Origin of the sequence: Lactobacillus gigeriorum DSM 23908 = CRBIP 24.85 (assembly GCF_000296855.1) — a bacterium.
In the GTDB taxonomy this organism is placed as follows: domain Bacteria; phylum Bacillota; class Bacilli; order Lactobacillales; family Lactobacillaceae; genus Lactobacillus; species Lactobacillus gigeriorum.
In genome coordinates this window covers 1-42,153 of sequence record NZ_CAKC01000044.1, presented here as the reverse complement: position 1 = coordinate 42,153, position 42,153 = coordinate 1, and the positions used below count along the sequence as shown (strand labels likewise).

At 34.8% G+C, this 42,153-nt stretch carries 59 protein-coding genes; 51 read left to right on the top strand and 8 right to left on the bottom strand.

Going from position 1 to position 42,153, the window contains the following annotated elements; all coding sequences use genetic code 11:
• Window positions 1–119: 119 nt before the first annotated feature.
• Window positions 120–881, top strand: coding sequence for a phage repressor protein/antirepressor Ant (locus BN52_RS04585; RefSeq protein WP_008473108.1), 762 nt, complete (start codon window positions 120–122; stop codon window positions 879–881).
• Window positions 882–891: 10 nt separating this feature from the next.
• Window positions 892–1,062, top strand: a complete 171-nt coding sequence (locus BN52_RS10110; protein ID WP_008473107.1) for a hypothetical protein — start codon at window positions 892–894, stop codon at window positions 1,060–1,062.
• Between the two features lie 24 nt (window positions 1,063–1,086).
• On the opposite strand, the gene BN52_RS04580 is transcribed toward BN52_RS10110, so the two are convergent.
• Window positions 1,087–1,404 carry a hypothetical protein gene (locus BN52_RS04580; protein ID WP_008473106.1) on the bottom strand — a complete coding sequence of 106 codons (318 nt, stop codon included), beginning with the start codon at window positions 1,402–1,404 and terminating at the stop codon, window positions 1,087–1,089.
• A gap of 80 nt (window positions 1,405–1,484) precedes the next feature.
• On the opposite strand from BN52_RS04580, the gene BN52_RS04575 reads away from it, so the two are divergent.
• The 4 genes from BN52_RS04575 to BN52_RS10530 all read left to right on the top strand — a co-directional run bounded on the left by BN52_RS04575 (window position 1,485) and on the right by BN52_RS10530 (window position 2,343).
• Window positions 1,485–1,691, top strand: a complete 207-nt coding sequence (locus tag BN52_RS04575) for a helix-turn-helix domain-containing protein (protein WP_082621081.1) — start codon at window positions 1,485–1,487, stop codon at window positions 1,689–1,691.
• The gene (locus BN52_RS04570) at window positions 1,675–1,974 is read left to right on the top strand and encodes a hypothetical protein (RefSeq protein WP_008473105.1); all 300 of its coding nucleotides are present in this window, start codon (window positions 1,675–1,677) and stop codon (window positions 1,972–1,974) included. The genes BN52_RS04575 and BN52_RS04570 overlap by 17 nt, the downstream gene beginning before the upstream one ends.
• Before the next feature lie 85 nt (window positions 1,975–2,059).
• Window positions 2,060–2,221 (top strand): hypothetical protein, encoded by a 162-nt coding sequence (locus BN52_RS10285; protein WP_157685042.1) that lies wholly within the window; start codon window positions 2,060–2,062, stop codon window positions 2,219–2,221.
• Window positions 2,221–2,343 (top strand): hypothetical protein, encoded by a 123-nt coding sequence (locus BN52_RS10530; RefSeq protein WP_008473104.1) that lies wholly within the window; start codon window positions 2,221–2,223, stop codon window positions 2,341–2,343. Before BN52_RS10285 ends, BN52_RS10530 begins: the two co-directional genes overlap by 1 nt.
• Before the next feature lie 16 nt (window positions 2,344–2,359).
• On the opposite strand, the gene BN52_RS04565 is transcribed toward BN52_RS10530, so the two are convergent.
• Entirely contained in the window at window positions 2,360–2,869 is a 510-nt protein-coding gene (locus BN52_RS04565; RefSeq protein WP_008473103.1) for a hypothetical protein, read from the bottom strand.
• Between the two features lie 182 nt (window positions 2,870–3,051).
• Between BN52_RS04565 and BN52_RS04560 the strand changes: the two genes are divergently transcribed.
• The 38 genes from BN52_RS04560 to BN52_RS04380 all read left to right on the top strand — a co-directional run bounded on the left by BN52_RS04560 (window position 3,052) and on the right by BN52_RS04380 (window position 34,732).
• The gene (locus tag BN52_RS04560; protein ID WP_008473102.1) at window positions 3,052–3,276 is read left to right on the top strand and encodes a hypothetical protein; all 225 of its coding nucleotides are present in this window, start codon (window positions 3,052–3,054) and stop codon (window positions 3,274–3,276) included.
• Complete coding sequence (locus tag BN52_RS04555; RefSeq protein WP_008473101.1) at window positions 3,269–4,171, top strand: conserved phage C-terminal domain-containing protein; 903 nt, start codon at window positions 3,269–3,271, stop codon at window positions 4,169–4,171. The genes BN52_RS04560 and BN52_RS04555 overlap by 8 nt, the downstream gene beginning before the upstream one ends.
• A 16-nt stretch (window positions 4,172–4,187) precedes the next feature.
• A complete protein-coding gene (locus tag BN52_RS04550; RefSeq protein ID WP_156640944.1) occupies window positions 4,188–4,445 on the top strand; it encodes a hypothetical protein in 258 nt (85 codons plus the stop codon).
• Window positions 4,438–4,830 (top strand): hypothetical protein, encoded by a 393-nt coding sequence (locus BN52_RS04545; RefSeq protein ID WP_156640946.1) that lies wholly within the window; start codon window positions 4,438–4,440, stop codon window positions 4,828–4,830. Before BN52_RS04550 ends, BN52_RS04545 begins: the two co-directional genes overlap by 8 nt.
• A gap of 21 nt (window positions 4,831–4,851) precedes the next feature.
• Window positions 4,852–5,319, top strand: a complete 468-nt coding sequence (locus BN52_RS04540; protein ID WP_008473098.1) for an ArpU family phage packaging/lysis transcriptional regulator — start codon at window positions 4,852–4,854, stop codon at window positions 5,317–5,319.
• A gap of 1 nt (window position 5,320) precedes the next feature.
• Window positions 5,321–5,758 carry a RusA family crossover junction endodeoxyribonuclease gene (locus BN52_RS04535; protein ID WP_008473097.1) on the top strand — a complete coding sequence of 146 codons (438 nt, stop codon included), beginning with the start codon at window positions 5,321–5,323 and terminating at the stop codon, window positions 5,756–5,758.
• Window positions 5,759–5,784: 26 nt separating this feature from the next.
• On the top strand, window positions 5,785–6,012 hold the full coding sequence (locus BN52_RS04530) for a hypothetical protein (RefSeq protein WP_008473095.1): 228 nt from the start codon (window positions 5,785–5,787) through the stop codon (window positions 6,010–6,012).
• Window positions 6,013–6,788: 776 nt separating this feature from the next.
• Window positions 6,789–7,067, top strand: a complete 279-nt coding sequence (locus BN52_RS04525; protein ID WP_008473092.1) for an AbrB/MazE/SpoVT family DNA-binding domain-containing protein — start codon at window positions 6,789–6,791, stop codon at window positions 7,065–7,067.
• A gap of 33 nt (window positions 7,068–7,100) precedes the next feature.
• Window positions 7,101–7,424: a type II toxin-antitoxin system PemK/MazF family toxin gene (locus BN52_RS04520; protein WP_008473091.1), complete on the top strand. Its 324-nt coding sequence runs from the start codon at window positions 7,101–7,103 to the stop codon at window positions 7,422–7,424.
• A gap of 210 nt (window positions 7,425–7,634) precedes the next feature.
• Window positions 7,635–7,832: a hypothetical protein gene (locus tag BN52_RS04515; RefSeq protein ID WP_008473090.1), complete on the top strand. Its 198-nt coding sequence runs from the start codon at window positions 7,635–7,637 to the stop codon at window positions 7,830–7,832.
• Entirely contained in the window at window positions 7,816–8,376 is a 561-nt protein-coding gene (locus BN52_RS04510; protein WP_008473089.1) for a DUF2335 domain-containing protein, read from the top strand. Before BN52_RS04515 ends, BN52_RS04510 begins: the two co-directional genes overlap by 17 nt.
• Window positions 8,377–8,410: 34 nt before the next feature.
• On the top strand, window positions 8,411–8,581 hold the full coding sequence (locus tag BN52_RS10100; protein ID WP_008473088.1) for a hypothetical protein: 171 nt from the start codon (window positions 8,411–8,413) through the stop codon (window positions 8,579–8,581).
• A gap of 72 nt (window positions 8,582–8,653) precedes the next feature.
• On the top strand, window positions 8,654–9,151 hold the full coding sequence (locus BN52_RS04505) for an HNH endonuclease (RefSeq protein ID WP_008473087.1): 498 nt from the start codon (window positions 8,654–8,656) through the stop codon (window positions 9,149–9,151).
• Window positions 9,152–9,309: 158 nt separating this feature from the next.
• Window positions 9,310–9,768, top strand: a complete 459-nt coding sequence (locus BN52_RS04500) for a phage terminase small subunit P27 family (protein WP_008473085.1) — start codon at window positions 9,310–9,312, stop codon at window positions 9,766–9,768.
• Entirely contained in the window at window positions 9,755–11,674 is a 1,920-nt protein-coding gene (locus BN52_RS04495) for a terminase TerL endonuclease subunit (RefSeq protein ID WP_008473084.1), read from the top strand. Before BN52_RS04500 ends, BN52_RS04495 begins: the two co-directional genes overlap by 14 nt.
• Window positions 11,667–11,852, top strand: coding sequence for a DUF1056 family protein (locus BN52_RS04490; RefSeq protein ID WP_008473083.1), 186 nt, complete (start codon window positions 11,667–11,669; stop codon window positions 11,850–11,852). Before BN52_RS04495 ends, BN52_RS04490 begins: the two co-directional genes overlap by 8 nt.
• A gap of 3 nt (window positions 11,853–11,855) precedes the next feature.
• Complete coding sequence (locus BN52_RS04485) at window positions 11,856–12,986, top strand: phage portal protein (RefSeq protein ID WP_008473082.1); 1,131 nt, start codon at window positions 11,856–11,858, stop codon at window positions 12,984–12,986.
• Complete coding sequence (locus tag BN52_RS04480; protein WP_008473081.1) at window positions 12,967–13,680, top strand: head maturation protease, ClpP-related; 714 nt, start codon at window positions 12,967–12,969, stop codon at window positions 13,678–13,680. Before BN52_RS04485 ends, BN52_RS04480 begins: the two co-directional genes overlap by 20 nt.
• A gap of 19 nt (window positions 13,681–13,699) precedes the next feature.
• On the top strand, window positions 13,700–14,890 hold the full coding sequence (locus tag BN52_RS04475; RefSeq protein ID WP_008473080.1) for a phage major capsid protein: 1,191 nt from the start codon (window positions 13,700–13,702) through the stop codon (window positions 14,888–14,890).
• Window positions 14,891–15,011: 121 nt separating this feature from the next.
• Window positions 15,012–15,368, top strand: a complete 357-nt coding sequence (locus tag BN52_RS04470; RefSeq protein WP_008473078.1) for a head-tail connector protein — start codon at window positions 15,012–15,014, stop codon at window positions 15,366–15,368.
• Window positions 15,325–15,663 (top strand): phage head closure protein, encoded by a 339-nt coding sequence (locus tag BN52_RS04465; RefSeq protein ID WP_008473077.1) that lies wholly within the window; start codon window positions 15,325–15,327, stop codon window positions 15,661–15,663. The genes BN52_RS04470 and BN52_RS04465 overlap by 44 nt, the downstream gene beginning before the upstream one ends.
• 1 nt (window position 15,664) lies before the next feature.
• Complete coding sequence (locus BN52_RS04460; protein WP_008473076.1) at window positions 15,665–16,069, top strand: HK97-gp10 family putative phage morphogenesis protein; 405 nt, start codon at window positions 15,665–15,667, stop codon at window positions 16,067–16,069.
• Entirely contained in the window at window positions 16,066–16,437 is a 372-nt protein-coding gene (locus BN52_RS04455; RefSeq protein ID WP_008473075.1) for a DUF806 family protein, read from the top strand. The genes BN52_RS04460 and BN52_RS04455 overlap by 4 nt, the downstream gene beginning before the upstream one ends.
• Window positions 16,438–17,118: a phage tail protein gene (locus BN52_RS04450; protein WP_008473074.1), complete on the top strand. Its 681-nt coding sequence runs from the start codon at window positions 16,438–16,440 to the stop codon at window positions 17,116–17,118.
• A 65-nt stretch (window positions 17,119–17,183) separates the two neighbouring features.
• Window positions 17,184–17,591: a phage tail tube assembly chaperone gene (locus BN52_RS04445; protein ID WP_008473073.1), complete on the top strand. Its 408-nt coding sequence runs from the start codon at window positions 17,184–17,186 to the stop codon at window positions 17,589–17,591.
• A gap of 35 nt (window positions 17,592–17,626) precedes the next feature.
• Complete coding sequence (locus BN52_RS10095) at window positions 17,627–17,797, top strand: hypothetical protein (protein ID WP_008473072.1); 171 nt, start codon at window positions 17,627–17,629, stop codon at window positions 17,795–17,797.
• 24 nt (window positions 17,798–17,821) lie between these two features.
• Entirely contained in the window at window positions 17,822–19,201 is a 1,380-nt protein-coding gene (locus BN52_RS10400) for a phage tail tape measure protein (protein ID WP_008473070.1), read from the top strand.
• Window positions 19,202–19,747: 546 nt separating this feature from the next.
• Entirely contained in the window at window positions 19,748–24,505 is a 4,758-nt protein-coding gene (locus BN52_RS09625) for an NlpC/P60 family protein (RefSeq protein ID WP_008473068.1), read from the top strand.
• Window positions 24,506–24,519: 14 nt separating this feature from the next.
• Complete coding sequence (locus BN52_RS04425) at window positions 24,520–25,323, top strand: hypothetical protein (protein ID WP_040473384.1); 804 nt, start codon at window positions 24,520–24,522, stop codon at window positions 25,321–25,323.
• Window positions 25,320–28,787, top strand: a complete 3,468-nt coding sequence (locus BN52_RS04420) for a phage tail spike protein (RefSeq protein ID WP_008473066.1) — start codon at window positions 25,320–25,322, stop codon at window positions 28,785–28,787. Before BN52_RS04425 ends, BN52_RS04420 begins: the two co-directional genes overlap by 4 nt.
• 13 nt (window positions 28,788–28,800) lie before the next feature.
• Window positions 28,801–29,004, top strand: coding sequence for a hypothetical protein (locus BN52_RS04415; protein ID WP_156640948.1), 204 nt, complete (start codon window positions 28,801–28,803; stop codon window positions 29,002–29,004).
• Complete coding sequence (locus BN52_RS04410; protein ID WP_040473382.1) at window positions 28,970–30,463, top strand: BppU family phage baseplate upper protein; 1,494 nt, start codon at window positions 28,970–28,972, stop codon at window positions 30,461–30,463. Before BN52_RS04415 ends, BN52_RS04410 begins: the two co-directional genes overlap by 35 nt.
• 31 nt (window positions 30,464–30,494) lie before the next feature.
• A complete protein-coding gene (locus BN52_RS04405; RefSeq protein ID WP_008473063.1) occupies window positions 30,495–30,998 on the top strand; it encodes a hypothetical protein in 504 nt (167 codons plus the stop codon).
• Window positions 30,999–31,014: 16 nt separating this feature from the next.
• Window positions 31,015–33,225, top strand: a complete 2,211-nt coding sequence (locus BN52_RS09620; protein ID WP_008473062.1) for a BppU family phage baseplate upper protein — start codon at window positions 31,015–31,017, stop codon at window positions 33,223–33,225.
• Window positions 33,226–33,239: 14 nt separating this feature from the next.
• Window positions 33,240–33,512 carry a hypothetical protein gene (locus BN52_RS04395; RefSeq protein ID WP_040473381.1) on the top strand — a complete coding sequence of 91 codons (273 nt, stop codon included), beginning with the start codon at window positions 33,240–33,242 and terminating at the stop codon, window positions 33,510–33,512.
• Between the two features lie 52 nt (window positions 33,513–33,564).
• Window positions 33,565–34,068 (top strand): hypothetical protein, encoded by a 504-nt coding sequence (locus BN52_RS04390; RefSeq protein WP_008473060.1) that lies wholly within the window; start codon window positions 33,565–33,567, stop codon window positions 34,066–34,068.
• The gene (locus BN52_RS04385) at window positions 34,059–34,388 is read left to right on the top strand and encodes a hypothetical protein (protein ID WP_008473058.1); all 330 of its coding nucleotides are present in this window, start codon (window positions 34,059–34,061) and stop codon (window positions 34,386–34,388) included. The genes BN52_RS04390 and BN52_RS04385 overlap by 10 nt, the downstream gene beginning before the upstream one ends.
• A gap of 5 nt (window positions 34,389–34,393) precedes the next feature.
• Entirely contained in the window at window positions 34,394–34,732 is a 339-nt protein-coding gene (locus BN52_RS04380) for a hypothetical protein (RefSeq protein WP_040473380.1), read from the top strand.
• Window positions 34,733–34,944: 212 nt separating this feature from the next.
• Here the strand turns inward: BN52_RS04380 and BN52_RS10085 are convergent, their stop codons facing one another.
• Window positions 34,945–35,049, bottom strand: a complete 105-nt coding sequence (locus BN52_RS10085) for a type I toxin-antitoxin system Fst family toxin (protein WP_008473056.1) — start codon at window positions 35,047–35,049, stop codon at window positions 34,945–34,947.
• 133 nt (window positions 35,050–35,182) lie between these two features.
• Between BN52_RS10085 and BN52_RS09615 the strand changes: the two genes are divergently transcribed.
• From BN52_RS09615 to BN52_RS04350, 7 genes are all read left to right on the top strand, one after another.
• Window positions 35,183–35,752, top strand: coding sequence for a hypothetical protein (locus BN52_RS09615; RefSeq protein ID WP_008473055.1), 570 nt, complete (start codon window positions 35,183–35,185; stop codon window positions 35,750–35,752).
• Window positions 35,752–35,913, top strand: a complete 162-nt coding sequence (locus BN52_RS09800) for an XkdX family protein (RefSeq protein ID WP_008473054.1) — start codon at window positions 35,752–35,754, stop codon at window positions 35,911–35,913. Before BN52_RS09615 ends, BN52_RS09800 begins: the two co-directional genes overlap by 1 nt.
• Complete coding sequence (locus BN52_RS04370; RefSeq protein WP_008473053.1) at window positions 35,903–36,280, top strand: hypothetical protein; 378 nt, start codon at window positions 35,903–35,905, stop codon at window positions 36,278–36,280. Before BN52_RS09800 ends, BN52_RS04370 begins: the two co-directional genes overlap by 11 nt.
• Window positions 36,281–36,292: 12 nt before the next feature.
• Window positions 36,293–36,484, top strand: coding sequence for a hypothetical protein (locus BN52_RS04365; protein ID WP_040473379.1), 192 nt, complete (start codon window positions 36,293–36,295; stop codon window positions 36,482–36,484).
• Window positions 36,474–36,908: a phage holin gene (locus BN52_RS04360; protein WP_008473050.1), complete on the top strand. Its 435-nt coding sequence runs from the start codon at window positions 36,474–36,476 to the stop codon at window positions 36,906–36,908. Before BN52_RS04365 ends, BN52_RS04360 begins: the two co-directional genes overlap by 11 nt.
• A complete protein-coding gene (locus tag BN52_RS04355; RefSeq protein ID WP_008473049.1) occupies window positions 36,901–37,773 on the top strand; it encodes a GH25 family lysozyme in 873 nt (290 codons plus the stop codon). The genes BN52_RS04360 and BN52_RS04355 overlap by 8 nt, the downstream gene beginning before the upstream one ends.
• A 232-nt stretch (window positions 37,774–38,005) precedes the next feature.
• Complete coding sequence (locus BN52_RS04350; RefSeq protein ID WP_008473048.1) at window positions 38,006–38,701, top strand: DUF3800 domain-containing protein; 696 nt, start codon at window positions 38,006–38,008, stop codon at window positions 38,699–38,701.
• A gap of 300 nt (window positions 38,702–39,001) precedes the next feature.
• Here the strand turns inward: BN52_RS04350 and BN52_RS10395 are convergent, their stop codons facing one another.
• From BN52_RS10395 to BN52_RS04330, 5 genes are all read right to left on the bottom strand, one after another.
• Window positions 39,002–39,472 (bottom strand): site-specific integrase, encoded by a 471-nt coding sequence (locus tag BN52_RS10395; protein WP_236698456.1) that lies wholly within the window; start codon window positions 39,470–39,472, stop codon window positions 39,002–39,004.
• Window positions 39,473–39,492: 20 nt separating this feature from the next.
• A complete protein-coding gene (locus BN52_RS10390) occupies window positions 39,493–40,140 on the bottom strand; it encodes a tyrosine-type recombinase/integrase (protein WP_008473046.1) in 648 nt (215 codons plus the stop codon).
• A gap of 367 nt (window positions 40,141–40,507) precedes the next feature.
• Window positions 40,508–40,828, bottom strand: a complete 321-nt coding sequence (locus BN52_RS04340; protein ID WP_008473044.1) for a hypothetical protein — start codon at window positions 40,826–40,828, stop codon at window positions 40,508–40,510.
• Window positions 40,829–41,039: 211 nt separating this feature from the next.
• On the bottom strand, window positions 41,040–41,477 hold the full coding sequence (locus BN52_RS04335; RefSeq protein WP_008473043.1) for an ImmA/IrrE family metallo-endopeptidase: 438 nt from the start codon (window positions 41,475–41,477) through the stop codon (window positions 41,040–41,042).
• A 2-nt stretch (window positions 41,478–41,479) separates the two neighbouring features.
• The gene (locus BN52_RS04330) at window positions 41,480–41,839 is read right to left on the bottom strand and encodes a helix-turn-helix domain-containing protein (RefSeq protein WP_008473042.1); all 360 of its coding nucleotides are present in this window, start codon (window positions 41,837–41,839) and stop codon (window positions 41,480–41,482) included.
• Window positions 41,840–42,153: the final 314 nt, after the last annotated feature.

Sequence of the window (42,153 nt, the reverse complement as noted above, 5' to 3'; positions counted from 1 at the left end):
CAGATCCTTCTGATATTACTCAAAAAATGCTTGATAAAATGGCGGAAGTATATAATATGCCAAAGAAATTCTTTTTTTTGAAATAATTATTCGGATTAAAATGAATAAAGAGGAGAATTATGAATACACAATTATTTGACTTTGAAAATCAACAAGTAAGAACAGTGATCATTGATAGCGAACCTTACTTCGTTGGAAAAGATGTAGCTACAATTCTTGGATATGCCAGAACTGCAGATGCCTTGAAATCTCATGTAGATGAAGAAGATAAGCTGACTCGGCAATTTACCGACTCAGGTCAAAGACGTGAAATGGTAATCATCAACGAATCAGGATTATACAGTTTGATCCTGAGTTCCAAGTTACCAACCGCAAAGAAATTCAAGCGTTGGGTAACAAGCGAGGTACTTCCAGCGATCCGCAAACACGGAGCATACATGACAGATGAAAAAGCTTTTGATGTTGTTAACAACAAAGAGGGTTTGGCTAGCCTTTTACAACAAGCCGCTGATCAATTACGTGAAAAAGACATTTTGATTGCAGAAATGAAACCAAAAGCATTGTTTGCTGATTCAGTTGCTACAAGCGAATCTACTATTTTAATCGGAGAATTAGCTAAGATTTTACGCGGAAACGGAGTAGAAATTGGTGCAACACGACTTTTTAGATGGTTAAGAGAACATGGCTACTTAATTAATCGAAAAGGTAGCGATTGGAACATGCCAACTCAAAAAGCAATGAATTTAGGCTTGTTTAAGATTAAAGAAACAACCATTAATCACTCAAACGGTACAACATCAATCAGCAAAACACCAAAAGTTACCGGTAAAGGACAACAATACTTTATCAATAAGTTTTTGAAAACTATTGAATTTGTATAGGAGAAAAAAGATGACTGATCAGAGGATGAAAGCGTTATTTAAAGTAGAAAAAAACAATTTGAACGATCTCCAAAATTTATTAGGTAGAGCTAGAAAACAAGCGAAAGCTTTGGAAAGTACTTTAGATGAAATAAATAACTTTCAAATAAGAAAGGAAAACAAAAAGTCAGAATTCAAATGAGAATCCTGACCATAAGAAGAGAAATTAAACATTTTCGAATAATTTTCTTTCAGCATAAGCCTTTACAGCTGCTTCTTTCAACTCGTCCCAAGAATTGAACTTTGTATGTTCCTTCACCGATTGTTCAATTACAGAAGAAGGAATTTTACTAAATGTAGCATCACTGCTTACATCATAATTAGGAAACAGCTCTTGAAGTGAAGAAACATTAGTGTTTTCTTGCATAAAAGATATTGGAAACAGTTCCTTAGCAGATAGAGTATGTTCGCCAGTCAATTTCTTGGCATTGTTTTCAAGAGTATTGAGCTTACGTTGAAGTTCATCGAAACTTGTTAACTCCATTTATTCACCACCTTTCTTATTAGGTATTTAACATTATACCACTAAATATAGTGGGTACAAATTATTGGAGGCACAAAATAATGTGGAGTAAAGTTGAAAAAATATTAAAAGAAAGAAACTTGACAATTTACAGATTATCGAAAATGACAGGTATCTCAGACAACACCCTTCGTAATTATCGCCTGAAGCATTCAGAACCAAGCTTTACCAACGCATGCAAGATTGCTGATGCGTTGGGTGTCAGTCTAGATGATTTAAGAGAGGATAAAAATGGAAATCGCAGTTGATGAAAAATCATTTGAAAAGATTGTTGATGGGATCATGGCCAAACGTGGCTATGTTCCTGAAGAACAAATTGTAGGGAAAACAATCAATGTTCAGGAATTTGCAAAAAAATATTGCAAGCCACATGGACAGGCTTGGGTTAAGCGAAACATCTTATATGTTTTCAAACCTGACTGGGTAAGCAATATCCATCCTGGCAGAGGTGGGAAGATGACTATTTTTGAATATCCTGCTGCCATTTGGATGAATGAGCATAGGAAGGAGATTGATTGGGATGCTAAGTAGAGATCAACAGTTGGGCTTAGTGATTGCCTTGGGTTTCATTCTGTTCTGGTTGGGATCATTTATCTTAATCTAGCGAGGTATGACTTTGATAGAAAAAATATTGATCTTGCTAATGATTATGGCAACAGGATTTGTAACATTCTTAACGATTAAAGTAATTAGTACGGGAGATAGCAATTACCTGTTGATTATGGTTCCAATCGTTATGTTGTTATTGATGTTAATTATTGTAGGAGGTAATGAATAATGCGAATACCAAAACGACAAAGCCAAAAAACAAAAGAAGGATTGATTGCTGCAAGCAATGCAATTTATGATCCTTTGAAAAAGAAAAAAGCCGGTCACAACAGTGATCGACTTGAATTCTAAAACTGATTAATACCATTTACAGCTGTGAAGCACGGTGTAAATATCTAAGTGCCCAATACATTTGATCGTTGCTAATAACTGGTGGATTAGTCAATTTAATAAGTCTCTTCTTTTCGTTAATTATGAAAGTGAACATAGTTTTATCAGCTGCAAACGTTTGGTGTTGGCCTAGATACTGGAAAGCCATAACAACGCTAATAGAAGACCTAGGAGCAACATTTATAGGTGTCGCATCTGAAACGATTGGATCACGTTCATCACCTTGCAAAATTACAGGATATGGACTTGCTGAGAAATCACAACCACTAATAGGATTTTTAAAGGAAATATTAGTAATAGTGGTAGGCCTTGAAGACATATTAGAGATTAGGAAATTAGCATTTATTTGATTTCCAATTGATGAAATCCATTGCAAGCGGATCTTAGTTTTTATGTGTTTTTCTCGATAAGTAGAGATTAGCGAGATAGTTGAAAAAATCAAAGAAATAACAGCAACGGTACAAGAAATAATTTCAGAAGGAGACATATAAACCTCATGACTTACTATGACGACGACTTTAATAACAACCATGATTGGTGGAAGATTGTTCTACCAATTCTGTCTATTATTTTAGCAATAATCGCAATTTTGTTTGCTATTTTGTAACAAAAAAAGCCGTTCACAACAGTGAGCGACTCAAATTCTAAAACCAAGGAGAATTATACCAAATGGAAGCAAGAAAAGAAATGGATTACTTAAAAAAAGCTAGATCAACGATGGTTAGCTATCATGGCATGGAGATACCATTGATTAATTTAGTAAGCGATGCATTGAAGTATGGTGAAAATAGCGATCCTGGTATTGAGCTAAAGAAAATAAGACAAGGGGATGCACTAATTGATTCTTTGACCAATAAGGTTATAGACATGCTAGGGGTAAAGAAAAATGGTTAGACTCATTAAGAAATACAACAATTACTACACAAATATATCTAACAACTTGGTTCAAGATAGCAGTCTTTCATGGAAGGCACGTGGAATATTTATCTATCTATGGAGCCAAGCAAACGAATGGCAGTTCTATGTTAGTGAAATAGCAAAGCATTCAACTGATGGCGAGCGAGCTTTAAGAAGCGGATTAAAGGAATTGGAAGAGAAAGGCTATTTAAAGCGCGTCCACAGACAAAGCAATGACGGATCTTTTGATGGAATGGACTGGATTTTAAGCGATGATCCAAATATCAACCATCATAGCCAAAACGCCATCGATGGCGAAAAAGCAGAGAATGAGCCGAAAATGCTACAAAATGCATCCGATGCAAAACGCATAGGATGCGAAACGCATTCGATGCAAAAGGGCGGACTAATAAATATCAATAACAATAATTATCAATATAAAAAAATATCAAAGATAATAAATGAAAAGAATTATGATAAGGAAAATATACCTTATGAAGAAATAGTTGATTATCTAAACCTTAAAACTGGTCGTTTCAATGATCCAATTCATAAATTTAGGAGTACAGCTAATCTAAGTAGAAAATTGATTAAGGATCTTTGGCAAAAAGGATCTAGATTAGACGATTTTAAAACAGTTATTGATATTAAGTGCTCTCATTGGCTAGGTACGGATAAGGAATATCTTTTAATACCAGCAACGCTATTCGATCCAACTAATTTCGAAAAATATTTACATCAAAAATTGTGGTATAGATCTGGTAGCATCCCTAAAAGGAATAAGAAAGAAACAGCTACAGACTGGAGCAAGAAGCAGCCAACATATGATCCAAATGTAGATTTGGAACAAATATTTGATGACCTTGATGATAGGGATGAAAAGAATGCATGAAAAGGAGAATGGAAGTATGGATTATAGAAAAGAATTAACAAAATGGGCAGTTCCATTGAAAGATCCAGATAAATTTGTAAGCCAGGAAAAAACTGTAGGCGTCATTAATAAATTGCAGGTAAAAGCAGAATCGCTAAAGGATGAAAATCAAATGCTTAGGGATGAAATACTAAGAACTAAGATAGAGAATAAAAAGCTAAAAGCAGAGCTTCATGAGATTCATATCAATGCATTAAAGATTATTTTTACAACAAGTGGTGTTAATGGTGACTGATAAGGAAAAAGAGAGATTCTATGATTTGATCCATAAGCTAGAAGAAAGATATGGCTCGATTACATCAGTACCGATAAGAAATCGAGATTTGAATACTTTGTGGGAATTAGTGGGGAATACCAAAGAAGAAATTATGAAGTATATACAAAGAAAAGAAGTTAATCTTGAAGCAACCAAAAAGAAAAAAGCCGTTAAAAGAAAAGCTAAAATAAGCCATCATTACAAACCTGGTGATTCGGTAACTGATGGCTGGAAAACTTATGCTTTCGATAAACAATTAAATTTACAGTTTATAAGCTATGGAAGTCATGCAACGTATAAGATAAGCAAAAAAGAACTTAAAGAGCTTAGAGGTATGATTTTGGGAAATGCGGAACTAATTTAGAACTGGAGTGAGTATAAAAATATGGAATTGATCAGTTTCTTTACAGAAGAACTCGATAGGGATGAGACAAAAAAGCGCGTAAAAAAGTTTTTTAAGCGCGATTTTGAAAAAGCCTTGAATTACTCACAATTCCGCAGATCAGATGTTACTAGTCCTAGTTTTGATCCAACAGGCGTAAGTTCACATGGGACTAACCACGTTGAGAATAAATTCATCAGGAATACTATTGCCGATATTTGTGTTACGAGAACCATATTAGCAATAAATCAATGCACTAACGATACTCAAGCGATTATAAAAAATAAGTTTTTGTTGGGATTACCGGACTATGTTACGTATGAAAGGATGGCAATAAAAGATAGTCAATTCTATAGACTACAAACGAAGGCACTTTTAGAATTTGCCGAAGTATTTGATTCCTTACAAGAAAAATATCCTCTAAAAATTGATAAGTTAGCTATTTATAGCGAGAAAAAGAAAGGATTATAAATTGGAAATCTATGATGATTTGAAATATTTTATCCCCGGAAATCCAGTAGGAAAGCAAAGAGCAAGAGTAGTATCAGGCCATGCTTATACGCCGATGAAGACTCGTATTTTTGAAGAAACAGTAAGATATTATGCATTAAAGAAGTTTGGAAATAAAAAACCTTATGATGGGGATGTAAGAGTTACGGTCGATTTGGGTTATGCAATTCCAAAAAGCTGGCCTAAATGGAAAAAAGAAGCTGCTGCAAGAAATGATATTAGACCTGCAAAGAAGCCAGACGTAGATAATGTGCTTAAATCGGTTTTAGATGGCATGAATACTAATTTACGTTCTGGCAAAACGGGCATTTATTTGGATGATAAGCAGGTAATTTATATTAGTTGCGAAAAATGGTACAGTTCAGATCCAGGAGTTTGGGTTTGGGTAGAATTTGTTTAGCGATATGAATTGATGAGGTGAATAAAATGAAATCGGGATTTTTAGTTAGATTAATTGATAAAGAAACAATTCTGTTAACTGATACAGAATATGACTGGGAAATTTACAACAAAGCAGATAATTGTTTCATTCAAGGATATGGAATTGAAGATTACAATCCTTTTATGTCTTTCAGTCAAAGGGATGTTTCAGAACTCTATATCAATATGAACAACATTCTTTATGTGAAACCAATAGAATACGAGTTAAATTAAAAATGGGAGTTTTAAGGGTGAAACGTGGGAGTTCTAGGGGAGAAAAATACCTTTATTATAGTATTGTCGAGTTGAAAGGATATAAAAGAGGTCCAAAGTACGCCGAGACCTGCATAAAGCTTAATTATCATCCCAGGTTCTGAGCTTGCAGCAGCGACACAACTCGATAATGTTATACTGATGATTTATTGTTGTACGAAAACAGTCTAGCCATAAAATTTTAAAAAGGAGAAATCCCTTGTAATTTTTTTATTTATAGTATTCTGTACAGCAAATTCATTAGTTAATCAACTTATTTTTCTTTTATTAGTTGGTAGTGGTGTATGGCTACAAAAAAACAAGGTCCGATTCCTTGTACCACAATTGGTCGATTACATCGATCAGAGCTTCAATAATAAAATCTATAACTGTAAACGGCGACTTTAGGTGCATCGTGGGTTCGATTCCCACCGCCGTTTTAGGGATGTATGATTGCATCCCTTACATAGTTGTAAAAGGGTCTTAAATTTCATACGTGTGTAATTTGATACCTCCAAGTTAGAAGCAAGTGATACGCTGGCGCGATATTAAGTAGGTTCGATTCCTGCTGTATCACATTGGGCAAATGCCCGTAAAAATATCTTGTATACGATACGATTCAATATTATTTTAGTTAATACCTAACAGTCAGTAGCTAGCACATAAGACGAGATGTGCTAGCTATTTGTTTAGCAGTTAATCATCTTTACAATGTAGACACATAAGTATATACTGAAAATGTAAATGGAGGTTGTCATATGTGCACTGTAAAGTTAAGTAAATGGGGGAATTCTAATGCTATAAGAATTCCGAAAGAGATTCTTACGAAAGCTGGAATTAATGATCCCTTTGTTGAATTTTTGGTAACTGTTGATAAAGATAAGATTATTTTAGAAAAGAAAAGAAAACCACAAAATTTGAAAGAACTTTTTTCTGGCTTTGATTATAAAAAGTATTGGGAAGAAGAAAGAAAAAATGCAAAAGGCAAGTCTTTAGAGTTGGATTGGGGAAAACCTGTTGGTAAAGAAGTATTTTAATTTGATATTCGCCTTGAGAGGAGGTGAATATCATTGGTAAAACAAGGTGATATCATCATGGTTAATTTTGATCCAACTAGTGGTCATGAACAACGTGGGTATAGACCTGCATTGATTGTTTCCAATAATGATTTTAATCGCATTAATAATGGACTTGTAAAAGTTGTACCTATAACAACAAATATGAAAGAATTCCCACTTCATATTGAATTGCCAGAAGGCTTGGCTGTTTATGGTAAAGCATTACTTGAACATGAAAGGTCGATTGATATTTCTAGTAGAAGCTATAAAATTGTGGACACTGTTCCATCAGACTTTTTACAAGAAATATTGGAATTGATTAGTTTTACATACTAAAAAATCACCAGCTTGCAACTGATGATTTAGCTTATATACTTGCTTGAACTAACACTAGTATATAAGCTATTTTTGTTTATTTCAAGGTTAACGCGAGATGCTGGCTATTCGCTTACCAATTATTATCAAATATTATTAAAAGTGAAACTCTAGAATTTACTATGATTAGCTATTATTGTAAAATAACGATATATAAAGGAGCTGTTTTGTATGCATAACTTTATAAATTTATCGATAAAGATTTTTACTGATATAGCTGAAATTCCAGGCGAAACATTAAAGTTATTTATTGGGCAAAAGCAAAAATATCAAATTGAAGAAAATTATGGGGGGTTTACCATAAATGACTGGAAAAAGGTAGGTAATGATATGAAGCGAGGATTAATTAGCTTTGGAAAGTCAAAATGATAAAGTCCTAAATAATTTAGATACTTCCGATAATGTTAATCAAGATGAAAAGGTATCTCAATCTAATATTGTTGAAAGTAAAAAAGAACTAAGTCAAAATGATAAAGAAATAATTGCGCAGGTTAGAAGTTTACCACTTACAAATGAGGAAAAAGATAATCTTATTGCAACTATGGAAATGTATAGTGGGCCAATCCCACATCCTAAAATATTAGCTGGATATCAAGCATTATATCCGGATGCTGCCAAAAAGATTATTGATAATGGTATTGAAGAATCTATTCATAGGCGAAAGCTAGAAACAATTAAGCAGAAAAGAAGAGGACGCTTGGCTTGGGTTTCAATGATTTTTCTTGTGGTCTTTTGTATCTTATTTATATTATGTTCATTTTATTTGATATTAAAGGGACATAAAATTATTGGTAGCATTTTTAGTGGGACATCATTTATAGTAATGGTTGGATCGCTGTTGAATAATATTAATGAGTTATCCGATAATAACGAGTTAGCTAGTGAAAATAAGGATAAGAACAAGTCAGATTAATTTTCTGGCTTTTTTATTTTGTCGGAGGGATGCAATGAATTTCAAAGATTGGGAGATTGAAGCAAAAAGAAAATGCGATTTATTAAAAGTTAGAATCAAAGAACCTCAAAAAGATATTGATGATTATACTTGGCACTTGATGCATAAGCTACTTAGATCATATCAAAAGGACTATAGTATTTTGATTCATATGAATAATTCATAACTTCATATATGTTATGAACCAAGAGTTAATTTAAACAAATAATTGACAATGTAGAATTGAAAAGAAGATTGGATGCCTAAAGTTAGAAGATGTAGACATGTAGGCTGTCACTCATATGCAGAGAGTGGCAGCTTTTTTTGTACAAATCATAGAGACGATGAAATAAGATATGAACGATCAAATCAATATATGCAACAAAAGATGTACAGCAAAATCAAAAGATATGCTGAGCCGGATAAAGCAGAACAGAATAAGTTTTATCACACAAAGAAATGGCGATCCTTAAGAAGCATCGTGATCGATCGCGATTTAAATCTATGCCAATATTGCAGAGTTAATGGCAAATTAACAGAGGGTAAGATAGTTGATCACATAATGCCTTCTGAATTGTTTGCTGGTCATCGTGCGGATCTGGAAAATTTGGTTTATTGCTGCCAATCATGTCACCATTACAAAACAATTTGGGAACAACATTATTATGGGACAGGCAAAAACAATAAACGCACAGGAAATCCACCAATACGGGATATAAAAATAATTTCGAAATTAATGATGATGTATAAGCACTAAAAAGCAGTTCTAAGAGCTTAAATATTCAGTGGCTATAGTTATAATAAAAGATTATTTTTGCATCCCCCGGGGTGATAATTCGCACGGAGAATCCGCACGTGAGGCGTTCGCTTTTATGACGCAAGGATTTTTCAAAAAATTTGAAAGGGGGGTTAAAGATGGCGAATGTTGATCTATCAAAGCCGAAAGTACCAACACAAGCACCAAAATGGTTAGGAACTTACGGCAAATATTTATGGCCTAAAATTGCTAATTATCTGAACAAAAATCCAAAGATTTTAAGAGCTGATGAATATCTGGTTCAGCAATATTGCTCTGCTTATGATCTATATCGAACGGCTTATGATGATATTCAAGAAAATGGGATACAGCAAGCTATCTATAAAACCTCCGTCAATCCAGTAAATGGTGACATAGTAAACAAAGATTTTATGGGCTTTCGTAAAAATCCCGCTTATCAAGTGTTATCTGATTCGTTAAACAAGATGGCTTCTATTGGTCATGAGTTAGGATTAAGTCCTAAAGCACGATCGGAACTGTCGGAATTAAGCGAACCAACAGACAATAAAAAATCTATTTCAGATTCAATGAGGGAATTCTTTAATGCAAAGAGTTGATTTAACCCAAACTCATGATGTATTGGGTGCCTATAAAAATATTGATTTTAAAAATATTCGTGAAAGATATCAGGATCCTGGAACTACTTATGCTTTTGATGTGCTAGATGGAAAAATTATTGCTCCATATAAGATACAGCTAGCTTGTTTTAGACATTTAAGAGACTTGCAAAGGCAAAACACCAGCGATTTTCCATATCACTATGATGTAAACTTGCTAAATAAGTTCTTGAAGTTCGCTGCAATATGTCCAACTGGAGAATCTGTTAATAAACTTGTTAAGCTCGAACCGTGGCAAAAGTTTATTTACTCTCAAATGTTAGCTTGGCGCGATGCCCAAGATTATAAGCGATTTACGCGAGTAATCCTGTCAATGGCACGACACAATGGAAAAACATATCTAATGGCACTCCTGATTGTCTATGAATTTTTGATTGGTTCGATTGGTAAAGCAAACCAAGATTATCTTGTATCTTCAATAAATTACAAACAGACAACTAAATTGCTTGGATATGTAAAAAAGACTCTGCAGCATGTTCTACAAGTCGAACCATTTAAATCTTATGGTGAAGAGGTCGGATTGAGTTCGGACAGCTTAACTAGTCAATCAGATACTATAAGAATGAGGCAAAATAATAACCGAATTCTTGGGATTACCTACAATGCAGGATCTTATGATGGATTTCATTTCAGTTTAGCTATAGGTGATGAATTTGGGCAGATAACCGACTCACAGGGAGTATCAGATATTACCACTGGACAAACCAGATCTAGTAATGATGATCATACAGACTATCAATTTGTACAAATATCCACAGCTTATCCAGATCCCACAACTCCTTTTCATAAAGATGAAGTTACTTCCATGGAAAACATGGAGCGAGATTTTGACAGAACAAGCGGTGATAACTATCTATGTTTAGTTTGGGAACAAGATAATAAAGATGAATTGTTCCAGGAAGCAACTTGGGTTAAATCCAATCCTTTGGCTTTGATGGTTCCGCAAATGATTGATGACCTGAAAAAGGCCCGCTCAAATGCTTTGATGACTGATACAATAACTAAATTTGAGAATAAGTCTTTGAATATCTGGCTTGAGCAATCAGCTACAAGTTTTTTAAAGTTAGATGACGTAGTTGATGCAATTGATAATGACTTTGTGATTGATGGCAGGGATGTATACATAGGACTCGATTATTCTATGTTTTCTGATAATACTGCTATTGGGTTTGTTTATCCTTATGAAGTTAATGGGCAAGCTAGATGGCATATTGAACAGCATTCATTTATTCCTTTTAATCAAGCAGGATCAATTGAAGTTAAGGAAAATCAGGATGGTTTAGCTTATCGAGAATTAGAAAAAAGGGGATTCTGTACGATCACTGGACACCCTGATGGCATCATAAATCCTGAACAAGTTTATCGGTGGTTAATTGAATATGTGAACAAACATCGTTTACATGTGATTTTCTTTGGCTATGATAGGTTTGGATCTTATCAAGTAAAGAATATTACTGAAAGCTTGATTGCTAATACTGAGTGGGCAGTAATGGATGTGGCTCAAAGAACTTCAACTTTGGGTAATCCAACAAAATTCTTACAAGAAATCTTTTATACGCATGCTGTTTCTAGGCCTGATGATCCAGTATTAGAAAAGGCCTTGCTTAATGCAATTGTAAAAGAAGATAAGATCGGTATTCAGATCGATAAGAATGCTGCATCGCTAAAAATAGACGTTGTAGATGCAATAATTGATGCATTATATCAAGGAATGTATCATTTCGAAGATTTTGGAATGGTAAATGATCGTTCTAAGCAAGTTGAAAGAATGACGCAACAACAAGTGCTTGATTGGTTCAATAATCCTGATTCAGGACTGTTAGGAGGTGGAGACTTTGATGATTAAACAACTAGTAAAAATTTTGTGGCGATTTCTCGATATTTTGCTGTATATTTTAGGATTTGGTGCGATTATTTTCGCACTTTTTTTGTGGAATGATATAGCAGGCATGATTGGCACTGGTTTAGTGCTATTACTGACATGTTTATTGATTGATACGCTTCCTAGAAATGGAGGTGATTAATGAATGCCAATATTTAATTTTGCCAAACAAGCAACTACCTCAATTATGACTAATGAAGACTTGGTAACATTTTTAAATCCATCAGATGATAATGGTTATGTTTCAGCCTCTACAGCTTTAAAGAATTCAGATATTTATTCATTGATAATGCAACTATCTGGTGATATGGCTTCTGTTAAATATCAAACTAGATCAAAAAGAATTCAAAATTTAGTAGATAATCCAACGCCAACCACTAATGGCCATGCTTTTTGGCAGGCAATCAGCGCTCAATTATTGTTATCTGGTGAAGCTTTTGCCTATAGAAACAGAAATATTAATGGCGTTGATATGAATTGGGAATATCTTAGACCCTCTCAAGTTGTTTCTAGAATGTTAGATGATGGATCAGGACTAGTTTATGATATTAGTTTTGATGAGCCTAAAAGAGGAACGCTTTTTAAAGTACCACAATTTGATATTCTTCATTTTAAATTATTGTCAACAACAGGTGGTAAAACTGGATTAAGTCCACTCTCCGCTTTAGCTACAGAATTAAAGATCAAAGATTCATTTAACAAATTGACTTTACACTCTTTGGATCAATCTGTAATGGCGCCTGGAATTTTGACAGTAAAAGGAGGAGGCTTGTTAGATTGGAAGGTTAAAAAAGCTAGAAGTCAGATGTTTTTGAGACAGGTTCAAGGTGGTAAAGGACCTATAGTGTTGGATGACCTTGAAGAATATCAACCATTAGAAATTAAATCCGATATTGCTAAGCTCCTATCACAATCAAATTGGACTGGTAAGCAAATTGCTAAAGTTTATGGAGTACCTGATACATATATTGGAGGTCAAGGGGATCAACAATCTAATATTGACCAAATTACAGCTGTCTATGGTCGAACATTAAAAAGATACGTGCAATCAATAGTTTCAGAACTAAATAATAAGTTGAATGCAGGCTTTACGATAGATTTAAGACCGGCACTTGATACTGTAGGTGATGATTTTGCTAGCCAACTTTCTGTGATGGTAAAGGATGGAGCTTTAGGAGCTAACCAAGTTCAATATATCCTAAAAGAAACAGGATATTTGCCCAATAATTTACCAGTAATGCAAACGGAAGGGGGTGATGCAAGTGCCGACAGTTAATATTAAAGGGGTTATTTCTAGCGATGACAATGCGGAAATCTATCAATGGTTTGGATACACTGCTGTTACGCCTTCTAGTGTGGCTGATCAGTTATCAGAAGCTGGTGGGGAAGACGTAATTGTAAATATTGGATCTAATGGCGGGGATGTTTTTGCAGGATCTGAAATTTACTCGGCTTTAAAAGAATATCCAGGTAAAGTAGATGTTCATATTACAAGCTTAGCAGCATCCGCTGCTTCTTTTATCGCAATGGCTGGTGATAGTGTACAAATATCTCCTACTGCTCAGATTATGATCCATCGGTCATCCACATCAGCTAGTGGAAATACCGATGCAATGGCGAGTGCAAAGCAAGCAACCGATTCAATTGACACTATGCTTGTTAATGTTTTTCATAAAAAGACAGGCATTAAATGCGAAGCTTTGTATGACATGCTTAAAGCAGAGACATGGATCAATGCAGAACAAGCCGTAAAACAAGGCTTTGCGGATAAAATCTTGTTTGAAGATGAAGAAGCAGATGTAACGGATAATGTTTACAACGGCGTAGGCTTAATATCGCTAAGCAGAAAACAGATTAAAGATATTAAGCAAATCCTACATCCTAAGAGAGTGACCGATGATGTCGATAAACTCACAGATAAGAAGTCTAAGACCGAGCAAGTTAAATATAAGCTCGGTCTTTTGTTTTAAATAAAAAGGGGGAAACCTAATGAATAAATTCTATGAAGCTTGGCTTAGTGCAGGTCAAAAAGTAACCGACTTGCAAGCTAAGCAACAAGAGATTGCTTTAAAAGCGGTTAATGATCCTGATTCTGTCTCAGATGAAGAATTAGTTCAAATTAAGGATCAATTGGCAAAAGCACTTAAAGTAAGAGATTTTGCTAAGCAAGCATATGATGATTATGTAGAAACAAGTGAAACTGCATCAATTGAGGATAAGATTGTTAAATCTCCTGCTACTGTAGAACAAATAAAGGCAGAAGATATTACAAAGCAATTTATTAATGACTTCAAAGATGTAGTTACTTCTGCTCAAGAAGGCAAGGGTGGTGCTGGTTTAACAATTCCAAGTGATATTCAGTATCAAATTAGAGAATTGAGACGTACCTTTGTTTCACTTGAAAACTTGGTAAACGTTGAAAATGTCAATAATCCATCAGGAACTCGAGTTTATGAAAAGTCCGCTGATATTACGCCACTTTCAAAAATTGATCAAGAAGATGGCTCAATTCAATCCATCGATGAACCAGAATTGACTACAATTAAATATCTTGTTAAGCGCTATGCAGGATTAATGACTGTAACCAATACGTTGCTTAAAGATACTGCAGAAAATATCTTAGCTTGGCTCAATAACTGGATTGTTAAGAAGGACGTTGTGACAAGAAATACTGAAATTCTTGCTACTTTAAAGAAGGGAACGAAGACAGCTCAATTAGCTAAGTTTGATGATATTAAAGATTTAGTACTTGCTACTTTAGATCCAGCTATTGCAGCAACTTCTAGTTTTGTCACTAATCGTACTGGATTTTCGATTTTAGCTAAGGTTAAGGATGCTCAAGGCAGATATTTAATGCAACCATCTGTAACTAATCCTGAAATCTACCAAATCGAAGGAAAGACAGTGACTGTAATTGATGACAAGTTCCTTCCAGATGATACTGGCAAGCACCCGCTATACTTTGGTGATTTTAAAGAAGCTATTACTTTATTTGATCGTCAAAATATGACTATTGATGCAACTAATATTGGTGCTGGTTCATTTGAAACAGATACTGTAAAGATTCGTATAATTGATCGCTTTGATACTCAGCTTATTGATCCAGATGCCTTTGTATCTGCACCATTTACAGCAGTAACAGATCAAGTAGCAGCAAGTACAGCTAGTAGTCCCAAATAAGCCGACTGAAGCTAGTACAGTAGCAGAAATCAAACAATATCTTGATAGCATCGGTATTGTGTATGGCTCTCGTGCTACTAAGTCAGAGTTATTAGGATTGATCGATTAGGGGTTATGCGTTATGGCAAACTATTTATCTGTTGATGACGGACTTAAGCGATCATTAGGCTATTTAGATGATGATGATCTATTAGATGATGCTTCAATCACTCGATTACAGTCTAGTTTGGTTGCAGCAGAGAATTTTGTTCAAAGAGCAGTTGGGGATGCAGATGAAAGCTTTTATAAATCAGATGATGTATTTGATTTATATAAGCTAGCTTGCTTTGCAATTGCAGGCAACTGGTTTACACATCCTTCTAGTGCTAATTCAAGCACTACAGCTAAACAAATAATTGGTCAATTGCGAGCAAGGTATGATGAGGTGATTATCAATGGTTCAACTTCAGGAAGCGTGCCGGCTGAACACGGTAATTGAGTTCGGTACTGTAAAATCGTCAATCAATCGAACCAGAGGGGTTACAGAAAAAACTTTTGTAGCTAAATTTAAAACATTAGGCGGTATTTATAGCCTAAATGCATCTCAAATTGTTCAAGCAGTCAGCTCAGACTGGAATAGTACAGTTATCTATCTAGTTCATCATCGTAGAAATTGGGATGATATTGATTTAGCTAAAATTGGCAATCAACTGTTTGAAGTAACCGGCATTTTTTCTGATCCATATATCAATCCAACTGCTTATGATCAGGTTACGTTAAGAAAGAAGAATTGATATGGCTGATAGTCTAGAAAAACAATTAAATGATTTTGCTAAGGGATTAGATAAGCTGCTTCCAAGTACCGCTCAAAAACAAATGGCTGTAGAAGCAGGAGCAGAGGTATTAAGAAATGCGATTGCTTCAACTGCTAAAAGAAAACACTATTCCAAACATAATGATGAAGTATATGGCCACATGGCTGACAATGTAATAATCCAAAGAAGCAATTCTGAAGGAATTAAGAATGGAACAGCAATAGTTGGATGGAAAAATTATCGACATGCTGCTAATGCAATGTATACCAACGATGGCACTGTAAAAATTGTTGGTGATCATTGGTTAGAAGTAGTAAGGGAAGAAAACAAAGAAGCTGTTTTTGCTGTTCAAAAAGAAATCTTGAGAAAGGCGATGAAATCATGATTGCTCCTGCTGTTGAAATCTATGATTTGATTGCTAATGAAAATTATTCATGGCTAGATGATATTGTTATTGGTCAGAGACCTAATGATGTAAGTGAGCAAAAAACGACATTGAGAATTACAGATTCTGTCCAAACACCCACTTTTCATCATAGTAATCGGCCAGTAGCTACTTTAGCTGGTGAAGAAATTCAAATATTTTTTAAAAAAGAGGCTCTTATTGAGCCGTACGAAATTAGGACAGTCATAGAAAATCTGTTAATGGATAATGGGTGGCTGCTTTCCAGTGAAAGACCACAATATTTAGATCCAGATACTGAACAGATTACTATGACCTTTTTTGTTATGAAGAAGATAAGGAGAAATTAAATGGCTAATACACCAGGATCAGCTACTCATGGTATTAAAGCAACATATTTTGCCATGATTGACGATGAGCACAAAGTTATTGCAGATAATACAAAGGGATTATCTACTTCAGGTATTTATAGACCTCATATTGGTGTTATGGGTACCACTGCTGCAAATTACCAAAACTTAGATGCAGCTGGTAATTCTCAATATGCAGATAATGAATCTAAGAGAAATACTCGACCATCACAAACACCTACTCTTGAACTATCATTCCTTGATATTGGTTTTACTGAATCCAATAAACTAACTGGTTATGTTCAAGGTGAAGATGGCGGATGGTCACGTGGAAAAATTGCACCACATTTTGCAGTTTTAACAGTTGCAGATACTTTAGATGGCGGTTTGCTTTTTGAAGCATTTGGATATGCAACAGGTGTAGATGCAACTCATAACCATCAAACTGATAACAATGATGAACAAGATGTAACACCAACATTTACTGCAACAGGTTATGGTGCATTTGAAACTACTGATGGTGAAAAATTACCATATCGTAAGTGGCTTTCAACTGATGCCAAATTTGATTTTGACAAGATGATTAATACTGTATTTCCAGGATTCAAAGCCGATGGTGAAGGCGAAGATAATGTTCCGTCATTCAAAGGAACCAAGGCCAAGCCTGTACCTGCTGTGTAAGTTCTGATTCAGGTTCACATTAATTAATTATGTAGGGTGGGATGGGTAGGTAAAGGAGAAAAATTATGGCTTTAATTAGAATCGATGCAAAACCTTTTAACAGTGATAAACCTTACTTTATTGTGAAACCAACTGGTACACTTTTTGATGCTGCTATCAATCTACAATTGGAAATGGTTGAACAAGATGAACTCCCTGAAAATGGTGGAGTAATTGAAATCTTTAAAAAGCAAAAGCAACTAGTTGATGACATTGAAAAGTTTTTAAAGAAAGTACTTGGATTAACTTCTAAGCAATATAAAGACTTCAACGAAGCTAACGAAAAAGAAACAGTAATGACCTATACTTCTTATGTTGTGGCCATGCTTCAAGGATATACAGAAGGAACCTTTGAAGAATTTTTAAAGGGAATTAATGACATCAATGAGGATGAAACCGACCCAAAAGAAGATCAATCCAAAAGCGAAAATTAATCTTTGATCTAAAGCGAAAACATAATGATTATCTGTTGTTAAAAAGAACTCTGTTAAAGCAAGGCGTAATGCCAGATCAGATTGATAATCAAGATTATTTTGATCTACTTGAGGTATTATCTGCACCAGATGAGCTTGTTCCTGATTTTGCGGATACCTCAAGCAATAATAGTAGCTCATATGACAATGTTAAATGGGCGGATTAATTTATTTAGAGGGGAGGTAGATTAATGGCAAAAGTAACTGAATTGATGGCTACTAAAATTGACATCAATACTGTAGAAGCTTCAAAATCTGTTAAAGGACTTCAATCGGCAATTAGAGCAACTACTGCTGTTTGGAAGGCTCATGAAGCACAAATGAAATCGGCTGGGGATGCATTAGGTGCTGCTAAAGAAAAATACAATGGGCTAACCAAAAATATCGAGTTGCTTCAAGAGCGTTTGAAGTATTTACGAGATGAGCAAGGAAAAATTGATCAGAGTACAGAAAAAGGTGCTGTAGCATATAATAAGTATGCAAAACAGATAGCCAATTCTGAACGTCAATTAAATTCTTTAGTAGGACAGCAAATTAGAACTAAAGAACAGTTAAAATATCAAGAAAGCGGATTGGCTAAGCTTCAAAAAAACTATAATTCAATCTCAGCTCTATCTAAATCTTACATTGTTAAATTAGAGACTGAAGGGAAAAAGTTTGAAGCTAATAAAGCAAAAATCAGTAGCTATAGAGTATCGATTGATAATTTAACCAAACAATTAAAGCTTCAAGAAGCTGAACTAAAAAAGATAGGCTCCAGTTCAAGTGCAACAAGTGAAGCATATATTAAACAGAAGATTAGGATAAATGAAACAGCAACTTCTATTGCTAAATATCGCAAAGAGTTAACTGAAGCTGAAAGAATTCAAAATAAATTTTATCCTACATCAATATGGAATAAAGTTGTTAAGGGAGCTACTGAAGCTGAAAACCGCATTCACAAAATGAATTCGGTTGTGTCAGAAGGTCTCTCTAAAACAAAAGCATCAGCATCAGCAATTGTAGGAGGAATAGCTGTTATAGCTAACCAAGCCTTTAAAGGGGCTAAGAAAGTTCAAAATCTTCAACAATCGTATAAAGAGATTACAAACCTTGCAGTTCTTGGCGGTGAAAAAGAAAAAGAAGTAACCAAGGCTGTTGCAGAAATGCAAAGGCAAGGAAGAGAGATGTCCATTAAATATGGTAAATCTCAAGAATCAATTGCCGAAGCATATGAAGATCTTGTGAAGCGAGGCTACACCACAAAACAAGCTCTAGGTGCAATGCAAACAGAATTACAAGCATCTGTTGCTTCTGGTGATGATTTCAAAGATGTAGTTACAGTATCAAGTCAGGTCCTTGAAGGTTTTGGCATGAGGGCCAAATCAACTGCTGGAATGACCAAAAATACCAAGGATGTAGTCAATCAACTTGCTTATGCAGCTGATATGACATCAACCGGGTTTCAAGATTTAGGTGTAGGGATGAGCTATGTTTCTTCAGTAGCTCACCAAGCTGATATATCATTAGCAGGAACTGCTTCAGCAATGGGGATTCTTAGTAATAATGGGCTAGATTTGCTGGCCTCCTGATTGGTAACTTTCAGGTAATAAAACTTGTTAATTCGGGGAAGGCTAAGTTATGATATAATTTAATCAAAGAACCGGGGGTGTTATTCATGAAAAAGATCATTAATTTTGTTAAAGATTTTTGGCTAGTTATACTAGGATTTATTGTATTATATGCCATAGCATTTTTTATTTTTGATCATTTTTTTGTGCAAATTGTGTCAACCCTCGTAATTGGTAGCTTGGTTTTAGCAATTATTTATATTTTTATTGCTATTATAAATTTTTTATAATACGCTAATCCCGAGCCAAGCTTAGTGGAAACGCTAAGAAGGTGTAACGACTAGAAAAAGTAAGCTAAAAACGAAGACATGTGAAAGCATGTCTTTTTTCATGCGAAAATTTCCACGAAGGCAAGTAATCCTATTAGGATTAAAAGATAGTCTGAACAATATGGAAACATATTGAAGTATGAGATAAAGAGCTTGTACGTTAACAAATTGAGAAGCTGATAAAGCTGGTACAGGATTAAGAAAAGTTATTCAATCGCTTCAGTCAGAGATTGGAAAGATGGGTAGCAAGGGCAATATCCTGGACAAGCTACAAATTAAAAAATCAGATTTAGTAGATTCTAATGGTCAGTTGAGAGATCTATCTACTATTTTTGAAGTTATTAATAAGCATACTAAGAATCTAGATTCTGTTGATAAAGGTGTGATTTTTAAGTCCTTATTTGGAACAACAGGATCACAGGCAGGTGCAATTTTAGCGGCTAATTATAAAGAACTAAGAAGTTTAACTGGTGAAGTAGAAAAAGCTGGTAAGAATGGTACCTATGTTCAACAATTAGCCAAGAAAAATGGAGAAACAGCTAAACAAGCTCAAGCACAATTTAAGCAAGCAGTAGCTTCAGTGCAAATGTCTTTAGGAACAGCACTTCTTCCCACAATTAGTAAAGTATCTAAAGCACTTGAAAAATTTTTGCTTTCTAAAGATGGTCAAAAATTTCAAAAAGATTTTGGAAATGTAATAGCTCATATAGCTGATAAGTTAGGAAGTTTTATTGATTTCCTAATAAAAAATAGAAAAAAAGTTGTAACCACTGTTAAGAGCCTTTTAATTGCATGGGGCCTTTTAAAAGGAATAAAAGTTATTGGCGTACTAGCTAAATTAAAAGATGCAATTAAAGGTGTAAAGGCAGTTAGCGATGTATCTAATTTAGAACGCGGTTTAACTGGGATCGGTAATACATTCCGTAAACTAAAAAACATAAAGTTTAAATCTCTAGGTAGTGGATTGCTAACCAGAATTAAATCTCTAGGTAGTGGATTGCTAACCAGAATTAAATCTCTAGGTAGTGGATTGCTAACCAGAATTAAATCCATTGGTACTAAGGGTGCATCTTTAGCAAAATCAGCTGGTAAAAAGATTAGTTCTGCTTTTACTAAATCATTGGACTTTGGTAAAGGATTATTTGGTAAAGGTCAGGGAGCAGGAAAACTTACAGGGCTATTACAATCTGCTCATAGTGCAGGTGGTTTTAACAAGTTATCCACAGCTGGAAAAGTTGGTACTGGATTAGCTGGTATTGGTGTAGCTGCAACAGCTGGTGTTGATATTTATCAAGGGCTAAAAGCTAAAACCAAAAAAGGTAAGTATGAAGGTATTGGTAAAGGTATTGGCTCTGCAATCGGCGGTGGCATTGGTCTTTGGTTTGGTGGCCCTTTAGGTGCTGCAATTGGAACTAAAATTGGTGAAACTGTTGGTAAATGGGGTGGCAAGGCTGTTCTCTCATTCCAAAAAGGGTGGAAGTCGAAAAAACCACCTAAAAAGTTCTGGAGTCTTGAAAACTTAGGCTGGTCAACTCATGATGCTATTAGTAAAGCCATAAAATGGGGTTCGAATGTAGTAAAAAGTTTCAGTAAAGGCATTAAATCTGCAATCAAATGGGTTAAGAGTAATGCAAAAGAATTAGTTTTAACTTTTATTAGTCCGATTATTGGGATTCCTGCTTTACTTTATAAAAATAATCCTAAGTTCCGTAAATGGGCGGATAGCATATTTAAAGGATTGAAAAATGCTTGGAAAGGTATGACCAAGTGGATTTCCAATCTTGGAAAAAATATGGTTAAGTTCTGGAAGAAAGCTTGGGATGGAATCGGTAAATGGTTCGGAAATATTGGCAAAGGCATTCAAAGAGGCTGGAACGGATTAACATCATGGATTGGTAAGTTGGGCCATAACATGGTTAAGACTTTCAAAGGTGCTTGGGATGGAATAACCAAATGGTTTAATGACTTAATCAAACCAATAAAAGATGGCTTTAATGCTATTATCAATGCTCCTGCTAAATTGTGGAAACGGGTAACCGGTCATGCTGCAGGAACAAATTGGCAAGGGAAGTATCCAGAGCTAGCCATGCTGAATGATGGCAATGATTCTCCTGCAACTAATAATAGAGAAGGAATCATTCATAAAGATGGCTCTATTGAAATAGTCAAAGGTAGAAATGTCCTTAGATTGTTAATGCCGGGCGAAGAAGTAATCAAAGCTTCTGACATGGCTAGAATGTTTGGCAGAGCTGTACGCCATGCAAATGGAACCATCGATTTAGCTAATAAGAATTTTGAAAAGAAGACTATTACAATTGATAATAAGCTTGATGATAAAGATTTAACCGTCAATCTTAAAAAATTGGTTGCAACGACTGACAAAATTCATAAAGAAGCTAAGAAAAAGAATGATACTAGAAAGCCTAAACAAGATCCAAATAATCCTACTGATCAACCAATAACTCATAAAAAAGGTTGGGTAACTATTGATAAAGGCTTCTTTAGTGCTTCTGGTAAATTAACAGGACAGTTTATTACTGTTAAAAAGTCAGAAGTAGAAGCTTTTAATAAAAAATTGGTTGCTGCTACCAAAGCTTCTAGAAGAAAAACGAGTAGAACTAGAAGAAATTCTAGTGAAAAGAGTTCAAACTCTGGTTCTACAACAAGCTATAGCAAAGTAGAAGCAAGCGTTACTGGTTCTAAATCCATTGAAAGTCTAGAAAAATTAATCTCTAAAGTAAAGGGAACACACGGTTCAAAAATCAAATTTTCTGTTTCTGGGACAAAATCTCTTAATGGAATAAACGACAAGCTTAAAAAAGTTAAGCCATCTAAAAAGATAAAAGTTTCAGTTACTGGAGTAAAAGATGCTAATAAGAACCTGAGTTCATTAACTTCAAAATTTAAATCCTTATCCAAGGCAATTAAAACGACTTCTGGTGGAGCTAAAGATTATGCTGCTTTAACTAAGAAGCTAAAGACAGAATCCAAATCATTGGAGAAAACTCTAACAAAGGATTGGGACCATACTTGGGATACAAACGATAAGAAGTTTAAATCTTATCAAAAGAAAACTATCTCACTAACAAAGGCCTTAGTAGGCTCAATGAAAAAAGATTTTACTTCTTTGAGCACTACTACCATCAAAATTTTTAACAAGATGTTAAGTAGCCTTGTTCAAATTACTGGCAAAGCTATTAATCGAGTTATTAAAGTTCTTAATTCAGGAATTAATCAAGTTAATAAGGTTATTTCTGAATTTGGAGGTAAAAAGACAACCATTAGTACAGCAGGAATGGTTAAGTATGCAACAGGTACTGGATTCTTTAGCAATACCAGACGTGCTATTACTAAGCCAACAATGGCTGTTGTAAATGATGGCAATGATTCTCCTGAAACTGGCAATCAAGAAGCTATTTATCGTCCTTCTACTGGTCAAATAGGATTGTTTAAAGGCAGAAATGTCCCTACTCTATTGATGCCAGGGGATGAAATCTTTAATGCTACTGAAACTAAAGCATTAGGATTAACTCATTTTGCTACTGGAACAGGGTATCTTAAAAAGCTTTATAAGGAAGCAGAAAATTATATATCCAAACCGACAAAATCCCTACATAAAATGTTTAATTTTAAGTCTTCAGGTAAAGGCGGAATTAACCAAATTGTTAAGGGTGTATACGATAAAGCCGATAAACAAGTTTCTACATGGTGGAAACAATTGTGGGATATGGTTCAAGAGAAGATTGATGATTCTACCTCTGATGAAGATGCCACAGGTTTGTTAAAGGCTGTAGAAAAATATGGTGAAGGACATAAATATGTCTGGGGTGCTGAAGGCCCTAATGTATTTGACTGTTCTGGATTAGTAAAATATGCCCTTAAGAAAATGGGGATTGATTACCCTCACTTTTCGGGTAGTCAATATGCTCAATCTAAGAAGATATCTGAAGCAGAAGCAAAGCCTGGCGATTTAGTTTTCTTTGGTCCTGGTGGTGGCACCCACGTTGGTGTATATGCTGGCGGAAATAAGATTTATTCAGCAATGAATGAACGTGATGGAATTGGTATGAGTACGATCAGTTCATTCAGTAGTGAAGGTAAGCCTTTATTTGCTAGAGTACCCGGATTAAAGCATAAAGAGTCTGATCCAAAAGTTAAAGCTGATAACAAGCTTCAGAAGAAGATTAAAGATCAAGTAGGCAAAGGTTTTTGGAAAACAATTAATAAGATTGCTGATGAGTTCGGATTTGGAAACATGTCTGGACATGCAGCAACTATGGGAATGATAGAAGCTGCAGCCAAAAAGATGCATGTTAATTTGCCACCCGGTTATGCCAAACGCTTGATGCAAGTTATTGTTAACGAATCTGGAAATCGTTCAATAATGCAACAGATTCATGATGTTAACTCTGGTGGTAATGAAGCTAGGGGGATTTTGCAATATGTTCCAGGAACATTTGCGAATTATGCAATGCCTGGACATAAGAATATTTGGAATCCTTATGACCAACTATTGGCTTTCTTCAATAATTCAGATTGGAGAAATGCAATAGGAATGACTACCATTTGGGGACGTACTAAGATGGATTGGTTGCATTCTGGGCCTCAAGGTCATAGAAGATTTGCTAATGGTGGTATTGTTTCTAGTGCTCAATTGGCTTGGGTTGGTGAAGGGAGAGATTCTGAAGCGATAATTCCTTGGGATATTACCAAGCGTGGTAGAGCTTATCAATTGCTTGATAAAACTTTAAAACGATTTAAAGCTGATGATCCTACCTTAGAAATAGGCAAAGAGCCGGACTACACTCAAGAATTTAAGAACTTAAGTGCTAAATTCGATCAATTGCTAAGTCTGGTAAGTATGTTGTTAGCACAACCACAATTAATCCAGACAGATGTTAAGCTTGACGGAAGAACTATGGCTCAACAGTTATCCAAGTACAACAAAATATTGAACAAAAAGAATTTCAATAAAGCTAAATTTAACTTAGCATAGAGGGGATGATTATTATGAGCGGGGATTCCCGCGGAACAATGATTTTTAATAATAAGTCGAGTGAAGAATTCGGTTTATGGATAAATTTTCCTTTAGCACCATCACATGGAGCACCAGTTTTTACTAACACTAAGGTTCCTGGAAAATCAGGTGAAGTTTTAGATTATGATGGTAGCTTAAATAATGGAACATTGACAGTAGATGCCGATGGATGGCGTCCAAAGCAATTTGAAAATATGTTTGAATGGCAATCGGCTATTATGGAATGGCTGATTACTGATGACTACAGCCCTTTAAAATTTAGTTTCTGGCCAACATATTACTATGAAGCTGCATTATCAGGAGCACCAACATTTACATCTGATCCAGAAAACGTGGGTCAATTTAAAATGCAGATGCAATTTACAGTGCATCCATATGCATTTGCCATCAATGGGATTGATTGGCAAAAAGTACCTAAACATCCTCAAAACGTAGAAAATACAATTGCATGGCCAGATTGGCACATTGTGGGGAATGGAAATTTCACTCTAATAGTTAATGATAAAAGCTATTCCTTTAAAGATATCGACTCTGAAGTATTTGTTAATGGTGAAAATGCTGTTGCATATCAAAATGCCGATGGAACAGTTCCTTTGAATGATAAGGTTATTTGGGACAATAATGATGCACCTTACTTTGTTCATGGAATGAATACAGTATCTTTAATTACTGATAATGGCGTTGATGCTGTATCAGATGGAGATACAGATACTAATGTATTGCCTTCAAATATTAAGAAGTTTGAATACAGACCAAATTGGAGACGAAAAGCATGATTAATTATCTTAGACATCCAATACTTTATCGATATGCTACTGATGATCCAGATACAAATGGATTGGGTTCATTAGCAGATGCCTTATCGGTTCAAGTAGTAAGAACAAGGAATACATTCCCTACCATGCAAATGGTATATCGTAAAGATGGAATTAATGCAGATAAGCTTCAACAAGGTATGATCATTATGACGGATTGCGGACCTGATAGCTTGCATCAGAAATTTAGAATTTCCAGCATATCAAAAACGCAAGATAATATTGTAGTTGATGCTATCCATATAGCTGGGGATGTTGCATTTAATACGATTACCAAAGATATTTCAATGGCTTCTGCTAATGCTGTTGATGTATGGAATGAGATATTTGCTAATTCCGCATATGCAATGCCAGATTTAACACTTTCAACCGATGTACAAGATGCATCAAATATTGATATGCAAATGTCCAGTGGAACTATTGGCGATTTGCTTATTGCACAAGATCAAATAGGAGATACTCCAACGCAATCAATGGCTGCATTGTTTGATGGAGAATGGACTTTTGATAATTATCGGTTTGGTTTATATAAAAATGCAGGTAGAAGAACTAATATTGCTATTAAATATGGTCGAAACCTAAAAACAATCCAGCAGGATAAAAACATTTCTGATGTTTATACCGCTGGATATTTTTATGCCAAATATACTCCTGAACCACCTAAAACTACAGCTTCAAACGTTGATTGGTCGAACATTTCTACAAACTTTAGTTCTAATGGATCAGCAACTTATATGGCTGGTGGAACTGTTAGCATTTATAATGCTCCAACACCAGATCATACGGTTATTGGCTCGCTTTCTGCTGGGGCCAAAGTGGTTGTAGATACGACAAATCCAATTAGTCCAGGAATGAAGGTAACTTCAAATGGAATTGACTTTGAAGCAGATACTGCTAATGGTAATACCTGGTATCATATTAGTTCACCAATGGATGGTTGGGTTGACTCATCTTTGATCAATTTTGATAAGTCTGGAAACTATCTAGTATCTAGTAGCGAAGGACACTTTACTGCGGATGTTACTAGCACGACAGGAGACGGTCTTAAATATACAATTCCTGGTGGAATGTATGTTTATGTGTCCTACAAGCCTTCTATCAACATTTGGTGGTCACCATTTGATGGACCTAATAAATATAAAACTGGTCGTAAGCTAAATTATGGTGACAAAGTAAAGGTTTCAATGAAAGCCTACAATGGATCTGATATTTGGTACAAAATTAGTGGTCAAGAGCATTCATGGATTTATGGACCACATCTTAATACAAACTGGGATGGTGCAGGTTATGCTAGTGTCCCAGTTAAGGGGACCGGATATGTTGATGACAATGCCCAAAAATACTACATTGACAAGAAGGGAAATGTTAAAAAAGCTTCTGGTAAAACGAAATCCAAAGCTAAAACTGGAACTTCTACAAGTAAGCTGACTAATAAAAATGGTTCAAGAAAATCTAGCCAATACACTGCTAAAGTTTCGAAAGCGACCGTTAAAAAGGGTTGGCATAATGTAACACATACTGTAACCCAAAATGGCCATACTTATTACGAAGTTTCTAATGGAGTTTGGGTTAAGTCAAGTGATATCGACTACAACAAAAAGGGCAGTAAAAAGCCAGAATCACCTTCAAAAATCATTAGTAATGAAGCTAAAGAAAATGGAAAGTTTGAAATGTATAGCGATCCAGCCTTAACAAGTGCAATCAATTGGGCAATTCCTGATGGTGCACAGCTGGAATTAGTCTCTGGAACTGGAAACATCGCAAAAAGAGGCGATGGTGGAACAAGCTATTACGTTACTTATGCTGGTAAATCTGGTTGGGTCGATTCTAAATACCTATCAACTTCTGGGGATGCGGATTTAGAACCTAGTGATGCAGAAAATGAAGCCGATGATACTGATTCTGAATTTCATGTAAATGAGGTTACTGTTTCAGCATATCTTAGAAGTGAAGCAAGTTGGGATAATGAAATTGATCATGTTCAGAATGTAGATTTATCAAGCTATTTCCAACATGATCCAATGGATAAAGGCGGATTGCAAGCAGATGGTACATATGTTGCTAGTCCTGATGATATTGCTCAATTAAATCAATTAGCTCAAGCCTACATGACACAGAATAGATTTGGAAAAATACCGGTCAGTCTAACGATCGACTATCAACAGCTTCATGGTATTTTAGGACCATCCACTCTGCTAGGTTTGTATGACATAGTTGGAGTTGATTTTGCAGAGTTAGGTGTACAAGAGACTGCAGAGGTTAACTCTGTTACTTGGGATGCATTGGCACATGAATACACTTCAATTACTGTTGGTGATATTCCTGTAAGCTATGAGCATTTATTGCTTCAAGCAGCTAATGACAATGCTAATTCTGCTAATGTAACTACAAATGCAAGAATTACCAATACAGAATCTTTAATTGGTAGATATCGCGATCTTTTAAAAAAAGAAGGCAGCGATCGTCAAGTAGCAGAAAAGAAGCTGATGGAAGATCTTGGAGCTGTTAAAGATTTAACAACAGCTCATGGTAAGCAAATTGCTGAGTGGACTCCAATAATTGGCAATAAAGGCGATCCTACAAGTTCAACTTCTATCATGGGTCAGTTAGCTAAGCTAGATCAAGCTAATAGTAATTTAGCTAGTCTTATTAATAGTGGAGGAAGTAGCATAATTCATGCAGTAGGTGGATGGGCTAATCCAACTGCGTTAACAGCAAAATCCAATAGCGGTGGATATATGATGTTTAATAGTGAAGGTTTAGGCTATTATGATAGTTCAGGTAGTATTGTAAAATCTGCTATTGGTTCTGATGGAACAGTTTATGCGGATGCCATGTATGGTGGCTATATTTCTGCTGCTGTTATAGATTCAGCCACTATTACTGGTGCATTTCAATTTTCTCAAGGTGGAATTAATGTAATGATTGGTGGAACTTATCATGGGACTCAGTCATTAGGTATCAGTGGTGGAAAATTTAATGGCGGTACAGCCTATCTTCCTGTAGATAAAACTATCAATGGTATTGGATTATCTTCAGCTAATTATTCGACTAAGATATCATCAGGATCGTATAAGATTTGGGATAATGGTAACTTTGGTGGTTTAGGCATTGGTGATGTATATGATGATAGCAGTAATTATGCCTCTTTAGAATTACATCCACATGGAATCCTTTTTAATGGTCATAAATTGGGGCCGGGCTTACTTGATTATGATTTAATGTGGCGCGGATCTACAATTTTGACTTCAAGTAATGTAAATCAATATGTAACAACCAAAAGCGGTATTACAAAAAATGATATTCTTGATGCCTTAGATATTCCTAGAGGAATGATGATAATGTACAGTAGTACAAATGCAACGCCGTCACATTGGGTTATGAACCACTGGAAGGGTAGCCATGACAAGTGGGATATTTATTAAGAAGGTGATTATTTTGAATAAAGAACAAATTGTAGCTAATAATCTTAGTGGCATTATTGCTAATCAAGCATTATTAATTGCGACTCAAGGTGAGCAATTACAAAGCTTGAACAATGAAAATGATCAATTAAAGAGTAAAATTTCTGAGCTTGAAACACAGTTAAAAGCAAGAGGTGGTGACAGTGAAACTACAGGAACTGATACTGACAACAGATAAATCAACTCAAGTTGTTGATGATAGAACGAGAATAATTAGACAATCAGAAAAAGGAATAGTTTTACCAGTAACCATTGTTGATGAAAATAATGCACCATATGATTTGACAGATATTTCAATTGCATTTAATGAAATTAAAAAAGGCGATAAGATCGTAATTGATACTGGTGACCCTAGTAATGACTACAATGGAAAAATCATAAAGACTGATCCTAAAAATGGTCGCTTTGAATATACGCTGCAAAGGCAAGTTTATGCTGCTGATGGTACAGCGTATTTTTCTTTGCAAAAAGGATCTGAAATTGTAGATACAACTAAGGATTTCTACTTTAAGGTAATACCTGCACCAGTAATATATCTTCCAAATGATAATTATGCTTCTAGCATGGAAGCTGAGTTAAACCGCTTGAAGGCCGAAGCAAGTAGAGTTGCAAGTATGATTTCTGGATATAGTGATGATGTTAAAGGTCAGGTTGATAAGATCGGTCAGATGGCATCTGATGAATTTGCTAAATCGGTTCAAAATATGAAAGATCAACTTGCAAGTTTTAGCCAAGGCCTCACTGATTACAGTAACGAATTTGCTAAACTAAAAGATGGTTGGAATGGGCAAGTAGCAGATGATAGGGCTAATTTGCAAAAAGATTATGATGCATGGAAACAACAACAGTTAGACAGCTTCAATAGCCAAATTCAACCAATTAGGGATGCATTATCGCAAAGTCAATCTAAAGCCGATGAAATTACTAAAGAAACAGCTGATGCAACTGCCAAGGTTGAAAAATTGATGAAAGATCTTGAAGGCTATGACTTTACGCAATTTGTTAAGCCTAGTGATTTAGATAACTACTACAATAAATCTCGGGTAGATGATCTAGTTGCTAATGCTGGTAAGGTTAAAACCGTTAACGGCAATCAACCTGATGGCAATGGCAATGTTCAAGTACCAATTCCAAGTACCGACGGCTTAGCAAAAACTAGTGATTTAAATAAGTATTTACCGCTAGCTGGTGGTAAATTGACTGATCAAGCAATCATCAAATGGGATGAAACGGCTAACTTAGGTCATGAAGATTCAACTTCATTTCCTTACAAAGTTGGTGGTATTGAGTTCTATGGTGAAAACGACTGGGTAAAGCTATTTGCTGAGGAAACAAGCAGAGACAATCTAAACTTTGTTATCCAGTTGGGGGATGATGATACACCAGTTATCTATATCAGAAATAGTACTGGTCAAAATGTAGCAAGCATTACTCAAACTGGTTTATATACAGGAAAGATTGACTATAGCAATGTTTTAAATGCTCCAAGCGATCAAACTGCTAAGGTTACTGATTTAATCAATCGAGTAACTAAGTTAGAACAAAATCCAGGTGGTACTTCATTTAAGCAAGCTAGCTCTGAAGATGATGCTTATAACAAGTCAAAGGCAGATACCTCATCAATTTACTACTGGTAGTCAAATTAACTAGAAAGGATTGAGGAAATATATGGGAATTGTTAAAGATGGTAAAGAAGTACAAGGACTAGCTTTAGCTGGAGATACATTCAGTAAGGTAAAGTTTGATAATTCAAAAAATCAAGTAGTAATCGGGAATAATACATATAGTCTAGGTGTTCCTACTTTACGAAGTTACATATTTAATGGAAATTCTTTATCAATAGGTTATACAGGTAATGTATATTACGTGAAAGTGCCATATACTCAATTTCAAAAAGACTATCTTAATGGCAAAACGATCAATTTTGAGATGTTTTATAAAGATCAATTCTTTGTATCAAGGCCTTTTGTATTTCCTGCTGATTATAACCATATGACACCAATGGTATCCAATGATCCAAATTTTTTATTCTTTGACTTTACTGACGGTATTGCCATATGGACACCTAGCGAATTTTCGATTGATGCTTCAAATAGATTGCAAGCAGATAATAATTTGCATTTAGTGATAAATGAATTGGCATCGAATATGCCACTAGTAATCAAGTCATAGAAAAGAGGTGAAATAAATGAGTTTAGCTACGATTACTCTTAGTACAAATAAGTCGTATCGAGTAATTAATGATGATCGAAGAAAACTCAGGCAATCAGAAAAGGGCTTAATTCTGAAAGTTGAATTGCTTAATCAGAATGGGAGTAGTTATGATTTAACTGGTAAAACATTAGTGTTTTCAGAAAACAAAGTAGGAAACAAAATAGTAGTTGATGATAGTTATGATGCTTTTACAATAACCGACGCTAAAGCTGGTAAGTTTGAATATAAACTTCACTCACAAGTTTATAGCGATTCAGGCGTTGCATGGTTTGAAATCAAAGATGGCACTGAAGTTATAGATACTACTAGGGACTTCTATTTTGATGTTATAAAGGACGCAATTTACAACCCAGCCAATGATAACTATGTATCAACATTAGGCGCTTTAGAGGATCATTACAACGGCGTAATTCAAAAATCTGAACAAAGCGTTAATGCAATTATTGAGCAATTTAAATCAGATGTAGCAACCGCAATTAGTTCTGGAAAATCTAATATTGCAAATGAAATCCAAGATGCTCAAGCAAAGATTGCACAGCTTGAAAAATCAGGTAATGATTTAATAGCCAACCTGAAGCAAACTTTCAATGTTAATAATCAAAAACTTATTGATTTACAAGCGCAATGGCAAACACAAACTAAACAAATCCAAGATACCGCTGATAGCCAAATTGCTAAGATTAAAGCTGATGCACAAGCACAAACTCAACAGATAAATGAGAATGCAAATAGCACTATCTCAGCTATCAATCAAAAAGCGGAAACACAAGCTAATGCAATACAAGCCAAAGCTGACCAACAGCTAAAAGACAATCAGGCAGGTTATGATGCTGAAATTGCTAAACTTGAAAAGCAATTAGCTGATAATAGGACTGCTAATGACGCTGAATTAAAACGTGTAGCTGATGATTCTGCTAATAAACTAGCTGAAGTAGAACAAGCTAAAAATGATGCTATAGCAGAAATTGTTAAGCAACGTGATTCAGCAATAGCTACAGCAAATCAAAATTTCACTGATAAGATCAACTCAATGCAATCAGATTATGATGCGTGGAAGTCAAAACAGGTAGCAGACTTTACCGCACAGATTAAAGCATTGAGTGATAAACTTAATAGTAATGAATCAAAAGAGGGCGAATTAGATACCCGACTTAAAACTTTACAAGCTTCAGTTGATCAAGCACAAAAAGATTTTGCTAGCGTTGATTTCACTAAATTTGCATTGACTGCAAACACTTATAGCAAATCCGAAGTAGATAGCTTAGTAGCAAGCGCTGGTAAGGTTAAAACAGTAGATGGCAAACAGCCAGATAGCAATGGCAATATTTCAATTGACCATTACACTAAAGCCGAGACCGATCAAAAGATTGAACAAGGCGGTAAAGTTAAGACTGTTAACGGCAATGCTCCAGATTCAAGCGGTAATGTCGATGTGCCTACTGGTGTTACGAGCTTCAATGGTCAAACTGGTGATGTAAATCTAGATTTAGGTGTAACCAGTGTAAATGGTCAAAAAGGATCAATAACTGGAATAGCAACTTTAAATGATATTAAAGTTCAATCTGTTAACGGCAAAATCGGTAATGTATCAATTGACGTTGGTGTTACAAGTGTGAATGGTCAAACTGGTGCAGTTACTGGAATTGCAACCACAAATGATGTAAATAATTCTATTAATTCGCTAAAAAGTAACATCAGGGCTAATTCTGGTTTTTATATTGATGCAGATAATGGCTACGGTGGTCGCAACAGTATATTAAAGACTAAGGTTGGAAATGACCCTAGTGGAATGCAAATTGCCTTAGGCAGTGGTGGTACAGTTATTGGCGGTGGCGAATCGGCTACAACAATACTGAACTCAATCACTGACAATGCAGAAAGATTAATTCTAGCAAATAATGCTGGTATTGAGTTTTATACCAATGTTCAAAATGGTATTGATAGTGCTCATAAAGAAACTATAGACAATAACGGGGTTTATTCAGGTACTGCTAACAATGCTAACAACTTAGGCAATCTTAGTGCTGATCAATATGCTAAGAAGAGCGATATTACTGATATTCAAAACCAAGTAAATAAATTGTCGGAGAATATGACCCCTTTTTTGATAACCGATGACCCTAATAAAGCTTTAGAGTTCAGTAAACAAGTCAACGGGGGAGTCGGTATTGTACAAACTAGCTAGAAAGGAAAATGCTGATGATTCTTACATATCAAGGCAAAGAATTCATTGATTTAGGAATGAACCCTCATGAATTAATTGGCACTAAACCTAACGTCAAGTATGGCGATACCTTGCTTGATGAAAACGGCAATGCTCAATCATCACAAGTCCATTATCCTGATTATTGGAACAATGGCGGTGTGATTCAAGAGGTAAAATGCAAGGTTTATGCTAAGATCTATGTGGCTGAACGTAATGAAATAGGCTATATTCCTATAGTAATTCGGGGGGTTATAAGGCTCTCCTAACCCACCTTGTCACTAGGCTATTGAGATCATTTCCTAGAAAGGAGATGATCGAATGGGCTTAGCAATCGATGGTAAGAAAATAAACGGTTTAGCTTTTGCTGGACAATTATTTAAACCAGAAGGCAACTGGGGAGAACTAGACTTCTCTGAAGCTGGTAAATCAATTGAATCAATATCTAATGCTTCATTTTTAGGCAATTCTGATCAGATACAATTTCTAAAAGAAAATCTTGAAGATAAAAGTCTACAATATGCACCTACAATTGGATTTAATAGCAATGTTAAAACTAGTCCAAGCAATCAATTTAATCGTCAAATTTATTTGTTGTTTACGATTAAACAACCAGATCGAAAAATTGCTTTTGCAATGATAAGTACCCTAGTTGAATACAATAAATTGCTTGATGGCTATAATGCTGCCGACTGGAAATTTCCTATTGTTGCTTTTTGCGATTACAACAATATTGTATTCGGGGGGGTATTTAGATACCTATCAACCATTGCTGAACTATTCATACAATCACTTTTGAGAAAGAAGGCGATTGTATGGGATTAGCAAGCAATGGTCAAAAGATAAATGGCTTAGCAATTGCTGGTCAAAAGTTTTATCCAGAAAAGCCAAAAGACCCTAGAATTGGCAAACAAATGCGATATCTAGATGGCTATAAAGATGAATCTAATGGATTTTATCCAGGTGCAAGCTTAACGCTTTGGGTAGCACCATCAACAACTAGATATCCAATTAGCACTTCAAAAACTTATACCATTGTTGATGTCCTTAAATTTCCGAAAGTTACAAACGAATGGTTCTTATTTAGAGATTCTGATGAAGTTACATATATAGCGATTGACTCCGCTTGTAGGGTAGTGGGGTGATCGTTATGAGTGTAGAATCAATATTTTATAATGGATTAGAGTTCACTAATGAAACCTTTAATGCTAAAAAATTAAAAGATACCAATACTGATATAACTGTAGCAATTATCTCTTTTAACCAGCAACAAATTGATACCACTTTTGATAATATCGACAAAAAGCGAGGTATTGATGATTTCTATACTAAATCAAAATATAAGCCTAATGAAATAAAATATTTTACTTCGTTTGTAAATTCGTTAGGTGTTAAATTTGGACTGGTTATTGTTCCAAGTTGGAATAGTTATCGATTAGGAGTTGCAGAATATTCTAGTCTCGTATTCGATGCTATCGGGGGTAATTAGTAATCTAACCCACTTAGTTCTTTTTAATTGGATAACACTAAGTAGCTTTATTCAACTGTTCTTTACTTTTATCTGAAATATGATATGATGTTTTTAGCAACTGAGTGAGAAAGTTGTATAATGAAGCATACAAAAAAGCATTGTCCTGCCAGACAATGCTTTTCTTTTTTCACCAAATAGCAACTTTGATTTGGCGTGTGGTGAAACAGCGACTAGCTTTGATCGTTGTGACGATTATTCCACCAGTAATCGAACAGTCTGATGACTGTTTCCACTAAAAGTGGGGCAACGATCGAAGTGAGAAAATCACGAAGCATACGGTTCACCTCCTTTCAAGGGAGGCACTAGTCACCAATAGATATTATAACAGATGAGGTAGCTTAATCGCTGCCTTTTTTCATGCCCACAGATGTTTCGCTGTGGGTTTTTTTGATAGAAAGGAGCCAAATTATGGCTGAAGAAACAACTAATACTACAGCAGAAATTACTGCTGAAAACTCACTTTATACTTACTACTACAGTGACCCACAATCATCGGATTACACTCAACACTGTATTGCAATTCATACTACGGCTAAATTAGATAATTTGCCATGGAGATGGCATGCTGAAAAGCCAGCTGATGATATGGTTGATCCTGTATGGGATAACAATACTAATGGTTGGGTTGAAAATGCTCCAAAAACTCAAGCTCAATTGGTTGCTAGATTGCAACATGATACAAATGCGTTGATTACAAAAATCGATACTTTAGGTAAGCAACAGGAGTCATTGCAACAAGATAGCCAAAAAATTAATGCACTACAGCAAATGCAAGCATCGACTAATGCGATGATGGGGCAACTGACAGGTCAACTTTCTAAATTCGGTCAAGCTATCCAAGAAGTAACCGTTGCAGTAAATAGTTTGAATGCAAAACAAACCGAAGAAACAACTAAGAAACCTACTGCTAATGGCTCAAGTACTAATACAAGTGAAAGTGTTACAGCTGAACCAACTCAAGAAGGAGGTAATAACTAATGCTACATTTTGAATTTGCTCCCTTAGATATGACGCCGATTTATAAGCAGGAATATTCATTGGGTTGGATTACAAAGGATAATGTTAAAGGATATGTTCAAATGGGCTTCGTTACTCCTGAACAATACCAAGTGATTGTAGGTGAGGAATATGTTTCGTAATTTGATCAAGAATTCCTGGTATTCAATTATAGGATTAGGAATGGTACTTATTGGGTCTACCTTATGGGGTGATGAGCATCATTTCTTTTATCCACCTCAATATGCTGGAATTATGAATGCAGACTGGATTGATGCGATTGCAGTTTTTCTAGGTATTGGGCTTATTGTACTTGCATTTGTTGATTCATCAAATAAAGCATTAGCAGGAATGATTCTTTCATGTTCAGCAGGATTCATTTCATTGATTACATTGGTTGAAATCTTTCATATGTGGTTTGCGGGTGTTTTTAGATTTGATGTTCCAATTGCTTATGGATTGATATTTTTGTTAGTAATTATGAACGTGGCCAAGAACGGCAAGAAATGACTGGAGGGAAGCATGCACGATTTTATAAATCTACTGCAAGTATTATTCCCTTTTGTTCTGGGATTGTTGACGTGGAAATTAAATGATAAAAAAAGCGATCGTGAATATCTTCAGGATGAAAACGATCGCCTCAATGAAGAAAATAAAAGGCTATCAAAAAAGTTAGAAGAAATTACTGGAAAGGATAAAGAAAATGACAGTTAAAGATTGGTTGTATTTGGGCATTGTCGTTGCTAGTTATGCGATTACTATTGTGGCGGGTATTTATGCTAAGAATAAGAGCAAAATCAACAAAACCACAACTGCAGGTAAAGTAATTGATGTAATTGGTCAGCTTGCTACTTATGCGGTGCATGAAGCAGAGTACACGGGTATGGACGGAGCAGATAAAAGACAATACGCATCTGAAGTTGTTAGCCAAGGTCTATCTTGGTTAGGAATTAAGAATGTCGATGCTGCATTAATTAATGGTGCAATCGAAAAGAGTGTGAATGCGATGAAACTAGCAAATAATGATTTGCCACTAAGTCCAGAGCCTAAATCTAATGCTGAGATCGCAACTGTAGTGCCAGATTCAGATGTTATTAAGCCAACTGTAGTAGATGAAAAGGTGACTGAGAATGCCTAGAGAATACGGTATAGATGTTGCAGTTTATCAGCCTACTAATCTAAGTTCCTATGTTAGCCATGGCGTTAAATTTGTTTTTGTCAAAGCTACTGAAGGAACGAATTACATTAATCCTAAAGCTGTAGCGCAAATCAGATCAGCACATGCTAATCATATCTATGTTCATGCATATCACTTTGCTACCTTTGGAAATTCCGTTTCCAGAGCTAAAGCTGAAGCCAGATTTTTTATTCAACGTGCTAAATACCTGAATATTTCAAAGAAGCGCTATTTAGCTTTGGACTGGGAAACTGGTGATGGTAATGTCGTCACGGGATCCAGATCAGCTAATACTAAAGCAATTGCTGCTTTCCTAACTGAAATCAAACAGGCTGGATATAAACCTATGTTATATAGCGGGGCTAGCCTGCTAAGAAATAATGTTGATGTTTCTGCAATCGTTAAAAAGTTTGGTACTTGTATTTGGGTAGCTAGTTATCTAACTATGGGTAGAATGGACAAACCAAACTTTGGCTATTTTCCGTCAATGGATGGTGTAGCAATCTGGCAGTTTACTTGTAATTGGTTTGGAATGAATGTTGATGCGAACATTAGTTTGATTGACTTGCACAAAGACCAAGTACAAAAGACTGAAACAAAAGTGCATAAACAAAAAGCAACAATTCCAAAAGTTGTGTATGCACCAATTATCAATAATGATCCTGATTGGAAGATCGCACTAAGGGACTCAAATGGGCACCTTACAGGCAAATACATTCCTACAAATTCAAGATGGAAAGTTTTGGGCCAAAAAGTAGTTAAAGGCGAAAAATACTATAAAATCGGTAATAACCAACAATGGGTTCCAGCAAAATATGTAAAATAAAGAAGAATTGTAGTCAAATCGATTCATTAGCTATTGCAGAAGGGTAAAATCTTGTGGATAAGTACTAATATTGACAAATAAAACGATATCTGATTAAATGAAATTGCAGTTAAGATGTATGAAAAGCTGTATACTCGTGTACCCGAATTAACGTTTAAGCGATATGTAATATCGTCGGCCACGAGGCCGTCCCTTACATGGGGCGGTTTTTTATTTGGAGAGTAAGTAATTAATGGAATTATTTGTTTATTCTGATGAGTCAGGTGTTTTCGATAAAGCTCATAATGAAATATTTGTTTTTGGCGGTGTCTTATTTTTATCAAAACAGGATAAAGATATTGCGGCTAGAAAATATAAACATGTTGAAAAAATAGTACGGAAGAATGAGCATAAAGATAATTTTTACGAATTAAAAGCCACAACAGTAAATTTCAAAGACAGAAATAAAATATATAGATCGTTGAATAAATTAGAAAAATTTGGAGTTGTAGTTCATCAACAAAGGATATTAGAAAAAATCTTTGAAAACAAGAAATCAAAGCAAAGATATTTAGATTATGCTTATAAAATTTGTTTAAAAAGAAAATTACAGTATCTTATTAAGAATAATAATATTGATCCACAAGAAGTGACTGGTATTCATGTATTTGCAGATGAACATACTACTGCTACTAATGGAAGATATGAATTGCAAGAAGCTTTAGAACAAGAATTTAAACATGGAACTTATAATTGGGATTACTCAAAATTTTTTGAACCACTTTTTCCTAATCTAGAAAATGTTGAAGTATCTTATTGTAATTCTGAAAAAATTACGTTAATACGTGCAGCGGATATTACTGCAAATAAACTTTATCGTAGCATTCTAAAGAACAAAGAATCGGAATTGTCAAAACATAACAATTTTCACATTATACATTTACCGTAAATATAAAAAACCACTCTGGGATTAATTTCCTGGAGTGGTTTTTTGTTTGTCTCTTTATATAAGGAAGAAAAAAATAGTTTACTGTTGCACAAATGTTGCACAGAAGGCTTTTAACTTAAATTTAGGCAAAAAAACACCTTGCTAGATCATTGATTTAACAAGGTTTTTTATTATTAAACGCGAGTAACTTTACCAGACTTCAAAGTCTTGGTTGAATTAAAATATAGGTTTTTATGATGTTTTAGAATGCTCGAAGTGTTGATTTTATGGGATTTGATATTTTAGAAAATCATACAAATTTTAATCGTGTTGCACAAATGTTGCACAAACTTGATTGAGTGAATTAATAATTTTGGCATCTTGTTGATCCTTATATTCATCAAGTAAGTGAGCATAGATTGATAAAGTGATTGCTATATTAGCATGTCCTAAGCGTTTACTGATAGCAGCTATATCAATTCCTTGAGAAATTAAATATGAAACATGAGTATGCCTTAAACTGTGAAAATGGAAATCAGGTTTGTTAAGTCCAATTTCCTTAATGGCTTTTCTTAAGAATTGATTTGCAGCAGAACTAGAAGGTGGTAATCCAGTTCTAGGAATAGCAAAAATAAATTCAGAATTATTAATTTTTAATTGTTTCAATTTATCTAATAAGAAAGAATTAACTTTAATCTTTCGAACTGAACTTTCGGTTTTAGTTGGTCCTAGTATTTTTAAATTAGGATTCCAGGTTTTATTAATATCAATAATTTTATTCTTAAAATCAATATCAGTCCATTTTAAAGCTGTTAGTTCTCCAAGTCGTGCGCCTGTAAATAGCCCGCTAGAACTAAATATTTGCTAGTATAACGAGGAGTTAAACTTGTTAAGCATAATTGTATCAGTTTATCCATTTCTCCTGCATTAAGGTATTCTATGGTTCTGACATTATCTTGATTTCCTGTGATGGTTGTGCGATTGGTAAAATTCTTAACGATTAAACCATCCTCTATTGCATTTCCTGCACAAGCTTTAACCATAATATTGGTTTTACGAACTGTAGCAGGGGCATGGTTTTTACCAAGCCAATTTAAGAAGCTTTGATATTTAGCTCTTGAAATATCTTTTATTTTTGTTGATCCAAAATATTTTTCAAGATAATGATGATTAGTAATATATCTCTTTTGTGTTGATTTTCTGATAATCGGGAATTTAAAAGTAAGATACCAGTGTTCAAAATAGTCAGCGAACACAGGGTTCTTAACTACATCCACACCATCAATAGAAGCTGCTTCCATTTTTACCCCATAGGCTTGCGCTTCAGCTTTGGTTTTAAAACCACCTTTTGATTTTTGTTTGAGAACAGAAACATTCTTTTGTTTTTCTGGATCCCATTGAGTTTCTCTCTTCGAAAATCTTACATACCAAGTCTTACCACGTTTCTTAATTGAGGCCATAAAAAACTCCTATTCTAGCTATAACTCTGCTACAATGGAATTAACAATGTTATAGCATTGTATATTGGAATACTTAGAGCTACTGCAATAGCTCGTTTGGGTCCCACCTCTACTGCAACGGGGGTGGGATTTTTTTGTGTTTAAAATTGCTTTGGAGTTTGGAAAGTACCGATCTTAAATTTTTGTTTACCGTAAACTTTACCTAATCCATTTTCAGCTTTTAAAGTTATCAGTTGTTGGACTAAATGATATAATTACTATAACTTGAGGTGATAGTATGAACAATAACATAAAATCTATTTTAACTATGCTCCAAATCATTTCTGCTGAATTAGGATTAATAGCAGGTCTAATATTTGGATACATATTATTTCATTAAGAATTTAACTATATAATTTGACAATAATCCTAATAAAAATGTGAAAAATGGAATAACGAACTTGAGAATTATGTCTTTTCTAGATTCCTTATGTTTTTCAATATATTCCAATCCCTCTTTGGTTACGGAACATTGAGCTGCACCTATGCTATTTTTAAGATAAACTGGTGTATAATCTATCAATCCACGTTTTTTTAGATCTTTTAACACCTTATTTTCAGGATCAGAAAGATCATAGATTACAGGTTGACCATTTTCATCAATACCATTACTGTTATCAATTTTCTTTAAAGTTTTTATTGTTGACATAATATTCTACAAATCATAAATAATTTTACTTAACGACCTAACAAAGGTCGCTTTTTTTATTTAGCATGATCCACTTCTGCTCTAAACAGAAGTGGATTTTTTGTTTTTTATTTCATATTTTAGTTGTCAGCTTTTAACGTCTTCAGTGCTTGAACTATCCCACATAAAATCAGCTAAACAAGACTACGAAGTGCAACTTTTGTTGTCCGAGTTAATCAATAAAATAAGTAAATTTATTTTCTAGTTTGCTACTGATAAAATCATAGTAATAACTCGGGATAGCGTAATAATCCATAAAAGCATCAATGTTAATTGTTTCAGGATCCATTTCATCGAAGTAGTAATCCATAATCATTTTGATGGCTAATTTGTTAGCAGCAGATTCAGTTTTTATTTTAGAAAAGGAAGTATAGTAGCATATACCGGTATCACCATTAATTACGTGGGATATTTCGTGGCCTAATACTAAGGAAAGCTCTCTCGGGTCGTGCCAGTTCATGTTGATGATAATTTTTCTTCTATATGCGTCGGAAGCGGAGGGCATGTCATTAGGAAGAGGATTGCCATATTTATCAGTAAAACGTTTAACGACCTTAATTTTCAGGTCTTTAGCCAAGCTTAATAGGTAGTCAAATGTAAAATCGTCCATAGTTAATCATCCATATCCATTAAGTCTTTGATAATTTTCTTATACTTATCAGGAACTTCTTTACCGTTGTAGTAAAGGGTATCGTCAATGTCGGGATGAGAATCGTTTGGAGCGGTTGAATCGCTGTATCTAGGATCAATTTCAGATTTATCAACATGGAAAAAGCTAGCGAGTTTTTCAAGATTTTTTTCAGTAGGAAGTGCTATTCCTTTTAAGTAGCCGTTTAAGGTGCTTGCTGGTATTCCTGATCCTCGTACAATATCAATCTGTTTATAATTACGTTGTTTTTGAAGTTTTAATAATTTAGAAGATATTCTTTTTTTATATTCTTGTTCTTGTGGTGTTAGTTCGCCTCTAGCCATAATAATTCATCCTTTCTTTAATATATATTTTCGCCTTAAATTGAATTTTTTTCAAATAAAATAGAAAAAAATATTGACATTCGGATTAATCAGAATTATTATGTATATGTAAGCTAAAGAAAGGAGGAAAACAAAATTAAATAGAAAGGAGGTTTAAGCCTAATGGCTAAACTAAAAAAGACTTCTAAGCTCGAAATAAAGAACTTAGAAGTCACATTCAAATTTGGTTTTCCTTGGGTAATCGCACTCGAGATCAAGATTACCGCAGGGAGATCCGAATAATATAAACCAAAGAGGCTAAGCGAAAGCCTCGC

What these genes read in the sequence shown, in the direction of transcription:
- BN52_RS04460 (WP_008473076.1), top strand. Translation starts at nt 15,665, where the DNA reads ATGGCTGATAGTCTAGAAAAACAATTAAATGATTTTGCTAAGGGATTA.
- BN52_RS04350 (WP_008473048.1), top strand. Translation starts at nt 38,006, where the DNA reads ATGGAATTATTTGTTTATTCTGATGAGTCAGGTGTTTTCGATAAAGCT.
- BN52_RS10110 (WP_008473107.1), top strand. Translation starts at nt 892, where the DNA reads ATGACTGATCAGAGGATGAAAGCGTTATTTAAAGTAGAAAAAAACAAT.
- BN52_RS04530 (WP_008473095.1), top strand. Translation starts at nt 5,785, where the DNA reads ATGAAATCGGGATTTTTAGTTAGATTAATTGATAAAGAAACAATTCTG.
- BN52_RS04500 (WP_008473085.1), top strand. Translation starts at nt 9,310, where the DNA reads ATGGCGAATGTTGATCTATCAAAGCCGAAAGTACCAACACAAGCACCA.
- BN52_RS04405 (WP_008473063.1), top strand. Translation starts at nt 30,495, where the DNA reads ATGGGAATTGTTAAAGATGGTAAAGAAGTACAAGGACTAGCTTTAGCT.
- BN52_RS04480 (WP_008473081.1), top strand. Translation starts at nt 12,967, where the DNA reads ATGCAAGTGCCGACAGTTAATATTAAAGGGGTTATTTCTAGCGATGAC.
- BN52_RS09615 (WP_008473055.1), top strand. Translation starts at nt 35,183, where the DNA reads ATGGCTGAAGAAACAACTAATACTACAGCAGAAATTACTGCTGAAAAC.
- BN52_RS04575 (WP_082621081.1), top strand. Translation starts at nt 1,485, where the DNA reads ATGTGGAGTAAAGTTGAAAAAATATTAAAAGAAAGAAACTTGACAATT.
- BN52_RS04490 (WP_008473083.1), top strand. Translation starts at nt 11,667, where the DNA reads ATGATTAAACAACTAGTAAAAATTTTGTGGCGATTTCTCGATATTTTG.
- BN52_RS04355 (WP_008473049.1), top strand. Translation starts at nt 36,901, where the DNA reads ATGCCTAGAGAATACGGTATAGATGTTGCAGTTTATCAGCCTACTAAT.
- BN52_RS04550 (WP_156640944.1), top strand. Translation starts at nt 4,188, where the DNA reads ATGGATTATAGAAAAGAATTAACAAAATGGGCAGTTCCATTGAAAGAT.
- BN52_RS04390 (WP_008473060.1), top strand. Translation starts at nt 33,565, where the DNA reads ATGGGCTTAGCAATCGATGGTAAGAAAATAAACGGTTTAGCTTTTGCT.
- BN52_RS04370 (WP_008473053.1), top strand. Translation starts at nt 35,903, where the DNA reads ATGTTTCGTAATTTGATCAAGAATTCCTGGTATTCAATTATAGGATTA.
- BN52_RS04335 (WP_008473043.1), bottom strand. Translation starts at nt 41,477, where the DNA reads ATGGACGATTTTACATTTGACTACCTATTAAGCTTGGCTAAAGACCTG.
- BN52_RS04570 (WP_008473105.1), top strand. Translation starts at nt 1,675, where the DNA reads ATGGAAATCGCAGTTGATGAAAAATCATTTGAAAAGATTGTTGATGGG.
- BN52_RS09625 (WP_008473068.1), top strand. Translation starts at nt 19,748, where the DNA reads ATGGGTAGCAAGGGCAATATCCTGGACAAGCTACAAATTAAAAAATCA.
- BN52_RS10100 (WP_008473088.1), top strand. Translation starts at nt 8,411, where the DNA reads ATGAATTTCAAAGATTGGGAGATTGAAGCAAAAAGAAAATGCGATTTA.
- BN52_RS09800 (WP_008473054.1), top strand. Translation starts at nt 35,752, where the DNA reads ATGCTACATTTTGAATTTGCTCCCTTAGATATGACGCCGATTTATAAG.
- BN52_RS04485 (WP_008473082.1), top strand. Translation starts at nt 11,856, where the DNA reads ATGCCAATATTTAATTTTGCCAAACAAGCAACTACCTCAATTATGACT.
- BN52_RS10400 (WP_008473070.1), top strand. Translation starts at nt 17,822, where the DNA reads ATGGCAAAAGTAACTGAATTGATGGCTACTAAAATTGACATCAATACT.
- BN52_RS04515 (WP_008473090.1), top strand. Translation starts at nt 7,635, where the DNA reads ATGCATAACTTTATAAATTTATCGATAAAGATTTTTACTGATATAGCT.
- BN52_RS04420 (WP_008473066.1), top strand. Translation starts at nt 25,320, where the DNA reads ATGATTAATTATCTTAGACATCCAATACTTTATCGATATGCTACTGAT.
- BN52_RS04330 (WP_008473042.1), bottom strand. Translation starts at nt 41,839, where the DNA reads ATGGCTAGAGGCGAACTAACACCACAAGAACAAGAATATAAAAAAAGA.
- BN52_RS09620 (WP_008473062.1), top strand. Translation starts at nt 31,015, where the DNA reads ATGAGTTTAGCTACGATTACTCTTAGTACAAATAAGTCGTATCGAGTA.
- BN52_RS04445 (WP_008473073.1), top strand. Translation starts at nt 17,184, where the DNA reads ATGGCTTTAATTAGAATCGATGCAAAACCTTTTAACAGTGATAAACCT.
- BN52_RS04425 (WP_040473384.1), top strand. Translation starts at nt 24,520, where the DNA reads ATGAGCGGGGATTCCCGCGGAACAATGATTTTTAATAATAAGTCGAGT.
- BN52_RS04380 (WP_040473380.1), top strand. Translation starts at nt 34,394, where the DNA reads ATGAGTGTAGAATCAATATTTTATAATGGATTAGAGTTCACTAATGAA.
- BN52_RS04505 (WP_008473087.1), top strand. Translation starts at nt 8,654, where the DNA reads ATGCCTAAAGTTAGAAGATGTAGACATGTAGGCTGTCACTCATATGCA.
- BN52_RS04585 (WP_008473108.1), top strand. Translation starts at nt 120, where the DNA reads ATGAATACACAATTATTTGACTTTGAAAATCAACAAGTAAGAACAGTG.
- BN52_RS04455 (WP_008473075.1), top strand. Translation starts at nt 16,066, where the DNA reads ATGATTGCTCCTGCTGTTGAAATCTATGATTTGATTGCTAATGAAAAT.
- BN52_RS04385 (WP_008473058.1), top strand. Translation starts at nt 34,059, where the DNA reads ATGGGATTAGCAAGCAATGGTCAAAAGATAAATGGCTTAGCAATTGCT.
- BN52_RS04525 (WP_008473092.1), top strand. Translation starts at nt 6,789, where the DNA reads ATGTGCACTGTAAAGTTAAGTAAATGGGGGAATTCTAATGCTATAAGA.
- BN52_RS04565 (WP_008473103.1), bottom strand. Translation starts at nt 2,869, where the DNA reads ATGTCTCCTTCTGAAATTATTTCTTGTACCGTTGCTGTTATTTCTTTG.
- BN52_RS10390 (WP_008473046.1), bottom strand. Translation starts at nt 40,140, where the DNA reads ATGGCCTCAATTAAGAAACGTGGTAAGACTTGGTATGTAAGATTTTCG.
- BN52_RS04450 (WP_008473074.1), top strand. Translation starts at nt 16,438, where the DNA reads ATGGCTAATACACCAGGATCAGCTACTCATGGTATTAAAGCAACATAT.
- BN52_RS04395 (WP_040473381.1), top strand. Translation starts at nt 33,240, where the DNA reads ATGATTCTTACATATCAAGGCAAAGAATTCATTGATTTAGGAATGAAC.
- BN52_RS10085 (WP_008473056.1), bottom strand. Translation starts at nt 35,049, where the DNA reads ATGCTTCGTGATTTTCTCACTTCGATCGTTGCCCCACTTTTAGTGGAA.
- BN52_RS04360 (WP_008473050.1), top strand. Translation starts at nt 36,474, where the DNA reads ATGACAGTTAAAGATTGGTTGTATTTGGGCATTGTCGTTGCTAGTTAT.
- BN52_RS04580 (WP_008473106.1), bottom strand. Translation starts at nt 1,404, where the DNA reads ATGGAGTTAACAAGTTTCGATGAACTTCAACGTAAGCTCAATACTCTT.
- BN52_RS10530 (WP_008473104.1), top strand. Translation starts at nt 2,221, where the DNA reads ATGCGAATACCAAAACGACAAAGCCAAAAAACAAAAGAAGGATTGATT.
- BN52_RS04340 (WP_008473044.1), bottom strand. Translation starts at nt 40,828, where the DNA reads ATGTCAACAATAAAAACTTTAAAGAAAATTGATAACAGTAATGGTATT.
- BN52_RS04560 (WP_008473102.1), top strand. Translation starts at nt 3,052, where the DNA reads ATGGAAGCAAGAAAAGAAATGGATTACTTAAAAAAAGCTAGATCAACG.
- BN52_RS04465 (WP_008473077.1), top strand. Translation starts at nt 15,325, where the DNA reads ATGGTTCAACTTCAGGAAGCGTGCCGGCTGAACACGGTAATTGAGTTC.
- BN52_RS04555 (WP_008473101.1), top strand. Translation starts at nt 3,269, where the DNA reads ATGGTTAGACTCATTAAGAAATACAACAATTACTACACAAATATATCT.
- BN52_RS04495 (WP_008473084.1), top strand. Translation starts at nt 9,755, where the DNA reads ATGCAAAGAGTTGATTTAACCCAAACTCATGATGTATTGGGTGCCTAT.
- BN52_RS04475 (WP_008473080.1), top strand. Translation starts at nt 13,700, where the DNA reads ATGAATAAATTCTATGAAGCTTGGCTTAGTGCAGGTCAAAAAGTAACC.
- BN52_RS04470 (WP_008473078.1), top strand. Translation starts at nt 15,012, where the DNA reads ATGGCAAACTATTTATCTGTTGATGACGGACTTAAGCGATCATTAGGC.
- BN52_RS04540 (WP_008473098.1), top strand. Translation starts at nt 4,852, where the DNA reads ATGGAATTGATCAGTTTCTTTACAGAAGAACTCGATAGGGATGAGACA.
- BN52_RS04365 (WP_040473379.1), top strand. Translation starts at nt 36,293, where the DNA reads ATGCACGATTTTATAAATCTACTGCAAGTATTATTCCCTTTTGTTCTG.